Here is a 56,296-nt window from a genome sequence, read left to right as displayed (position 1 = left end):
ATCAGGCCTTCGGTCAACTGGATGCTTCGCAACTGGCCGCCATCGCAGCCATTGCGGCCGGCTTCACTGGTTTGCTGAGCCTGTTCAACATTGGCGGTCGTTTCTTCTGGGCATCGTTCTCGGACTACATTGGCCGTAAAGCCACGTACTTCGTGTTCTTTGCGCTGGGCTTTTTGCTCTATGCGTCGGTGCCGACACTGAGCCACTTGGGCAGCGTTGCGCTGTTCGTGGCGGCGTTCTGCGTCGTGCTGTCAATGTACGGCGGTGGTTTTGCAACCGTTCCGGCCTACCTGGCTGACCTGTTCGGTACCCAAATGGTGGGCGCGATCCACGGTCGCCTGCTGACCGCATGGGCTGCGGCGGGTGTTCTGGGTCCGGTGCTGGTGAACTACTTGCGTGAATATCAGCTGAGCCACGGCGTAGCGCGCGCCGATGCTTACGACATCACGCTGTACATCCTCGCCGGTCTGCTGGTGCTGGGTTTCATCTGCAACATGCTGGTCCGTCCAGTGGCCGACAAGTACTTCATGACCGAAGCGGAATTGAAGGCTGAACAGGCTATCGGCCATGACGCTGGCGCGGATCACACCACCTCGCTGGAGTGGAAAGCCGACGCAAGCACCAAGCCGCTGGCCATTCTGGCCTGGCTGGCAGTGGGCATTCCGCTGGCATGGGGCGTCTGGATCACCCTGCAGAAGACTGCAGTGCTGTTTCACTAAAAGCGGATGGGTCCGGCCCGGGATTTCTTGGGCCGACGCCATTATCTGTAGCGGTCCGGCTGGCCGGGGGTAGCGATCTCATGGACGTCACCGCCGGCAAGCCGTGCTGCTACAGAAGGTATGAGGGCTTTGATTGTAGGAGCGCGCTTGCCCGCGATTGCGGTCTGACGGTCGACACGCATGTTGAATGTGAAGATCTCATCGCGGGCAAGCGCGCTCCTACAGTTGCTTTTGATGTACCGGTACTTGCTTGTACGCACATGTCTAGCGCCATCGGCGCTGGGTTCAGCCCGTCAGTGATATCACGCTCCGTGTTTCTGTTTCCCCGCCACACGCCTATAATGTCCGCCTTTTCGCCCAATGATTTTGCGGAGCTGGTGATGGCCGAACGTAAGGCGTTCGTCGAGCGCGACACCCTGGAAACCCAGGTCAAAGCCTCGATCAACCTGGATGGCACCGGAAAGGCCCGATTCAATATCGGTGTGCCTTTTCTTGAACACATGCTCGACCAGATCGCCCGTCACGGGTTGATCGACATCGAACTCGACTGCAAAGGCGACCTGGAAATCGACGACCACCACACCGTGGAAGACGTCGGTATCACGTTGGGTCAGGCCTTCAGCAAAGCCATTGGCGACAAAAAGGGCATCCGTCGCTACGGCCACGCCTATGTCCCGCTGGATGAAGCGCTGTCGCGCGTCGTCATCGATTTCTCCGGTCGTCCGGGCCTGCAAATGCATGTGCCGTATACGCGCGCTACCGTCGGTGGCTTCGATGTGGACCTGTTCCAGGAGTTCTTCCAGGGCTTCGTCAACCACGCCAACGTCACGTTGCACATCGACAACCTGCGCGGTCACAACACTCACCACCAGATCGAAACCGTATTCAAGGCATTCGGCCGCGCCCTGCGCATGGCCGTCGAGCTGGACGACCGCATGGCCGGCCAGATGCCTTCGACCAAGGGCGTGCTGTAATGCAGACGGTTGCAGTCATCGACTACGGCATGGGCAACCTGCACTCAGTCGCCAAGGCGCTCGAACACGTTGGCGCCGGTCGTGTGCTGATCACCAGTGACGCCAATGTGATTCGTGAAGCCGACCGTGTGGTGTTCCCCGGTGTGGGTGCGATCCGCGATTGCATGGCTGAAATCCGTCGTTTGGGCTTCGATTCTCTGGTGCGTGAAGTCAGTCAGGATCGTCCGTTCCTCGGCATCTGCGTCGGTATGCAGGCGCTGATGGATCGCAGTGAAGAGAACGACGGCGTGGACTGCATTGGGGTCTTCCCCGGCCAGGTCCGCTTCTTCGGCAAAGACCTTCATGAAGACGGTCAGCACCTGAAAGTTCCGCACATGGGCTGGAACGAAGTGACGCAGGCAGTGGACCACCCGCTGTGGCATAGCATTCCGGATCTGGCGCGGTTCTACTTTGTGCACAGCTATTACATCGACTCGCCAAACCCCAGGCAGATCGTCGGTCGCGGTCACTACGGCCGCGATTTCGCTGCCGCACTGGCTGATGGCTCGCGTTTCGCCGTGCAGTTCCACCCCGAGAAGAGCCATACCCATGGCCTGCAATTGCTGCAGAACTTCGCCGCTTGGGATGGCCGCTGGTAATGAGCAAGAAGAGCAAGCCGCCGATCCTGACACTCACTCCCGAGCAGGAAAGTGAGGCGTGTCACAAGATCAAGCGGTTTATGGAGGACCGCTTCGAGCTGGACCTGGGCTCGTTCGAAGCGGCCGAAATCCTTGAATTGTTCACCCGCGAAATTGCCCCGCATTATTACAACCGAGCGATCTTCGATGTTCAGGCGCACTTGAAAGAGCGGTTCGAAAGCATCGAAAGCGACGTTTGGGCGCTCGAGAAAAACTAATTTCCGATTAAGTAGGTTTCCAGATGCTGATTATTCCCGCTATCGACCTTAAAGACGGTGCCTGCGTGCGCCTTCGCCAGGGTCGCATGGAAGATTCCACGGTGTTCTCCGATGATCCGGTGAGCATGGCCGCCAAGTGGGTTGAAGGCGGTTGCCGTCGTCTGCATCTGGTCGACCTCAATGGCGCATTCGAAGGTCAGCCGGTTAATGGTGACGTGGTGACGGCCATTGCCAAACGCTACCCGAATCTGCCGATCCAGATCGGCGGCGGTATTCGTTCGCTGGAAACCATCGAGCACTACGTCAAGGCCGGCGTGAGCTACGTGATCATCGGCACCAAGGCGGTCAAGGAGCCTGAGTTCGTCGCCGAGGCGTGCCGCGCGTTTCCAGGCAAGGTGATCGTCGGTCTCGACGCCAAGGACGGTTTCGTCGCCACCGACGGCTGGGCTGAAGTCAGCTCGGTTCAGGTGATTGACCTGGCCAAGCGGTTCGAAGCCGACGGCGTCTCGGCCATCGTTTATACCGACATCGCCAAAGACGGCATGATGCAGGGCTGCAACGTCCCGTTCACCGCCGCCCTGGCCGCAGCGACGAAGATCCCGGTCATCGCTTCTGGCGGTATTCACAACCTGGGCGACATCAAGGCACTGCTGGACGCGAAGGCACCGGGCATCATTGGCGCCATTACCGGCCGCGCAATCTACGAGGGCACCCTCGACGTCGCCGAAGCCCAGGCTTTCTGCGATCAATACTCGGTCTAACTTGTAGGAGCGCGCTTGCCCGCGATTGTCCGTATTCCCCGACAACTACCTGTCGGATGTACTGGCCTCATCGCGGGCAAGCGCGCTCTTGCAGTGCTTAAACTTTCGGAGATTAGGCCATGGCTCTCGCCAAACGCATCATCCCTTGCCTGGACGTCGACAACGGTCGCGTGGTCAAGGGCGTGAAGTTCGAGAACATCCGCGACGCTGGCGATCCGGTGGAAATCGCCCGTCGTTACGACGAGCAGGGTGCCGACGAGATCACCTTTCTGGACATCACGGCCAGCGTCGATGGCCGTGACACCACGCTGCACACCGTCGAGCGCATGGCCAGTCAGGTGTTCATCCCGCTGACCGTGGGCGGTGGCGTGCGTACGGTGCAGGACATTCGCAACCTGCTCAACGCCGGTGCCGACAAGGTTTCGATCAACACCGCTGCGGTTTTCAACCCTGAGTTCGTCGGTGAAGCGGCTGCGCGTTTCGGCTCGCAGTGCATCGTCGTCGCCATCGACGCCAAGAAGGTATCCGGCCCGGGCGAAGAGCCGCGTTGGGAGATCTTCACCCACGGCGGTCGCAAGCCAACGGGCCTGGACGCAGTGGTGTGGGCGAAGAAGATGGAAGGCCTGGGTGCCGGCGAGATTCTGCTGACCAGCATGGATCAGGACGGCATGAAGAACGGCTTCGATCTGGGTGTGACCCGTGCAATCAGCGATGCGCTGGGCATTCCGGTGATCGCTTCCGGCGGCGTCGGCAATCTGCAGCATCTGGCCGATGGTGTGATTGAAGGCCACGCGAGTGCTGTACTGGCCGCGAGTATTTTCCACTTCGGCGAATACACCGTGCCGGAAGCCAAGGCGTTCATGGCAAGGCAAGGGATTGTGGTTCGCTAATGCACAGCGGATGAGTCAATGCGCCGCTTCGGTTGGCGTATTGACTCAGCATGCCGTCAGGGCAGTAGCAAATCTGTGCGGGGCAGCGATGCCTGCCTGGACATGTCGTAGACCCGACTGCAGAGCGTCAGCGGAAGTTGTGTCACGTCGATAGTTTTGACATCGCCGAACTCAGGTGTGTAGCCCTCCGGGTCGTCGCATTGCGTGGTTTCAGGCGCGCCTGATTTGAACGTATAGACCCAAAGTGAGGGCCTGGAACGATAAGGCCTCACCGCATAACCCCCCTCAGTCAAACGCTCGATCATAAGCTCGGGCATCCGCGTCGGGCCTGGCGGTACCACTTCCATCGCGACGATGACGGGCTTGTTCATCACCGCCCACTCCGGGGGTTGAGTCGCAGAACCCACCCCAACGATGCAAAGTAGATGCATCCCCGGGTCTGCCTGCAATTGTTCGTCGATCAACGCTTGGGTCGCATCCAGTACGCCACTGTAGCCGTGAGGGCTTTCGCAAGCAGAGGGCGAACGAGCGGCCTTATAACGATACAAAGCCGTGTCCAGTGAAAAAGGCCATGACCACCTGGGCGCCACGGCGTTGCCTTGCTCGTCTAGCGTGATTCGGCTGTAGGTTTTCGGGGAATACGTATCCCCCAGGGTCATGTGCAGTGTCGGGTACAGGACACATTCGGTGTCGAGCGGGTTGAAGTGCCCCTGACTGAAACAGGTTTTCAGGTCGATGGCCGGACTGGAATATTGAGTCTCGGGCGACCACACCGGTTGCCCGTTTTTTATTTCACAGGGTGCATTGTCCTGACAGCGATTTTCTTCTCGGGCGTTAGTCGTCGATGTACTGAGAACAGCGACTATCCGATTCGTCTGCCTGTCGAGCACCGGGCTCCCCGAGCTTCCTGCCGCCACACCCGCACAGCGATGCTTGAGGAAGCGGCGAAAGACGTAAACGTCTTCAACCAGATCCTCCTGAGCTTGGTAAGCGCATAGCGCGAGCCTGAGGCCCGGAGCTTCTTCATGGCCGGAAGGCGCGCCGACGATCATCAAGTCCATTCCGGCAACAGGCGCCTGACCACTGAGTGCCAGCGGTTCGATGCCCTTCTCCAGTAACGCTTGCAGAGGGCTGTCCAGTTCGATCAGCGCCAGATCCGTGCCTCGCATGGTCGCTCGAATGACCTTCTTGAGCGCGTACCGCTCGGTGTTCTGCGTATTGCCAAGGAAGTAGTCGAAATCTATGTGGCCAGTCACTGGAAGGTCGTTCGTGAAGTTCAGGCTATGCTTGCTCACGCAGTGGCCGCTGGTGAGGATATACGCAGGACCGGATAAACCGCTGATTCTGTCGCGTGAATCGATCAATGCAGCGGTGCAGCGCGACTGGCTGGTCGGGTCGGTCATTTGCAGGCGACCGACCGCCCGCCAATGGGCGTGAATCCCTCCTGCATTGTCGAGCGCGATAGCGTCTGAGTGGTTTGCTCGGCCTTCGCCATAATCCATGGCTTGGGTGAGTCCGGTCGCGATGATGCCGATCATCGCGATGACGAGTCGAAATGGGGTGTGATGCTTCATTTGATGCCTGCTGTTCTATTGCCGCCCTGTAGGGGCTGACGGTGAAAGGAAGCCAGCAGGTAGTCAGATAACGATCAGCACGAGGGCATACATAGTTGTTTTCGGGCACAAATTCAGTTGCCCGCTTATGGTTCTGGACAACGGCGCAGACGGCCTGCACTCTGTGCGCAATCACGGATTGGATGGGTCTTATGCTCAAACTTGCAGCGTTACTTTTTGCACTGTTCGTTTCTGTTCCGGGCGTTGGGCTTGTTGCCGCAGAATCGAATAACGTCGAGGAGCCAACCGCCCCGGCAGCTTATTCATTCGTTCTACTCACCGAAAACTTCCCGCCTTACAACATGGCCATCGATGGCAAGAACTTCGCTCAGGAAAGCAATATCCAGGGCATCGCTGTCGAGATCGTGCGCGAAACCTTCAAGCGCGCCGGCATCGGTTACAACATGACCCTGCGATTCCCTTGGGACCGTATCTACAAACTCGCTCTCGAGAAGCCCGGTTACGGCGTGTTCGTCACCGCGCGACTGCCTGAGCGCGAGAAACTCTTCAAATGGGTCGGCCCCATCGGCCCGGACGACTGGATCATGCTGGCCAAAGCCGACAGCCCGATTCAGTTGAACTCACTGGAAGAGGCGCGGCAGTACAAGATCGGTGCCTACAAAGGCGACGCCATTGCCGAAGAACTGGGACGTCAGGGCATGAACCCCATCGTGGTCCTCAGCGACAAGGACAACGCCCGAAAGCTGGTCGACGGGCAGATTGATCTATGGGCCACGGGCGATCCCGCCGGGCGCTACCTGGCGCGCCAGGAAGGCGTGACCGGCTTGAAAACGGTATTGCGCTTCAATAGCGCCGAGCTGTTTCTGGCGTTGAACAAGGACACCCCGGACGAGGTAGTGAAAAAGCTGCAGACCGCGCTGGATCAACTGCGCAAGGAAGGGACGGTTGACAGCATTCTTGGGAAGTATCTTTAACTCATTCCGGATCGCTTCGACACCGCACACCCCCTGTAGGAGCAATCCGAGGTTACGAGGGTCGCGAAGCGATGTGTCGGGCTCAAACGATGCATTGGATGTACCCGCCTCATCGCGGCTCTCGTAACCTCGGACTGTTCCTACAGGTACTGTGTATGCCGGGGGCTACCGATACACCCCATTCTTCCCATGCCCGGCCATCGCCTGATTGCCGCGAAGGCTGATCATGTGGCGCAACTCGATCCAGTCGATGCCTTGGGCCTTGAGCTTGGGCAGCTCGCGCTCCAGCACATCCATGGTCACTGGGTAGGGATGGCCGATCATCACCGCAGAACCCTGTTTGTGTGCCAGCTTGATCGCGGCCTGTAGCTGGCCGGTGATGGCTTCGGGGGTGCGATCGTCGTCCAGAAACACATCCCGCGACAGGCTGGCGAGCCCGATCTTTTGCGCTTCGGCGGCAGCGACGGTTTTGGCGCTGGTACGGCTGTCCACCAGAAACAGATGACGCCGCTGCAACTCACCTACCAGCCAGCTCATTGCCACCGGCTCAGCGGTCATGCGGCTGCCTTCGTGGTTGTTGATTCCCGCCGCATACGGCACTTTCAGCAGCGCCGCGTTGAGGCGCGCCTCAAGCTCGGGCAACGGCAGATCTGGACGCCATGCATACGGCCCGGTCGCAGGATCCATCGGCATGTGCAGCATCACGGTCTTGCCCGCCTTGTGAGCCTGGCGGGCGAAATCAGTGGCGTGCGGGGTATCAGGCATGATCGCCAGCGTCACAGGGCCGGGCAGGGCCAATGCGCGGCTGTCCCTGTCGGGAGTTTGCCCGAGATCGTCGATGATCAGGCTGATGTAAGCGGCCTTCGGCGCCTTGCCGTCGGTTTGGGAGGGTTCAGCAGGCGCCGCATGTGCGGCACCCATCGAAACAGCAAGGGCCCAGACGAGCCCGGTCAGCCAGAAGCGCATATCAATTGCCGCGTGTGACACTCAATCCCTTGAGCAGACTGAGGGCCTGGTTCAACTGGTAATCGTCGTCCTGCGGACGCGCCTTGCCAGCCTTGGATTTGGTGGTCGGTTTGTCCGCGCCGCCGTTGCCATTGCCTAGGTGGCCGAGCAGATCGGCCTCTTTGTAGTTCTCGCCGTCGGCTTCGGTCGTGACCTTGGCGCGTTTGACTTCAATATCCGGGTTGATGCCTTGGGCCTGAATCGAACGGCCATTGGGCGTGTAGTACAGCGCGGTGGTGATCTTCAGTGCACGATCGTTCGCCAGCGGCAGAACAGTCTGCACCGAGCCTTTACCGAACGAATCGGTGCCCATCAGGATGCCGCGTTTCTGGTCCTGCAAGGCGCCGGCGACGATCTCGGAAGCAGAGGCACTGCCGCCGTTGATCAGCACCACCAGAGGCGCGCCTTCGCTGGCGTCGGCAGGGTCTGCCGAGAAGCGCAGTTCGGAGTTGGCGATGCGGCCCTTGGTGTAGACGATCAAGCCCTTGGTCAGGAAGTGGTCGGCGACTTCGACCGCTGCCTGCAACACACCGCCAGGGTTGTTGCGCAGGTCGAGGATCAGGCCGTTCATCTTCTTGCCGTTGTCTTTGCGCAGCTTGGCCAGGGCCTTGCCGACCTCTTCACCGGTCTTGACCTGGAACTGGGTGATGCGGATGTAACCGTAGCCCGGCTCCAGCATCTGAGACTTCACGCTCTTGACCTGAATGGTCGCGCGCGCCAGCGTCACGTCGAACGGGTTACCTCCGTCGCGCACCAGTGTCAGCGTGATCTTCTCGCCGATCTTGCCGCGCATCTTGTCGACCGCTTCCTGCATGGTCTGACCCTGAGTCGGCGTACCGTTGATCTTGACGATCAGATCGCCTGCCTCGATGCCGGCCTTGGACGCCGGAGTGTCATCGATCGGCGAGACCACCTTTATAAAGCCGTCTTCGACACCGACTTCGATGCCCAGCCCGCCGAACTCGCCGCTGGTGCTTTCCTGCAACTCCTGGAAGTCTTCCGGGCCAAGGTAGGCAGAGTGCGGGTCAAGGTTGCTGAGCATGCCCTTGATGGCGTTTTCCAGCAGGGTCTTGTCATCCACCGGCTCAACGTAGGCGGCTTTGATCCGGTCCATTACCTCGGCGAAGGTGCGCAGCTCGTCGAGCGGCAGCGGCGCCTTGATGTTCGCCGCATTGGCAGGTGCAGAAGCAGCAGGCGCCGCAGCGGGAGCGGCACCGGCAGCCTGCGCAAGAGGAGCGCCGATAACCACGGCGATAGTCAGGGCCAGCGAGGTGAGGCGGGACGAAAACAGCATGTCTTACGAACTCCTGAGTGAGGCGTCGACTTATCCTTGAGTGCGACACCATTGGGCCGGATCACTAGGGCGACCCTGCTGACGAATAGCGAAATACAGCGCCGGAGTGTCCTGACCGCCACCACTGTTGCCTACGGTTGCGATCGCTTCCCCGGCTTTTACGACGTCCCCAGCTTCCTTCAACAGACTCTGGTTGTGACCATACAGACTCAAATAACCGTTGCCATGGTCGAGAATGACCAGAAGGCCCGCGCCGCGCAACCAGTCGGCGAACACCACTCGACCACCATGCACAGCGTGTACCTGACTGCCTGCCGCGGCGCTGATCATCACGCCGTCCCACTTGGTTCGCTCGTCGTCGCCGCGGCTTTCACCGAAACGCGCCAACAATCGACCATCGACAGGCCAGGGAAGTTTTCCCTTTGCCTGCTCAAAAGCCCCTCCAAAGGACTGACCGGCGCTGGAAACCAGTGCGCCGGGCGATTTTGTAGGCCGGCGCGGGGCTTCGTCGCTGTCGTCCTTGCCACGGCTTTTTGCCAGGGCTTCTTGCTCACGGGCTCGCTTCTCGGCTTCCTGCTGCGCAAGCAGTGCCTTCTGACGCGCCTCTTCGGCTTCCCGGGCTTGCCGTGCGAGGGTTTCTTCAATGGTCTTCAGGACTTTAGTCAGGTCTGCCTGATCCTGCTGGCGAGCTTGTAGCTTCTGGTCGCGAGCCTTGTAGTCCTGATTGAGCTTGGCAAGAGCCACCTGGCGCTGCTGGCGAACGGTGTCGAGTTGGGACTTCTGGTCATCCAGAGCGCTTTTCTGCACCAGCAATTGCGCTTGCTGCATGTCGATGTCTTTCTCGACTTCAGCCAGTTGGCGCAGGGTCTCGTTGAAGCTGCGCAGCTGTTCCAGGCGGGCCTTGCTCACGTAATCGTAATAGGTGAGCGTGCGGGCGAATTTTTCGGGGTTCTGCTGGTTGAGCAGCAGTTTGAGGTATTCCTGGCGGCCACTCTGATAGGCGGCGCGGGCTTGTATCGCGATCAGGCGTTGCTGTTCAACGCGTGCGCTCTGGAGTTTTTTTTTCTCTACGTCGAGCCGTTGTAGCTCGGTTTCACTCTTTTTTAGTTCTTTTTGCAGGGCCTCCACCTGCTTTTCCAGCTTGCCCATTTCGGTTTCGGTTGTGCGAAGGTCTTTCTGAACGCCGGATTTTTCTTCCTGCAGTTGGCTCAGCGCCTTCTTCAGTTCAGTAATGTCCTGACGTGTGGCATCCAGCTGTTTTTGGGTTTGTGCGCGCTCATCATCGGCAAAAGCCGGGTTGAGCAGACAAATCAAAGCAAAGGCGATCAGGGCGCGAAGCATGAGGTCGGGCGATACCAGGAGTGAAGACGGGCTTAGTATGCCCGCCGGTGGCTGCAAAAAAAACGCTCATAGGGCGCCGCTTTCAGACATTTCATACAAAAACCGGCGCTGTCAGAGCCTGACAGGCCGGTTTATTGCGACTTACCTGGCAACCAGAATCGATGTGCCGGTCATTTCTTTCGGAATGTCCATGCCCAGCAGCGTCAGCATCGTCGGTGCGACGTCTGCCAGAACACCGCCTTCGCGGACTTTCAGATCACGCTTGCCGACGTAGACGAATGGCACAGGCTCTGTGGTGTGGGCGGTGTGCGGCTGATGGGTTTTCTCGTCAGTCATCTGTTCGACGTTGCCGTGGTCAGCGGTGATCAGTGCTTCGCCACCGACTTTCTCAAGCGCTTCGGTGATGCGACCCACGCATACGTCCAGGCACTCCACGGCTTTGACGGCCGCTTCCATGATGCCGCTGTGGCCGACCATGTCGCCGTTGGCGTAGTTGACGACGATCACGTCGAAACGCTGGTTTTCAATGGCGTCGACGATCTTGTCTGTGACTTCCGGCGCGCTCATTTCCGGCTGCAGGTCGTAGGTCGCGACTTTCGGCGAGGGGATCAGAATGCGCTCTTCACCTTCGAACGGCTCTTCACGGCCACCGGAGAAGAAGAAGGTCACGTGGGCGTACTTCTCGGTTTCGGCGATACGCAGCTGGGTCTTGCCGTTTTTCGCCAGGTATTCGCCGAGCACGTTGTCCAGGCTGCCTTTGACGAACGCGGCAGGGGCGTGGATGCTCGCTGCATACTGGGTCAGCATCACGAAGCCGGCCAGTTTCGGCTGGCGGGCGCGGGCGAAATCCTTGAAGTCGTCTTCGACGAACACGCGGGTCAGCTCGCGGGCGCGGTCGGCGCGGAAGTTCATGAACACCACGGCGTCGCCGTCTTCTACCTTGACCTGGTCGCCGATGCTGGTGGCTTTGACGAATTCGTCGTTCTCGCCACGCTCGTAAGCTGCGTCCACACCTGCTTTGGCGGTGTCAGCCTGGAATTCCGATTTGCCGTCGACGATCAGGTTGTAGGCTGATTCGACGCGGTCCCAGCGGTTGTCGCGGTCCATGGCGAAGTAGCGGCCAATGATGGTCGCAGTGCGGCCCTTGCCCAGACGCTTGTAGGCGTTTTCCATGGTGTCGAGGTATTGATGCGCGCTGCGAGGCGGCGTGTCGCGACCGTCGAGGAAAGCGTGCAGATAGATCTTGTCCGCGCCGCGTTTGGCGGCCAGCTCGACCATCGCCACCAGGTGATCTTCATGACTGTGGACGCCACCGTCAGACAGCAAACCCATGATGTGCACGGCCTTGCCGTTGCCTACCGCCTGGTCCACTGCCTTGCAAATGGCCTGGTTCTCGAAGAACTCGCCGTCCTTGATCGCTTTGGTCACGCGAGTGAAATCCTGATACACCACGCGCCCGGCACCCAGGTTCATGTGGCCGACTTCGGAGTTGCCCATCTGCCCGTCAGGCAGACCGACGTCCATGCCAGAACCGGAAATAAGCCCGTTGGGCATGGTCTTGTAGAGGCGATCGAAGACCGGCATCTTCGCTTCGTAGACCGCATTGCCGTCGTGGCTGTCGCTGTGACCGAAGCCGTCCAGGATGATCAGAACCAGAGGTTTAGGCGTGGTAGTCATGAANAGTTCAGACGGCGTCACTGCCGTACGGGCTTTGGCCGACCTTGGGTGCTGTGTATACTGGCCGACATTTTAACGCCCTGGAACCTAATGATGGTTGATCACCTGATTGCATTTGCCACTAATCACTATTTGATCTCTGGCGCTTTCGTCATCCTGCTGGCACTGCTGATCGCGACAGAACTCAACAAGGGCGGCAAAAGCCTGAGCACCGGTGAACTGACTGCGCTGGTCAACCGTGACGAGGCGGTGGTCATCGATGTGCGTCCCAAGAAGGACTATGCCACCGGTCATATCGTCGGCTCCCTGAACTTCCCGCAGGACAAAGTCATGTCCCGTACTTCGGAGCTTGAGAAGTACAAATCCAAGACCCTGATCATCGTCGACGCCGCTGGTCAGCACGCAGGACACGTGGCCAGCGAGCTGCTCAAGGCCGGTTTCACCGCCGCCAAACTGTCGGGTGGCGTTTCGTCGTGGCGCGGTGACAACCTGCCGCTGGTGAAGTGAAATGGCTGAAGTCGTCGTCTACTCCAGCGATTATTGCCCTTACTGCTCCCGAGCCAAGTACCTGCTCGAAAGCAAGAACGTCGACTTCGAGGAGATCAAGATCGACGGCAAGCCGCAGCTTCGCGCAGAAATGACCAAAAAGGCCGGGCGCACGTCGGTTCCACAGATCTGGATCGGCTCGGTCCATGTCGGTGGCTGCGACGACCTGTTCGCACTGGAGCGCGCCGGCAAGCTCGACGCCCTGTTGAGCGCCTGAACTCGAACCCTGCAAGACTCAAAAGTAAGAAGGATCTGAGATGACCGATCAAACGAATAACGGCGCGACTTCCAACGAAGAAGCTCCACAGTTCTCCCTGCAACGCATCTACGTTCGTGACCTGTCCTTCGAAGCGCCAAAAAGCCCGGCGATCTTCCGTCAGGAATGGACCCCAAGCGTTGGCCTGGACCTGAACACTCGCCAGAAGCAACTGGAAAACGATTTCTACGAGGTCGTGCTGACTCTGTCGGTCGAAGTGAAGAACGGCGACGAGATCGCTTTCATCGCTGAAGTCCAGCAAGCCGGTATTTTCCTGATCAAGGGTCTGGACGCGGCTTCCATGAGCCACACCCTGGGTGCTTTCTGCCCGAACATCCTGTTCCCGTACGCTCGCGAAACCATCGACAGTCTGGTGGTCCGCGGTTCGTTCCCGGCACTGATGCTGGCGCCGGTGAACTTCGATGCTCTGTACGCTCAAGAGCTGCAGCGCATGCAGGAAGCTGGCGAAACGCCGACGCCTACCGTTCAGTAAGCCTTGCGGCCTGGATGTAAAAAAGCGCCTGTGATGGGCGCTTTTTTGTGGCTGTGGAATGGCTACACGGATGTCCTGCGGACGCTATCGCGGGCAAGCGCGCTCCTACATTATTTGCAACGTACCGCATTCAGAAAGACCAAATTGTGCCCCTTCGAGGTAGGCCGCCAAGGCAACAAGGCAACCAACGCGGTCCATCAGGCCATGGTACGTTGCAAATAATGTAGGAGCGCGCTTGCCCGCGATCAGGCCCGCAGGGCATCCGTGTAGCAATCTGCGCCACGATCCGTCATTTGAAGCCTAACTGCCGCCAACCTTCATAAACCGCTACGGCCACAGTGTTGGACAGGTTCAAGCTTCGGCAACCTTCACGCATGGGCAGACGCAGCCGTTGGTCGCTGGACAGTGGGTCTAATACCTCGGGTGGCAGGCCGCGGCTTTCCGGGCCGAACACAAAGGCGTCGCCTTCCTGAAACGCCACATCGTGGAAGGGCTTTGAGCCCTTTGTGGTAAAAGCGAACAGGCGCGGGTGGCCGATGCTTTCCAGGCAACTTGCCAGGTCGGCGTGACGATGCAGCGTGGCGTATTCGTGATAATCGAGACCAGCGCGGCGCAGGCGCTTGTCATCCAGCTCGAAGCCCAGCGGCTCGATCAAATGCAGATTGCAGCCACTGTTGGCGCAAAGTCTGATGATGTTGCCGGTATTCGGCGGAATTTCTGGTTGAAAAAGGATCACGTGAAACATGCACGGCTCCGAACATAAGGACGGGATGCATTCTACCCCCATCGATGACCCGAGACCGAAGCTATGGCCGCGGTTTTTGGGCTCTATCGCGATTGTCGGGTTAATGGTCGGTTTGATGATCGGTCGGTTGACCACGCCAGACCCCATCGAGCTTCAGCGCATTGAAACCCTGCCCGATGGCGTTGCGGTGTGGTTCAACCGCGAGCCGCAACTGCATGGCGAAATCATCGACGGCGCTGTGGCGCTGCTTTTCAACGCGCAGGGCACAGCACAGCGGGGCGAGTTGAAGCTCGCAAACGGAAGAGATGTGCGCTGGAAAGTGCAGAAAAGCGATAAGGGATTGTTGCTGAACCTGCTGGCGGCCCGTCCGTTGCGCGGTGAGTGGCGCGGCGCAACTGAGGACGGGCGCTGGAGACTCCAGGTGAGTCTCCGAGAGGAATAAAAGAGGGGAATCCCCGGCCTGCCTGTACCAAGGTCCCCAAAACTGGTGATGCTTAACCTATTGCAGAGCGCGTGCCAGTTTTGGGAAAACGCTGTAGGAAATTTCGTAATACTCTTCACAACCCCGTTTTAAAGCCCGCTTTGTAGGGGTGTGAGTCAGCAGGGGCCCGTCGAGGGTTCAGGTGGCCTTTCACATTTGGGTGTTTCTTGATCAGTTTTGCACGCTATTCGCGCATTTTCAGGGCGGAGCTAACCAAAGTGATGCACTCAGCTGTTCAAAGTCCTCTCAAGACCGCTGCTACAGATGGGTATCTTGAAGCCTTGCGGTGCCCAGGACTAAAACGGCACGTCCCCCAGAATCGTCGCTCGATGCATCACCCGGCGTTGAGGCCGGTAGTCATCCACCGCGTAATGCTGCGTGACACGGTTGTCCCACATCGCAACGTCGTTTTCCTGCCAGCGCCAGCGGATGGTGAACTCGGGGCGTGTCGTATGGGCGAACAACAGTTTCAGAATCGCCTCGCTCTCCGCGGGCTCCAGTTCGTTGATCCGCGTGGTGAAACCGTCGTTCACGAACAGCGCTTTACGTCCGCTGACCGGGTGCGTGCGAATGACCGGATGAGACAGCGGCGGATTCTTGCGCCGCGTTTCCTCCCAGCGCGCCAAGTCTGCGGCCGTGGTGCCGAAGCGCTCCAGCGGAAAGGACCGGGTGAAGTCGTGGGTCGCGCTCAGACCGTCAAGCAGGGATTGCATGGGCCGCGACAGCGCTTCGAATGCCGCAATCCCGCTGGCCCACAATGTATCGCCACCATAGGCCGGTAACTGTTTGGCACTCAGCACGGCACCCATCGCAGGCGTCGGCAAGAAGGTGACGTCGGTATGCCAGACGGCGTTGTCACGCACATCGGTGACGGCTGTGTCGAGAATCAGCACTTCAGGCTGCCCTGGCACATTGGGGTAAATCGGATGAATGTGCAGGTCGCCAAACCGGGCGGCAAATCGCGCCTGTTGTTGTGGCGTGATCGGTTGTTCCCGGAAGAACAGCACCTGGTGTTCGAGCAGCGCCTGCTCGATGGCGTTGCGTTGTTCGGCGTTCAGATCCCGGCTCAGGTCGACGCCGCTGATCTGCGCGCCCAGTGCTGAACTGAGCGGGGTGATTTGAAGGTTCATCGTGGTTCTCGTTCGTTCGGCGCCGAATTGTCGGCGTAGTCAGTCTTTTGGAAGGGGCGCTGCTCAGTGAGCCTGTCCGTGCCAAGGCACCAGCTTGCGCTGCACGGCGCGCAAGCCCATCTCCATGGCAAAGGCAATAAGCGCGATGACCAGGATTCCCAGCACCACGACGTCGGTCACCAGAAACTGAGCGGCGGACTGAACCATGAAGCCAAGGCCACTGGTGGCGGCGATCAATTCAGCGGCGACCAGTGTCGACCAGCCCACCCCTAGGCCAATGCGAACCCCGGTCAGGATGTCCGGCAGGGCGCTTGGAACAATCACATGCCGGATCAACTGCCAGCGGCTGGCACCCAGAGATTGGGCCGCGCGTAGTTTGGCCGTATCGACAGTGCGCACGCCGGTGGCAGTGGCGATGGCAATCGGCGCGAAGATCGCCAGATAAATCAGCAACACCTTGGAGGATTCACCGATACCGCACCAAATCACGATCAATGGCAGATAGGCCAGCGGTGGAATAGGGCGATAGAACTCGATCAGCGGGTCGAAGATGCCGCGTGCGATGCGGTTATGTCCGATAGCGATGCCCACGGGAATGGCGGTCAGCACAGCAACGCTCAAGGCCAGGCCGATGCGTTGAAGGCTGGCGCCCAAGTGCTGCCAGAGCGTGGACTCCATGTAGCCTTTGGTCATGAGTAACCACGCCTTTTCCAATACCGCCGAGGGCGGCGGCAGGAAGAGCGGTTCGATCCACTCCAGCGCGGTGACCAGCCACCAGATCGCGAGCAGGAAAATGAGCGTCAGCACGCTGATCGTGCGGGTGCTCAAAAGAAAACCGCGAGATTGAGGACCTGCGGTTCTCCCTGTAGGCGAGGTTCCGATCAGGGGATCGCTGACGCGTGCCGATTGAGGCTGGCTCATGCCCGTTGCTCCTGAATCGCTCGGCGCTGGGAAAAGACCCGGTTCAACACGTGTTCGCGGGTTTCGATGAATTGCGGATCGGACTTGATCGCTCGGGCTGACTCCCCTGCGCTATAGCGTTGGCCGAAGTCGAGTTTGAGGTGCTCGACGATGTGCCCCGGATTCGGTGCCAGCAGGATCAGGTCAGTGGCGAGGAACACCGCTTCTTCGATGTCGTGGGTTATCAGGAACACAGGTTTGGCGCTGCGTTGCCAGACTTGCAACAGCAGTTCCTGCATCTGTTCCCGGGTGAACGCATCCAGCGCCCCGAAGGGCTCGTCCATCAGCAACACGCGTGGATCGGCTGCCAGTGCGCGGGCCAGGCCGACGCGTTGCTTTTGCCCGCCGGACAGTTGCCAGATACGGCGGCTTTCGAAGCCGGCCAGATCAACCAGCGCGAGCATCTCGTGAGCTTTCGCTTCGCGCTGGGCGCGGGGTACGCCAGCCAGTTCCAGACCGAATGCCACGTTCGCCAGCACATCCTGCCAAGGCAACAACGCGTCGTCCTGAAACACCACACCGCGTTCGGCGCTCGGTCCTTTGACTGGCACGTTATCGAGCGTTATGCGTCCGGCGCTGGGCTCGACGAAGCCAGCGATCAGGTTCAGCAGTGACGTCTTGCCGCTGCCGGATGGGCCAAGGGCGACCAGCAATTGTTGGGGGCCAAGGCTCAGGGAAATGTCCGACAGCACGGGCTGCGCTGCACCAGGATACTGTGCGCAGATGCGCTCCAGCTGTAACAAGGCCATGGCGATGGCTCCGCTTCTTTAATAGGAATGTGTTCTTGAGGCTGTGTCGACTATCTGTAGCAGTCCGGCTTGCTGGCGGTGGCGTCTTCAAAATTGCCACCGCCGGCAAGCGGGACTGCTACAGGGGTTGAGGCGCCTGGTCCGTCTGAGTCAGGCGCCATGCCCCTGTTTACTGAGTGACGAACTTCGCGCTGACGTAAGGCGTGTAGTCCGCCAGAACGGCATCGACCTTGCCCTGTTCCTTGAGAAACGCGGCAGTCTTGCCGATAGCGTCGGTGGTCGGTGCGCCCAGCTCTTTCACCTGATCGGACGCCAGGGGATAAACGTTGCCCTGCAAGAGACCTGGGATGTCGCCCGCCTTGGCGCCGGACAGTTTCACCAGCTTGTCGACGTTGCCGCTGTTGGCCAGCCACGCAGCAGGGTCTTTGCGGTAATCCGCATAGGCATCGAGGGTGGTCTTGGCGAACGCCGTCACGATCTCGGGATGTTTTTCAGCGAAGTCCTTGCGCACGATCCAGGCGTCGAACGTCGGAGCACCGACCTTGGCCAACTCTCCCGAGGTAATCAGCACTTTGCCGGTTTCCTTGGCCACACCCAGCGCCGGGTCCCAGACGTAGGTCGCGTCGATATCGCCGCGCTTCCATGCCGCCGCAATAGCGGGTGGGGCGAGGTTGAGAATGGTGACTTTCGCAGGATCGATGTTCCAGTGCTTCAGTGCCGCGAGCAGGCTGTAATGGCCGGTGGATACGAAAGGCACGGCGATCTTCTTGCCGATCAGATCCTGTGGGCCATTGATGCCGGAACCGTTGCGCGCAACGAGCGCTTCTGCGGCACCGATCTGGGTTGCGATCAGGAAGGTTTCAACGGGCAGCTTGCGAGTCGCAGCAGCGGTGAGCGGGCTGGATCCGAGATAGCCGATCTGCACATCACCCGAAGCGATGGCCGTGATGACGTCCGCGCCGTTCTCGAACTTGCGCCAGGAGATCGTTGAACCCGTCGCTTTTTCATAGGCGCCGTCAGCCTGGGCAACCTTGGCCGGGTCTACGGTGGTCTGATAGGCGACTGTGAAGTCCGCTGCCTGTGCAAGCAGCACAGATCCGGCCAGCGAAAGCGCGGCCAGTAGTCGAACAGGGTTGAGCAGTTTCATGGGGACGCTCCGAAGCAAGGCAGGCCGGGGACTGGATGCTGTGAAGCGTAATTGATCTAAAAAATAGAAAATAAATAACTTTTTAGAATTAGCTTAGAGGGCATTTCGTGGATGCCCTGCGCGGAAAAATAGCTGAAAGACGAAAAGTGGTGACCACCGACGACCGTTCACCGAACTGTCACATTTTGCACATAGGATTTGGCCGCTCGACATGAAGGGTGTATTCGCCGTCAGGAATCAGGCTTCCATAGAGGCTACCGACATCGTCGTCATGGATTTCTGCGGCGCATCCAGCGTAGCCGGGTTTTACCAGTTAACTGACAAGTACATTCCGCACAGTGACGAGAAAGCGACGGGTAGCAGGGTGACAACCGTAATAAATCGGTCTACTCGGCCGTCAATTTGTGCATTTTCAAAGGCTTATATCTCTAATTCTCATCTTGTTTCACAGGCCGACAGTGACTGAGCGGTCTGGTTCCGGTCATACGATCTGCCAAAACTTATCGATCTGACGAACGGAGTAGAAATATTTTTTGGGAATTAGGTTAAGACGCCGATACACTCCGCAACGGACGGCTGAAACGGCTTGTGACATATAACTGCTTGGCATAAAGGCAGGCTCACAAAGTCTTTTTAGGTTTAAAGGATTTTCCTTAACTTGCAGCCAGTGGGAAGCGCGGTCTAGTCATTTAGTCTCGGGTCCATTGACTCTCTGAGTCCGGTCCGGCGCTAATCGCGCATCCGCGGTCTTGAGCCTCCCGGCACATGGCCAACGAACTACAAAAATTAGATTCAAGAGGAGCGAAACACAATGAAGAAGTCCACCCTGGCCTTGGCCGTATCTGTAAGCGTAATGGCCGCTCAGGCTGGTGCAGCTGGTTTCCTGGAAGACAGCAAGGCAACCATCAGTTCCCGTACCATGTGGTTTGAAAACGACAACCGTGACGGCGGTGCCGACCAGCGCGAAGCTGCTGAAGGTCTGCTGTTCAACTTCATCTCCGGCTACACCCCAGGCACCGTAGGTTTCGGTCTGGACGTACAGGGCATGTACGGTCTGCACCTTGACGGTGGTAAAGGTCGTCACCCTGACAGCAACAGCTTCTTCCCAAGCGACAGCGACGGTTCGGCTGTAGCGGACTGGGCTCGTGGCGGTGCAAACGCCAAGGCCAAGTTCTCCAAGACCGAGCTGAAAATCGGTACCGCTCTGCAGCCTAACCTGCCGATCCTGGTCGCGAACGACGGCCGCTTGCTGCCACAGACCTTCAGCGGTGGCACCATCCAGTCCAAGGAAATCGACGGCCTGACTTTCAACGGCGGTAAGCTGGAGCACCAGGCTGCTCGTGCTTCGAGCAACTACTCCGGTCTGTCGGTCAACGGTGCAACCCGCGATTCGAACAACTTCGTATTCGGCGGTCTTGACTACAAAGTCACCAAAGACCTGACCGTGCAGTATTACTACGCCAACCTGGAAGACTTCTACAAGCAGCACTTCCTGGGTCTGGTACACGTCCTGCCGATCGGCGACGACCAGTCGTTCAAGACTGACCTGCGTTACTTCGACAGCAGCTCCGACGGCAAGAACGGCCAGGGCGCTTCGGGCTACGGCTTCAACAACAACGGCGGCTATGCCAAGCACGCTGGCGAAGTTGATAACAAAACCTGGACTGCGATGTTCACCTACACCCTCGGCGGCCACGCGCTCATGCTCGGGCACCAGCGTGTGAATGATGACGGCGGTATGGTCTGGCTGAACCAGGGTTCGGTACGTGACGGCAACAACCGTCCGGAAGGTGAGGGTGGTTCGAGCTTCTACCTGTTCACTGACTCGATGATCAACCAGTTTGCCCGTGCCGGTGAAAACACCACCTTCGGCCAATACTCGTATGACTTCGCACGCGTTGGTGTTCCAGGCCTGAAGGCTGCGTTCGCTTACTTGCACGGTACCGACATCAAGGCTACCAACGGCGTTGGCGGCGATTCGTCCGAGTGGGAACGTGACATGCGTATCGACTACGTGTTCCAGGACGGTCCTCTGAAGGGCTTCGGCGCTACCCTGCGTCGTGCCAACTACCGTGGCGATGCCACCGGTATCGCAGACCAGGACCAGACTCGTCTGATCTTCAACTACACCTACGCTTTCAAATAAGTGTTGAGTTGTTAAGTTGAAAAAACCCCGCTTCGGCGGGGTTTTTTTATGCCTGAAAAACACCTCTCAGGCTCGATCCGTCGAGAATCCGATGATCACTGGTTGCTTATTCATTTCGGTGCTAACCAAATGAATAAATATGATTTTAGAGAATAACAAAGCCCTGTTAAGGTCTCTGCGTCCTGGCGAGATCGCCAGCTATGAATCCCCCGAACACCTTACTGGTCCGCCATCGGACAAGCAGGTGCCACCTGATAGCTACAAGCAAAGGAGCGTGCCATGCGCACTGTCATTTTGCGTCAAGGCCTGGTCGCTCTGTTTGCTGCGGCAGTGTCCTTTGGCGTTCTAACTCAGGCTCAAGCCGATACGCTGCGCATCGGTTACCAGAAGTACGGCACTCTGGTGCTGCTCAAGGCCAAAGGCTCGCTGGAAAAGAAGCTCGCCGATCAGGGCGTGCAGGTGCAGTGGACCGAGTTCCCTGGCGGCCCTCAATTGCTTGAAGGCTTGAACGTGGGCTCCATCGATTTCGGCGTGACCGGTGAAACACCTCCCGTCTTTGCTCAGGCCGCTGGCGCCGATCTGCTTTACGTGGCTTCCGAGCCGCCTGCGCCGACCAGCGAAGCGATCCTGGTACCCAAGGATTCGCCGATCACGTCGGTCAAAGACCTCAAGGGCAAGAAAGTCGTTCTCAACAAAGGCTCCAACGTTCACTACCTGCTGGTGCGTGCGCTTGAAGAAGCAGGCCTGAAATATACCGATATCCAGACCGTGTTCCTGCCGCCCGCCGATGCCCGCGCTGCGTTCGAACGTGGCAGCGTCGATGCCTGGGTGATCTGGGACCCGTACCAGGCCGCCGCCGAGCAGCAGCTTCAGGCACGCACGCTGCGAGATGGCAAAGGCATCGTCGACAACAACCAGTTCTACCTGGCGACCAAGCCTTATGCGCAACAGCATCCCAAAGTGATTCAGACCCTGGTCGAAGAGGTTCGCGCGGTAGGTGAGTGGTCCAAGGCCAATCCGGAAGAGGTCACTCAACAAGTCGCCCCATTGCTGGGCCTGCCGGAAGACATCACGCGCACTTCAGTGAAGCGCCAGGGTTACGGGGCGTTGTTCATCACCCCTGAAACCGTCGCCGCGCAGCAGAAAATTGCCGACACGTTCTACCAGCTCAAGCTGATACCCAAACCGCTCAGCATCGCCGATGTGATCTGGACGCCACCCGCTGCTGTCGCGAAAGCACAGTAAGCCCCGGCCTTGAGAGGAGACAACTCCATGAGCGTAGAACGATTCACTCACAGGCTGGCGCCCTGGCTGCTACCGGTCTTGTTGTTGGCGGTCTGGCAACTGGCGGTGAGCGCGAGTTGGCTGTCCACCCGGATTCTGCCGGCCCCGAGTGCGGTGATCGAAGCGGGCGTGACACTGGTGCGTAGCGGAGAAATATGGACGCATCTGGCGATCAGCGGCTGGCGTGCGGCGATTGGTTTCGCCATCGGCGGCGGAATCGGCCTGGCGCTGGGTTTCATCACCGGGTTGTCGAAGTGGGGCGAACGTCTGCTCGACAGTTCGGTACAGATGATTCGCAACGTGCCGCATCTGGCGCTGATTCCACTGGTGATCCTGTGGTTCGGGATCGACGAGAGCGCGAAGATATTTCTGGTGGCACTGGGCACGTTGTTCCCTATTTACCTGAACACCTATCACGGGATTCGCAACATCGATCCGGCGCTGGTGGAGATGTCGCGCAGCTACGGCTTGTCCGGCTTTGGGCTGTTCCGGCATGTGATTCTGCCGGGTGCGATGCCTTCGATTCTGGTTGGCGTGCGTTTTGCGCTGGGCTTCATGTGGTTGACGTTGATCGTCGCCGAAACGATTTCGGCCAGTTCCGGCATTGGGTATCTGGCGATGAATGCCCGGGAGTTTCTACAGACGGATGTAGTGGTGCTGGCCATCGTGCTTTACGCCGTGCTCGGCAAGCTGGCCGACCTGGCTGCGCGAGGTCTGGAACGGGTCTGCCTGCGTTGGCACCCAGCGTATCAAGTGGCTAAAGGTGGCGCGCGATGAGCAATCTCCAACAACCGGCAAACCTGTTGCGCGGGATCCCCTTGCAAGTACGCAAGCTGAAGAAGACCTTCGGCTCGCGGGAAGTGCTCAAAGACATCGACCTGCACATTCCGGCCGGGCAATTCGTGGCTGTCGTCGGCCGCAGCGGTTGCGGCAAGAGCACGTTGTTGCGCTTGCTCGCTGGCCTTGATCAGCCGTCGAGCGGCCAGTTGCTGGCAGGCTCTGCGCCTCTGGCAGATGCCCGCGAAGACACGCGTTTGATGTTCCAGGAGGCGCGACTGCTGCCCTGGAAGAAGATCATCGACAACGTCGGTCTGGGCCTCAGTGGTGGTGACTGGCGTGACAAGGCGCTGGAAGCACTGGATGCGGTCGGTCTGGCAGAGCGTGCCAATGAATGGCCAGCGGCTTTGTCTGGCGGCCAGAAACAGCGCGTTGCGCTGGCGCGAGCATTGATTCACCAACCGCGTCTTTTGCTGCTGGACGAGCCTTTGGGCGCACTGGATGCATTGACTCGGATTGAAATGCAGCAATTGATCGAGCGTCTTTGGCAGAAGCACGGTTTCACGGTGCTGCTGGTGACGCACGACGTCAGCGAGGCCGTTGCCATCGCTGATCGGGTTTTGCTGATTGAAGAGGGCCGCATCGGTCTGGATCTGCAGGTCGATCTGGCGCGGCCTCGAGCGCGCGGCTCGCATCGGCTGGCTGCGCTGGAAACCGAAGTGCTCAACCGTGTGTTGTCGTTACCCGGCACACCGCCCGAGCCCGAACCGACTTCACCCCTGCCCACGCAATTGCGTTGGGCCAATTGAATCGGGCGCAATCTTGCGCCCGGAACTGATCTCACAAAGGAAGCGCTACCATGACTATCAAAGCCATCAACGTTCGTAACCAGTTCAAAGGCACCATCAAGGAAATCGTTACCGGCGACGTACTGTCCGAAATCGACGTGCAGACGGCGTCGGGTATCGTCACTTCCGTTATCACCACCCGCTCGGTCAAGGAGCTGGAACTGGTGGTCGGCAGCGAAGTGATCGCATTCGTGAAGTCCACCGAGGTGTCGATCGCCAAGTTGTGATCGATGCGCTGTGAACAACCCCGGAGGGTGAGAACCCTTCGGGGTTTTGACGTTGGGGACCCGGCATTGTAGGAGCGCGCTTGCCTGCGACACGGTGGGTCAGATACATCAATGGCGATGGATACACCGCAATCGCGGGCAAGCGCGAATCGTTTTGCGGTGATCAGGCTTCGGCGCGCTTGGGCAAAAACGGCGGGAGGTAGAGGCCCAGATACGCATCAAACACCCGCAGGCCTTCCTCGGCCATGCGCGGAGTGATCGCGTCGTGCAGTTGCACCGAACGGGCGTAGACACGGTCGGCGAGTTCAAGGGCCAGCGCAAAGACTTCGACATCGTCTGGCAGGGCCGGAAGCTGAAAATGCCTGGCAAACAATTCGTGCATGAGGTTGCCCAGCTCAACGTCGTGCTGACGGTCGGCCTGTGTCACTTCGGTCAGGCCGTGCTGCGCAAGAATCAACTGGCGAGCGGCAGCATCTTCGCTGTAGATCGTGAGCATGCGGGTTTCGACCAGACGCGACAGGTCGTGCCAGTGATTGAGCTGTGCGTGATCGATAGGCTGTTGAAGGCTCTGGCGGAAAGCCCCGTGAATGTCTGCGGTCAGGCCTTCGAGCAAGGCCGGGACACTGGCGAAGAAGTGATAAACCGAAGAAGGCGGGATTTGCGCCCGTTCGGCGACGCTGTAGATCGACAGACTCGCCACGCCGTCGGACGCCAATAGCGCACGTGCGGCATCGAGAATCGAATCGATCCGTGCCTGGCTGCGTGCGCGGGGTTTGCGTGGAGTGGCGGGGCGGGTCATCGAAGCGTCTCTGGGTTCAGGTCTGGCGCATTGTACGCGAGGTCATTGTGCAGATTGCATTCGGTGTAGGAGCGCGCGGGCAAGCGCGCTCCTACACCGTCTAAAATAAAAAACGCCCCTGACCTAGCGGTTCAGGGGCGTTCTTTTTATTTCACACAGCCGTCACACGGTGTGCAGATACCAGTTGTATTCAAGGTCGGAGATGGAGTGTTCGAACTCCTCCAGCTCACTCTCCTTGCACGCAACGAAGATATCGATGTACTTCGGATCAATGTACCTGGCCATGACTTCGCTGTCATCGAGCTCGCGCAATGCATCGCGCAGGTTGTTCGGCAGGCTTTGTTCATGCTGCTCGTACGAGTTGCCTTCGACCGGCGCGCCAGGCTCGACCTTGTTGGTCAAACCGTGGTGAATACCCGCCAGAACCGAAGCCATCAACAGATACGGGTTGGCGTCTGCACCGGCGACGCGGTGCTCGATACGTACGGCATCGGCGGTGCCGGTTGGCACACGAACCGCAACGGTACGGTTATCCAGACCCCAGGTAGGCGAATTGGGCACGTAGAACTGAGCACCGAACCGGCGATACGAGTTGACGTTCGGGCAAAGGAACGCCATCTGCGCCGGTAGGGTCTCGAGCACACCGCCGATCGCATGACGTAATGCGGCGTTCTGCTCGGGATCCTCACTGGTGAAGATGTTTTTGCCATCGCGATCCAGGATCGAGATGTGGACGTGCAGACCGTTACCCGCCTGGCCTGGATAAGGCTTGGCCATGAAGGTGGTGTCCATCTCATGGTCGTAGGCGATGTTCTTGATCAGTCGCTTGAGCAAGACCGCGTAGTCGCAGGCTTTCAGCGCGTCGGCGGTGTGGTGCAGGTTCACTTCGAACTGCGCCGGGGCGCTTTCCTTGACGATCGCGTCGGCAGGGATGCCTTGCTCTTTCGCACCTTCCAGAATGTCCTGGAGGCAATCGACGTATTCGTCGAGGTCGTCGATCAGGTAGACCTGTGTCGAGTGCGGGCGTTTACCGGAGATCGGCGAGCGTGGAGGCTGTGGACGACCGTTCACGTTCTCCTGATCGATCAGGTAGAACTCCAGTTCGAATGCAGCGCAGATGGTCAGACCCATCTCGTCGAACTTGGCCACCACCTGACGCAGCACTTCACGAGGGTCGGCGAAGAACGGCTCGCCTTCCAGTTCGTGCATGGTCATCAGCAGTTGAGCGGTAGGACGCTTCTGCCACGGTTCGTTGCAGAGAGTGTCGGGGATTGGATAACAGATTCGGTCAGCGTCACCGATGTCCAGACCCAGACCGGTGCTTTCCACCGTCGAGCCATTGATATCCAGTGCGAAAAGAGAAGCTGGGAGGTTGATGCCTTTTTCGTAAACCTTATGGAGGCTGGTACGTTCAATGCGCTTTCCGCGCACCACTCCATTCATATCTGCAATCAGAAGGTCAACGTATAGAACCTCAGGATGTTCCTTAAGGAACGCGTTCGCTTCGTTGAGCTGAACGGCACGCGGGGGTACCGACATGATGCAACACCTTTGTTGTTGAAAATATCAATCATCGAGCATTACGGGTTTCAGTCAATCCGAAACCCTTGATGAAGTCAAGAGAGGCCTGTTTTGCCCTAAAACGGCGCCGCGAGGGCGTTTTTGCCGCACTTTAGGGCGAATTTTAGGCCGTTGGAGGAGGCGGGAACTGCGATCTTGAGCGGGGCGTGTTTTATTTTTTACGGCCCTGTTGTGTAAAAAAATGAACAACGCTAAGCTCGGTCGCAACCCATAACAGCAATAATACCGGGGGTCACATGTCTCGCCTTCCGCTGATCGGCGTCACCGCCTGCACTCAGCTAATCGGCTCGCATGCCTATCACATCAGTGGTGACAAATACGTCCGCGCAGTTGCCGTTGCTGCCAAGGGCCTGCCGCTGATTCTGCCGTCACTGGCAGAGCTCATCAATCCGGCCGATATCCTCTCGGTGGTCGATGGTTTGCTCTTCACCGGTTCTCCTTCCAACGTCGAACCCTATCACTATAGCGGTCCCGCCAGCGCGCCGGGCACTGCTCACGATCCTGCACGCGACGCCACCACCTTACCCCTTATTCGCGCCGCTGTGGCTGCTGGCGTGCCTGTGCTGGGTATTTGCCGCGGGTTTCAGGAGCTGAATGTGGCATTTGGCGGTAGCCTGCACCAGAAGGTTCACGAGACTGGAACCTTCATGGATCATCGTGAGCCAGACAACGAACCCGTTGAAATTCAGTACGCTCCCAGCCATCCGATGCGGATTCAGCCGGGCGGCGTTTTAGCCGGCCTGGGGCTTGCGCAGGAAATTCGTGTCAATTCAATTCATGGGCAGGGCGTCGAGCGTCTCGCCCCGGGTTTGCGGGTCGAAGCGACAGCGCCGGATGGTCTGATTGAAGCGATCTCGGTTCCACCGGGCGCGCCTTTTGCTACAGCCGATGTATTCGCCCTAGGCGTTCAATGGCATCCGGAGTGGCAAGTCACGCAAAACCCCGACTATTTTTCAATCTTCCAGGCATTTGGCGATGCCTGTCGAAAACGAGCAAGACAACGCGACGCCGATGCGTCCAAATAACGCCTGATCGCCATGAGGCGTTCAGGACATTGAAACCCCTGAGGTATTTATGAGTACCAACCTCGACCAGCTCACCGATTGGTTGAAAGAACACAGGATTACCGAAGTCGAGTGCATGATCTCCGACCTCACCGGTATCACGCGTGGCAAGATCTCTCCGACCAACAAGTTCATTGCCGAAAAGGGCATGCGCTTGCCGGAAAGCGTATTGCTCCAGACCGTGACCGGGGACTATGTCGAAGACGACATTTATTACGAGTTGCTGGATCCCGCAGACATCGACATGTTCTGCCGTCCTGACCAGAACGCGGTGTATCTGGTGCCCTGGGCTATCGAGCCCACTGCGCAGGTGATTCACGACACCTATGACAAGCAAGGTAATCCGATCGAGCTGTCGCCGCGCAACGTACTGAAAAAGGTGCTCAAGCTCTACGCCGATCAGGGCTGGCAGCCGATCGTGGCGCCGGAGATGGAGTTCTACCTGACCAAACGCAGCGACGACCCCGACTATCCGCTGCAGCCACCGGTTGGCCGCTCGGGCCGTCCGGAAACCGGGCGCCAGTCGTTCTCCATTGAAGCGGCGAACGAATTCGACCCGTTGTTCGAAGACGTCTACGACTGGTGCGAGCTGCAGAATCTGGATCTCGACACCCTGATTCACGAGGACGGCACGGCGCAGATGGAAATCAACTTCCGTCACGGTGATGCCCTGTCGCTGGCCGACCAGATTCTGGTGTTCAAGCGCACCATGCGTGAAGCCGCGCTCAAACATGACGTGGCGGCGACTTTCATGGCCAAGCCCATGACCGGCGAGCCTGGCAGCGCCATGCACCTGCATCAGAGCATCGTCGACATCGAGACCGGCAAGAACATCTTCTCCAATGAAGACGGGACCATGAGCGAGCTGTTCCTGCAGCACATCGGAGGTCTGCAGAAGCTGATCCCGGAGCTGTTGCCGTTGTTCGCGCCCAACGTTAACTCGTTCCGCCGCTTCCTGCCGGACACCTCGGCCCCGGTGAACGTGGAATGGGGCGAAGAAAACCGCACCGTCGGGCTGCGCGTGCCGGATGCCGGGCCACAGAACCGCCGTGTTGAGAACCGCCTGCCGGGGGCCGACGCCAACCCGTACCTGGCAATTGCCGCGAGTCTGTTGTGCGGCTTCATCGGCATGGTCGAGGGCCTCAACCCGAGCGCACCTGTGGTGGGGCGTGGTTACGAACGCCGCAACCTGCGCCTGCCGTTGACCATCGAAGACGCGCTGGAGCGGATGGAGAACAGCAAGACCGTCGAGAAATACCTCGGCAAGACGTTCGTGACCGGCTACGTCGCGGTCAAGCGCGCCGAGCACGAAAACTTCAAGCGTGTGATCAGCTCGTGGGAGCGGGAATTCCTGCTCTTCGCCGTCTGAAGCCAGGTGCCACGGGCCCGGCCAGGCCCGTGGCGCCTTCCACGCGATACCCAGTCAATGGAGTGGTTCATGAGTTCCAACAATCCACAAACCCGCGAATGGCAAGCCTTGAGCAACGATCACCACCTCGCGCCGTTCAGCGACTTCAAGCAGCTCAAAGAGAAAGGCCCGCGCATCATCACCAACGCCAAAGGCGTTTATCTGTGGGACAGTGAAGGTAACAAGATTCTCGACGGGATGGCTGGCCTCTGGTGTGTCGCCATCGGTTACGGTCGCGACGAACTGGCCGATGCGGCCAGCAAGCAGATGCGTGAGCTGCCTTATTACAACCTGTTCTTTCAGACCGCTCACCCGCCCGCGTTACAGCTGGCCAAGGCCATTTCCGAGATTGCGCCGCAGGGCATGAACCATGTGTTCTTCACCGGTTCCGGTTCCGAAGGCAATGACACCGTGCTGCGCATGGTTCGTCACTACTGGGCGGTCAAAGGCAAACCGAGCAAGAAAGTCATCATCAGCCGCATCAACGGCTACCACGGCTCGACCGTTGCGGGCGCGAGCCTGGGTGGCATGACCTACATGCACGAGCAGGGCGACTTGCCGATCCCGGGCATCGTTCACATTGCGCAGCCGTACTGGTTCGGTGAAGGCGGCGATATGACCCCGGACGAGTTCGGTGTCTGGGCTGCCGAGCAACTGGAAAAGAAAATTCTGGAAGTCGGCGAAGACAACGTCGGTGCGTTCATTGCCGAGCCGATTCAGGGCGCGGGCGGCGTGATCGTTCCGCCGGCAACCTACTGGCCGAAGATCAAAGAGATCCTCGCCAGATACGACATTCTGTTCGTCGCCGACGAGGTGATTTGCGGCTTTGGCCGCACCGGTGAGTGGTTCGGTAGCGATTTCTATGACCTCAAGCCCGATCTGATGACGATTGCCAAGGGCCTGACCTCGGGCTACATCCCCATGGGCGGCGTGATCGTACGCGACGAAGTGGTGAAAGTGCTCAACGAAGGCGGCGACTTCAACCACGGCTTTACTTACTCCGGTCACCCGGTAGCGGCCGCGGTAGGTCTGGAAAATATCCGGATCCTGCGTGAGGAAAAGATTGTCGAGCGAGTGAAATCGGAAACGGCACCATACTTGCAGAAACGTCTGCGTGAGTTGAGCGATCATCCATTGGTGGGTGAAGTTCGTGGCGTCGGCATGCTTGGTGCCATTGAGCTTGTGAAAGACAAAGCCACTCGCGAGCGTTACGTCGATCGAGGTGTGGGCATGATCTGCCGAACGTTCTGCTTCAATAACGGACTGATCATGCGGGCGGTGGGTGACACGATGATCATCTCGCCACCGCTGGTCATCAGCTTTGCCGAGATCGATGAGTTGGTGGAAAAAGCACGCAAATGCCTGGACCTGACGTTGGCCGAGTTGCAGAAGTGAAACCCTCTGTAGCAGCACGGCTTGCCGGCGGTAGCGGTGTCAAGAACGTCACCGCCGGCAAACGGAACGCCGCCCGGCCGGACTGCTACAGGGACGGTGTTCATCCAGGTCGACGGATGAGGGTTCGGAGGGCGAGGGTATTTGCGTGCAGATGAAATCTTTGAAAGTTATGCAATAAGGCAGGCCGCTCTGCTTGTAAGCCCGCCCAGGAAATTGCCAGACTAACGGTTGTTTTAGTCGCCGCTAACATAAAACATTGGAGCTGTACGAATGAAGAAATTTGGCAAAACCCTCCTCGCCATGTCCCTCATGGGCGCAGTGGCCGCAGCAGCTCACGCCGATGACAAAGTTTTGCACGTCTACAATTGGTCCGATTACATCGCACCTAACACCATTGCCGATTTCGAAAAAGAATCGGGCATCAAAGTGGTGTACGACGTCTTCGACAGCAACGAGACCCTGGAAGCCAAATTGCTGGCTGGCAAGTCCGGCTACGACATCGTCGTCCCGTCGAACAACTTCCTGGCCAAACAGATCAAGGCCGGTGTTTATCAGGAGCTGGACAAGTCCAAGCTGCCTGACTACAAAAACCTGGACCCTGCCTTGTTGAAAGCCGTGTCGATCAGCGACCCGGACAACAAACACGCCTTCCCATACATGTGGGGTTCGATCGGAATCGGTTTCAACCCGGACAAGGTCAAGGCTGCACTGGGTGCCGATGCGCCGGTCAATTCCTGGGACCTGCTGTTCAAGCCCGAAAACGCTGCCAAGCTGAAAGCCTGTGGCGTGAGCTTCCTCGATTCGCCAACTGAAATGCTGCCAGTCGCGCTGCATTACCTGGGTCTGCCAACCGACAGCCAGAAGAAAGAAGACATCCAGAAAGCCGAAGACCTGTTCAAGAAGATCCGTCCTTCGGTCACCTACTTCCACTCTTCCAAGTACATCTCGGACCTGGCCAACGGCAACATCTGCGTAGCCGTGGGTTACTCGGGTGACGTGTACCAGGCCAAGGCGCGTGCTGAAGAAGCGGGCGGCAAGGTCAAGGTCAGCTACAACATTCCGAAAGAAGGTGCTGGCAGTTTCTACGACATGGTCGCCATTCCGAAAGACGCAGAAAACGTCGAAGGCGCCTACAAGTTCATGAACTTCCTGCTGCAGCCTAAAGTCATGGCCGAAATCACCAACGCCGTTCACTTCCCGAACGGTAACAAGGCCGCGACCGAGTTCGTCGACAAGGACATCACCTCTGATCCAGGCGTTTATCCGCCAGCAGACGTTCTGGCCAAGTTGTACGCGATTGCCGACTTGCCGGCAGCGACTCAGCGCCTCATGACCCGCAGCTGGACCAACATCAAGTCGGGCAAGTAAGCCTGTAGCGTGCTGTCTCGACAGCACGCGCAGTACCTCTGTAGGAGCGCGCTTGCCCGCGATTGCGATCTGCATGTGCCAGATCTGTCGCTGACACACCGCAATCGCGGGCAAGCGCGCTCCTACAGCCTGGAGTGTCGGGGCAGCAATAACGAAAATTATTTTTGCGAGAAGGGTTTATCGAAGGTAAGTTGCGCGCCGGATTTGTCACAGGCAGTGGTTACTGTCGTCGGCACGGGCAACAGGCCCACCTACTGAAAAAGGACTGCAAACGTGTCTATTTCTTTATTTTCCAAAGGCTTGCTGCTGGGCGCCGGCCTGACGCTCGCCGCCGGTGCTTACGCGGACTCCACCGTCCGCATTTATAACTGGTCCGATTACATCGGCACCACGACGCTGGAGGACTTCACGTCCACCACAGGGATCAAGACCAAGTACGACGTCTTCGACTCCAACGAAACGCTGGAAGGCAAGCTGCTGGCCGGTCACACCGGGTATGACGTGGTCGTGCCGTCCAACCACTTCCTTGGCAAACAGATCAAGGCCGGTGCGTTCCAGAAACTCGACAAGTCGCAACTCCCCAACTATTCCAACCTCGATCCCGAACTGATGAAGCGTCTGGAGAAGAACGATCCAGGCAACCAGTATGCTGTCCCTTATCTGTGGGGCACCAACGGCATTGGTTACAACGTCGACAAGATCAAACAAGTGCTGGGTGTCGACACGATCGATTCGTGGGCCGTGCTGTTCGAACCCGAGAACATCAAGAAGCTGCAGAAGTGTGGCGTCGCCTTCCTCGACTCGGCGGACGAAATGATGCCGGCGGTGCTGAATTACATGGGCCTGAACCCCAACAGCACCGACGAGAAAGACTACAAGGCCGCCGAAGCCAAGTTGCTCAAAGTCCGCCCGTACGTGACCTACTTCAACTCGTCGAAATACATCACGGATCTCGCCAATGGCGACATCTGCATCGCGGCCGGTTTCTCCGGCGACGTGTTTCAGGCCAAGGCTCGCGCCGAAGAAGCCGGCAAAGGCGTGAACATCGCCTACTCGATCCCGAAAGAGGGCGGCAACCTGTGGTTCGACATGCTGGCGATTCCGGCTGACGCACCTGACGTAAAAGCCGCTCACGCATTCATCAACTACATCCTCAAGCCGGACGTGATCGCCAAGGTCAGCGATGAAGTGGGCTACGCCAACCCGAACCCGGCGTCGGGCGAGCTGATGGATCAGGACATTCGCAACGACGAATCGGTTTACCCCTCGAAAGAAGTGCAGGAGCGCCTGTACGTCAACTCCGAGTTGCCACCGAAAATTCAGCGTGTGATGACGCGCAGCTGGACCAAGATCAAAACCGGTAAATAAAGACCTGGCGCCCGGCCGTATTGGCCGGGCGCAAAAACAGTTGGGAGTTTCACCCATGGCAGTTGCCTCCGGCGCCTACAAAAAAGCCCTTGAGGGTGGTCAGCAACCTAAACAGGTGCTGGTCAAAATCGATCGGGTCACGAAGAAGTTCGATGAGACGGTTGCTGTGGACGATGTGTCTCTGCAGATCAACAAAGGCGAAATCTTCGCCTTGCTTGGCGGTTCAGGCTCAGGGAAGTCCACGCTTCTGCGCATGCTGGCCGGCTTCGAGAGACCGACCGAGGGGCGAATTTTTCTCGACGGCGTCGACATCACTGACATGCCGCCTTACGAGCGTCCGATCAACATGATGTTCCAGTCCTACGCGCTGTTCCCGCACATGACCGTGGCGCAGAACATCGCCTTCGGGCTGCAACAGGACAAGCTGCCCAGGGCCGAGATCGACGCCCGCGTGGGCGAGATGCTCAAGCTGGTGCAAATGACCCAGTACGCCAAGCGCAAGCCGCACCAACTGTCCGGCGGACAGCGTCAGCGTGTGGCCCTGGCCCGCTCGCTCGCCAAGAAGCCCAAGCTGCTGCTGCTCGACGAACCGATGGGCGCACTGGACAAGAAGCTGCGTTCGCAGATGCAGCTGGAACTGGTGGAAATCATCGAGCGCGTCGGCGTGACCTGCGTGATGGTGACCCATGACCAGGAAGAGGCCATGACCATGGCCCAGCGCATCGCGATCATGCACCTGGGCTGGATCGCCCAGATCGGCAGTCCGGTGGACATCTATGAAACGCCGACCAGCCGCCTGGTCTGTGAATTCATCGGCAACGTCAACCTGTTCGACGGCGAAGTCATCGAGGACATGGAAGGCCACGCGCTGATCCGCAGCCCCGAGCTTGAGCGCAACATCTACGTCGGCCACGGCGTCAGCACCTCGGTGGAGGACAAGCACATCACCTACGCCATTCGCCCGGAAAAACTGCTCATCACCACCGAGCAGCCGACCTACGAATACAACTGGTCGCGCGGCAAGGTCCACGACATCGCCTATCTGGGCGGTCACTCGGTGTTCTACGTGCAACTGGCCTGCGGCAAGCTGGTTCAGTCGTTCGTCGCCAACGCCGAACGCCGTGGCGCACGGCCAACCTGGGATGACGAAGTGTTCGTCTGGTGGGAAGACGACAGCGGCGTGGTACTGCGGTCATGAAAATTCGAAAAATAAAACGAGCCCTTAATCGAATAACGCCCAATGGCCGTCAAGCTGTCATCGGAGTTCCGTTCCTGTGGCTGTTCCTGTTCTTCGCGCTGCCGTTTCTAATCGTCATCAAGATCAGCTTCGCTGAAGCCGACGTCGCGATTCCGCCGTACACCGAAATCTTCTCCTACGCCGAGCAGAAGCTCGACATCGTGCTCAACTTCGCCAACTACGCGTTGCTGACCGGCGACGATCTGTATATCTCGGCGTACCTGGGTTCGTTGAAGATGGCCTTCTTCAGCACCCTGCTGTGCCTGTTGATCGGCTATCCGATGGCCTACGGCATCTCCATCGCCCGCAAGGAAATGCAGACGGTGCTGTTGCTGCTGATCATGATGCCCACCTGGACCGCGATCCTGATCCGGGTTTACGCGTGGATGGGCATTCTCAGCAACAACGGTCTACTCAACGCCTTCCTGATGTGGCTGGGCGTCATCAGCGAGCCTTTGCAAATCCTCAACACTAACCTTGCGGTGTACATCGGCGTGGTCTATTCGTACCTGCCGTTCATGATCCTGCCGCTGTACGCCAACCTGGTGAAACACGACCAGAGTCTGCTGGAAGCGGCTTCGGATCTGGGTTCGAGCACCTTCAACAGCTTCTGGAAGATCACCGTGCCGCTGTCCAAGAACGGCATCATCGCCGGTTGCATGCTGGTGTTCATTCCGGTGGTGGGCGAGTTCGTCATCCCTGAATTGCTGGGCGGCCCCGAGACGCTGATGATCGGTAAAGTCCTGTGGCAAGAGTTCTTCAACAACCGCGACTGGCCGGTGGCGTCTTCGCTGGCGGTAGTGATGCTGTTGATCCTCATCGTGCCGATCATTCTGTTCAACCGTAGCCAGGCTAAAGAACTGGAGGGCAAGGCATGAGAGGCTTCCGATTCTCGAACCTGATGTTGGTACTGGGCCTGATCTTCATCTATGCGCCCATGGTCATTCTGGTGATCTACTCGTTCAACGCCTCCAAGCTGGTGACGGTCTGGGGCGGCTGGTCGGTGAAGTGGTACGTCGGCCTGCTCGACAACACCCAACTGATGAGCGCCGTGATGCGTTCGCTGGAAATCGCCCTCTACACCTCGGTCGCCGCTGTTGCGCTGGGGACCATGGCGGCGTTCGTACTGACGCGCATCACCCGCTTCAAGGGCAAGACGTTCTTTGGTGGCTTGGTCACCGCGCCTCTGGTCATGCCTGAGGTGATCACCGGTCTGTCGCTGTTGCTGCTGTTCGTGGCGATGGCGCAACTGATCGGCTGGCCGCAGGAGCGCGGCATCGTCACCATCTGGATCGCGCACACCACGTTCTGCGCGGCGTATGTGGCGGTGGTGGTGTCGGCGCGTCTGCGTGAGCTGGACATGTCTATCGAAGAAGCGGCCATGGACCTGGGTGCGCGGCCGTGGAAGGTGTTCTTCCTGATCACCATCCCGATGATCGCGCCGTCGCTGGCAGCGGGCGCGATGATGTCGTTTGCGCTGTCGCTGGATGACCTGGTACTGGCGAGTTTCGTTTCCGGTCCGGGTTCTACGACCCTGCCGATGGAAGTGTTCTCGGCGGTGCGTCTGGGCGTTAAGCCTGAGATCAACGCGATTGCCAGTCTGATTCTGCTGGCGGTATCGATTGCGACCTTCTTGGTGTGGTTCTTCAGCCGCCGCGCTGAAAACAACCGCAAGCGCGCGATTCAGCAAGCGATCGAGGAAGCGGCGGCGGAGGGCTGGAAACAGCCGGATGTGCGTCGTGCTCAGGTGGTCGAGCCGGTTTGATGTCCTGATAACACCAATGGTCGCGCCCATGATTCATGAGCGAGATCGTTTGTTTCTGCCCGGAGGGCGTGGGAGTGCGGCTTGCCGACGATCTGCCGGGAACCGGCAGTCTACCCTGCGGATGCGGTGCTTATGCCACGACAAGATGCCTGGTTTTACTGCCGGTTCCCGGCAGATCGCGGACAAGTCGCGCTCCCACGGCCTGCGGCCAGAATCAAAAGCGATGAGCCGCAGTGTCAGTGAGCCGGCACCAACCTCAATACGTCCTTGCTGTTCCCCGCCACATCCCCCTCGCTGAACCGCTCCGGCATGTATTGCCCACTGACGTAGGCTTTGGCCTGATCGGCGTAGTGCTTGTCGAACAACACCCCACTTTGCCCGACCGGGTTGATACCCAGCGCGTGCGCCGGGTCGGCGAAGTCGATCAGGCGGCGTGTCGATGGTCCATAGGTCACAGGCCACGGCGCGTTGCCGATATTCGCCGAGAGGTTGTTGGGCACTTCATGGGTACCTGGCGCGGCGAACGGGCCGATATTGAACAGCATGTCGAGCGGTGGCTGACGCCCCAGCGGGTGCTCATGGGTCAGCGTATGGGCCTTACCCCAGACCCATTCATCAGGATTCAGCCCATAGAGCGATTTGAGGTGCGAGACCGTTGCGTGCCAGGCCATCTTCACGGTGTTATCGCGGCTCTCCGGCTCCGGTGAATGGCGGTTGTTCCACCATGGCGAGTTCACATCGGCAGCCAGACGCGGCAAGGCCATGTCGATGACCCGCGTCGACAACAACGTGGCGAACAGGCCATCACCCAGCTCGTCCCGGAACGTTCGGTCGCTGAGGTTGTAGACGAACTGGTTGAATAGCGTCGCGCCCACCGAATCCACCGCATAGTCACCTTTCCAGGCGGCCAGGCGCTCGATCAGATCGTGCTCCTCCGGATCGCTGATCACCCGACGCAACACGGGAATCAGCGGCTTGAGGATCTGCGCGGCATAGTCAGTCTGCGTGCCCAGTTGCAGCGCCTGGCTGTTTTCAAGGTTCCATTTCACGCTGTCGTCGCTCAGTTGCCTGTTCAACTGGCGCCCACGTTCGGCAAGGTTGTAGTAACCGGGAATCTCCATACCGGTGGGTGAAACCGGCTGAAAGTTAGCGGAGACAATGAAGCCGCGTGCCGGGTTCTCTTCCTGCGGGTTGGCGCTGAACGGATAGAAGCCGGTCTTGTCCGCCTGTTCGCTGCTGCCATCGAGAATGAACGCCGGGTTCACCCCGACCGGACGCTTGGGCAATTGCGCCGCCGCCCACCAGCCGATATCGCCCTTGGCGTTCGCATAGACCACGTTCAGGCCGGGGGACTGGATCTTCTCGGCAGCGCTGCGCATCTTGTCCAGCGTGTCGGCGCGGTTGGCTTCGTAGAAGCCTTGCAGGATCGGGTTCTCTGATTCAAGGAACGACCACCACATCGCAACCGGTGTATCGGCGTGATCCTGAATGCCGCTGGCGCTCAGCACGTCATTGACGATCGGGCCATGTGGGGATTGACGCAAGGTGAACGTGATCGGTGATTCGCCTTTGACCTTGATTTGCTCGGGACGCGAAGTCATGTCGACCCAAGCGCCGTGGTACCACACCTGGTTTGGGTTCTCAGGGTTCACCTTCTCCGCGACCAGATCCACGTCATCGTTCTGGAACATGGTCAGGCTCCAGCCGAAGTCCATGTTATGGCCGAGCAGGGCGAACGGATTCAGCCCCTGAAAGTGGCCGTACAGCTCAAAGCCTGGTGCAGACAACTGCGCCTCGTACCAGACTGCAGGCACCGAAAAACGAATATGCGGATCGCCTGCCAGCAAGGGTTTGCCGCTTTGCGTGCGGCTACCGGAGACCGCCCACGCATTGCTGCCCTCGAACTGCGGAAGGCCTGCATCTTCCAGCGCCTGCTGACTGAGCAATGCCAGATCGCTCAGGCCTTTCCAGTCCTTGCTGCTCAGGGTGGGTGCTTGCCCCAATGCGCCCTGCGGTTGCCAGTCAAGGTCGAAGACTTTCAGGTAATCCGGTCCGAGTTGGTCGCGTATATACGTCAGCAGAGGTTCGGTGCGAAACGCGGCGGCGAAGCTGTAGGCCAGATAACCGCCAATGCTCAAGGTGTCCTCAGCCGTGAAGGGCCGCTTTTCGATGCCCAGTACGTCGAACTCGACAGGTCTGGGGTGAGTGGCCTGGTACTGGTTCACACCGTCCAGATAGGCTTGCAGGGCTTTCCAGGCTGGGGTGTTCTTGTCCTGGCGGGCAACGTATTGATCCGCATGCTCGCGAATCCGCAGGCTGCGAAACAGCTTGTCGGTCGTGACCAGTTTCGGCCCGAGGATTTCAGCCAGTTCGCCCCGCGCCAGCCTGCGCAGGATTTCCATCTGGAATAGCCGGTCCTGAGCGTGCACATAGCCGAAAGCGCGATACAGGTCGTCCTGATTCTCGGCCTTGATGTGGGGTACGCCGCGCTCGTCATAACGCACGCTGACCGGGGCATGCAGGTGAGTCAGCGCGATCTCGCCGTCGCGCACGGGTTGTTTGCTGTGGATATACCAGGCGCCGCTGACCATGATCAGGAGGAGGACCAGCGCGACGAAAGAAAGACTGCGTTTCATCCAGAGGGGCTCAAAAGATGATCGAGAAGCGAGGAAGGCTACAGATTTGTCGCGTGACTGGGTAGACGGGCTGCAAGACGGGAAACGCGCCGTATCGCCTGTAGCGGCGCAGTCTTTTTGCGATGAATTTGCCCCCGCAGCGACGCTCCCCGTGTCAGTCAGCGTGCTGCCACGAGCAATAACACCCCACTGCCATGGTGTGTGTGGCGCTGACGGGGCGATTGCTTTTAAGCGCCAGCACAATGGGCTCGATGAAGCTGTTTTTCGAGTTGCACACCAGCCCCTCGCTGTAGGGCCCGAAATACGCAAGTTTGCCCTGACGGTCCCAGATCGCGACCGCCGGACTGGAGGTGATCCGGTCGGCGCCGGGCAGACCGCTCAGAGGCTGGATGGCACTCAACGTATCGGGCAACTGGCTGTGGCTGCCTGGTTTCTGCACCGCGTAGAAATCCACACCGTTGGCACCCGAGAAGTGCTCAACCAGCTCGGTCAGGTGTTGCTGATTGCCGACGTTGCAAGGGCAGGCGGGATCCCAGAAATGCACCACGCGAATACGCCCAGGCCCCGAAAGCTGTGGCGGCAGGCTCAGCGCATCGCCCGCGAACAGCGCGGTCTTGTCACTGAACGCACGGACGTATCGTCCCTCAAACCACTGATAGCCTGCCCATAGTCCGGCCGCGCAGATGAACACCGTCAGCGTAATGATGAACGTGCGACGTCGAGTTCGAGGCTGAGCGGTCATGGGGGTGGCTTCGATTGGGGTGACGTAGCTTGCCACGCCTGAGAGGACAGAAGAAACTCACCGGCAGTGGTCACCTTTTGATTCCTGTTTGCCTGATCTGGAATACCGATGTCCAACACGTTCGACCCCGACCGCCTGCGTGCCGCACTGCAACCTCTGAATGCCCGGCTTGCTTTGTCCGAAGAAGGGCAGGCTTACCAGCGCTTTTACAATCTGGCGGGCCTGGGCCGCGAGGGTCTGGTCAGCAGCCGTCTGGGCCGATTCGAGGTGGGCGGTTATGAAATTGTCACTCAGTTATGGACCCCCGAGCAGCCGGTGGCGACGCTGGTATTGGTCCACGGTTTTTACGATCACATGGGCTTGTACCGGCATGTCATCGAGTGGGCGCTGGAACTCGGGTTCGCGGTGATTTCCTGCGACCTGCCAGGGCACGGCCTGTCCAGTGGCTTGCGGGCTAGCATTACCGACTTCGCTGAATATCAGGCGGTGCTCAACCGGTTATTCGTTGAGGCCGAGATTCTGCAGTTGCCCAAACCCTGGCATTTGTGCGGGCAGAGTACCGGTGGCGCCATTGTCATCGACCACCTGCTCAATCATGGGGATGAGAGCCCGGCTCAGGGGCAATCCATTCTGCTTGCGCCGCTGGTGCGGCCTCGGGGCTGGACTTGGTCGAAAGTCAGTTATTACCTCTTGCGATCCTTCGTCAAAGGCACCGACAGGCGCTTCAGCGAAAACTCAAATGCACCTGCGTTTCTGCCATTTCTGATGGCCGATCCGTTGCAGCCTAGACGCTTGCCCACCGCTTGGGTCGGGGCGTTGGCAAAGTGGATCGAGCGTATCGAGAGCGCGCCTCACAGCCGCCGCAGTCCATTGATCGTGCAAGGCGAGTCCGACATGACAGTGGACTGGAGCCACAATCTGGCGGTGCTCAACGAGAAGTTCAATCAGCCGCGGATCCTCATGCTGCACGAGGCGCGGCATCACCTGGCCAATGAATTGCCGGAGTTGCGCGAACGGTTTTTCAGGTTTCTGACGCAGCGGATGGGGTGATTTTTCCTGTGCAGTCCGGCTTGCCGGCGGTGGCGTCCTTGCAATTGCCACCGCCGGCAAGCCGGACTGCTACAGGAGGGTGTGTGGTTCGATCAAGGGGGGCGAGCCTTATTTCAGATTTTGCCCAACCGCCAAGCCCGCGCGAATCGCTGCCAGCGCCGCCTGATAATAAGCCTGGCCTTCGGCGGACTCGGCAAAGGTGGAAAACTCTTCCAGCTCCGAGTCAGACAAGTCCCGGTAGACATACAACAGCGTGTTGCTCATGTCGTTGCTGATCTGCCCCATCAGGCGCTGACGCTGGCCATCGAGCATCGCTTGGGTCGTGCCGCCGCCCATCAACCCTGGAATCATCGAGCTCAAGCTGTCGGCGGCAACGCCTGCGATGGCAAGGCTGACCTCCGCGCCAGCCTCCTTGGCGGGCAGGGCGTTGACCAGATGGCCGATGGTCAGCAGGCGATTGTCGCTGGCCTGGATCTTAGGCAAGCCCTGCGCGTTCTTGGCCAGTTGATCGGGGCGGGTGGCGGTCAGTTCGGCGTTGACGATCTTGCGGCCCAGTGGCGACTGGAAGAACTGCAGCGCAGGGTTCGGGTCCTGCAACGTCTGACGCAGCTTCTGCTCGGCGCGCTGATCCATGGCTTGGGGGGCGAAACGCTGATTGCTGTTGTTGACCAGAGCGTCGAACACCGCAGGCGGCAGGCTGTTCTTGTAACGCTGCTGCGCAGCTTTGAGGGCGTCGTTGAAATGCGCGCGTTGTTCCGGCCAGCCGGTGACCTTGTACAACTGGTCGTGGCCGTCTGCCCAGGCGGGCATGGTGCAGAACATCAACATCAGGAAAAACAGACGGCGCATTAGAGACTCCTGTCGGCAGGCCGCTATTCTCGGCGGGGCGGCGGGGATTTGTCGAGACAACAAATGCCAGACCCCACTAAAATCCATGGGTTCGGCGACATTTCGTATAAAACGAATGTCCCTTTTTAAACCCGAAAAAATAAACTTTGGTCGGCAGACCACGGGCTCTGTTGGATTGATCGGCGTATGGATACTATGCGCGCCATGCGCATATCCTCCGATCACCCTCTGCTGTTACGAATCGTCGATGACCTGGCCGATCGTGGCTGGTCACAGCAGGATATTTTCCTCCCGGAAAGTCTGACCGGTGAACTGGCGCTCGAGTGCCGCAAACGTGCAGCCGAAGGTGAGCTTGCCCCTGCGGCGGTCGGGCGCGGACCTGCGCAGGAAGTTCGCGAGGGAATTCGCGGCGATCATATCCAGTGGCTGGAGCCAGGACAGGCCGAGCCCTGCGATCGTTACATGGAATTGATGGACAGCCTGCGCCAGGCGCTCAATCGTGGATTGTTTCTGGGGCTTGAGGATTTCGAGAGCCACTTCGCCCTTTACCCGCCAGGCGCGTTCTACCGCAAGCATGTAGACCGTTTTCGCGACGACGACAAGCGGATGGTCTCGGCGGTGATCTACCTCAATGACGACTGGCTACCGGAGCACGGCGGCCAGTTGCGCATGTTCCTCAAGGATGGCGCGCAATACGACGTGCAACCTAACGGCGGATCTCTGGTGGTGTTCCTGTCCGGCGACATGCCTCATGAGGTTCTGCCAGCGACCCGTGATCGCCTGTCCTTGACGGGCTGGTTTCGGCGCCGTGGCAGTGAACCGTTCGAGCTTTGATTGCCTGCAAGATGAAATCTTCTACATAAAGCCACTCTCTCGACGCTTCCCGGCCCGGATCGGACTAAGGTAAATGCCGTGCTAGAGCGTTTGTCCGAGGGGCATGAGCCGATCCGTCGCGTCATGGTCCGAGTCTGCGCGTCTAAAAAACCAGGAACTGGAGAGATCATGAAGACCCTATTCGCAAGAACTGCCCTGGCTGGCCTGCTGCTTGGCTCGACATTTATGGTGCAAGCGGCGGACGTGCCGCGCACGCCGTCGCCTGCCGGTGCTGAGGTCTACATCATCTCGCCGAAGGACGGCGCCACGGTCAACGGCACATTCAAGGTCCAGTTTGGCCTCAAGGGTATGGGTGTTGCGCCCGCAGGCGTTGACGTGCCGGACACCGGCCATCACCACTTGCTGATCGACGTGAAGGATCAGCCTGACATGAACGCGCCGCTGCCGACGACCGACAACATCCGTCACTTCGGCAAGGGCCAGACCGAAACCGAACTGACCCTCGCCCCGGGCCAGCACACCTTGCAGCTGCTGGTGGGCGACAAGAACCACGTGCCGCTGAACCCGGTCGTAGAGTCGCAGAAGATCACCATTACAGTGAAGTGACCACAATCCAGGCACAAAAAAAGGAGACCCGAAGGTCTCCTTTTTATTTGGCCCTGATAAAGCGGCTTAGAACAGAACGCGGCTACGAATGGTGCCTTTGATCTGTTGCAGCTTCTCTTGCGCCAGGTCCGAGTACTCGGCGTCGACGTCGATGACCACGTAACCGACTTTCTCGTTGGTCTGCAGGAACTGACCGGAGATGTTGATGCCGTTTTCGGCGAACACCTTGTTGATTTCGCTGAGCACGCCCGGAATGTTTTCGTGGATGTGCAGCAGGCGGTGCTTGCCTGGGTGAGCCGGCAGGGCCACTTCCGGGAAGTTGACCGAGGACACCGACGTGCCGTTGTCGCTGTACTTGACGAGTTTTTCCGCCACTTCCAGACCGATGTTGGCCTGAGCTTCGGCAGTCGAACCACCGATGTGCGGGGTCAGGATCACGTTGTCCAGACCACGCAGCGGGCTTTCGAACTCGTCGTCATTGGAGCGCGGCTCGACCGGGAACACGTCGATTGCAGCGCCGATCAGGTGCTTGTCCTTGATCGCGTCGGCCAGCGCGTTGAGCTCGACCACGGTACCGCGAGCGGCGTTGATCAGGATCGCGCCTTTCTTCATGGCACGGATTTCCTTCTCGCCGATCATCCACTGCGTCGATGGCAGCTCGGGTACGTGCAGAGAGACGATGTCGGCCAGGCCCAGCAGTTCGTTCAGGCTGGTGACTTGAGTCGCGTTACCCAGTGGCAGCTTGGTCAGCGGGTCGTAGAAGAACACCTGCATCCCCAGGCTTTCAGCCAGAACCGACAGTTGAGTACCGATCGAGCCGTAGCCGATGATGCCCAGCTTCTTGCCGCGGATTTCAAACGAGTTGGCAGCGCTCTTGATCCAGCCGCCGCGATGGCAGGAAGCGTTCTTTTCCGGGATGCCGCGCAGCAGCAGGATCGCCTCGGCCAGTACCAGCTCCGCCACCGAACGGGTGTTGGAGTAGGGGGCGTTGAATACGGCGATACCGCGCTCGCGAGCGGCGTTGAGGTCGACCTGGTTGGTCCCGATGCAGAAGCAGCCCACTGCGACCAGTTTCTTGGCGCAGTCGAACATCTCTTCAGTCAGTTGGGTACGGGAGCGAATGCCGATGAAGTGAGCGTCGGCGATCTTTTCCTTCAGCTCGGCTTCCGGCAGAGACTTGGTGTGGTACTCGATGCTGGTATAACCGGCGGCTTTGAGCACGTCGACTGCGGATTGGTGGACGCCTTCGAGAAGAAGGAACTTGATCTTGCTCTTGTCGAGGGAAGTCTTGCTCATCTGCGTAAACCTGTGTCCCGGAAAAAATGGCAGGGAATGGACAGCTTGAGCTGGCCTCACGGCGCAACGGCGCCATCGCAGGTCGGCCTCAGGCACGTCTCTGCGGGGGCGGTATGCTAGCATATGTGCCCCGCTAAATACCCGCTCCTGCGACGTGAAGCGTTCTCAGGATGACCATGAATAGTTCGAGAGTTCGCGATGATCGATCTTGCCGTAATTGAAGCGCTGAAGACGTTGGTTGAGCCCGGTAAAGTCCTGACCGACGCAGATTCCCTCGAAGCCTACGGCAAGGACTGGACTCGCCAATACGCGCCCGCGCCAAGCGCCATCGTCTTCCCCAAAACCACCGAACAGGTACAGGCCATCGTGCTCTGGGCCAATGAACACAGTGTGGCGCTGGTGCCTTCCGGCGGACGCACCGGGCTTTCGGGGGCCGCGGTGGCGATGAATGGGGAGGTAGTCGTTTCGTTCGACTACATGAATCAGATTCTCGAACTCAACGCCACCGACCGGACGGTTCGCTGCCAGCCCGGCGTGATTACCAAGCAGCTGCAGAATCACGCCGAAGAAAACGGCCTTTATTACCCTGTGGACTTTGCCTCGTCCGGTTCCAGCCAGATTGGCGGCAATATCGGCACCAACGCAGGCGGCATCAAGGTCATTCGCTATGGCATGACCCGCAACTGGGTTTCCGGGCTGAAAGTGGTGACGGGCAAGGGCGACATCCTTGAACTGAACAAGGACCTGATCAAGAACGCCACTGGCTACGACCTGCGTCAGTTGTTCATCGGCGCTGAAGGTACGTTGGGTTTTGTCGTCGAAGCCACGATGCGTCTGGACCGCGCGCCAAAGAACCTGACTTGCATGGTCCTCGGCACCCCGGACTTCGACGCGATCATGCCGGTGCTGCATGCCTTCCACGGCAAACTGGACCTGACGGCATTCGAGTTCTTCTCGGACAAAGGCCTGGCCCGCATCATGGCCCGCGGCGATGTGCCGGAGCCGTTCGAAACCAAAACGCCGTTCTATGCCTTGCTGGAATTCGAAGCGAGCAACGAAGAGATCGCCAACGAGGCGCTGGCCACCTTCGAATATTGCGTGGAGCAGGGTTGGGTCATCGACGGCGTGATGAGCCAGAGCCAGCAGCAGTTGCAGAATCTGTGGAAGCTGCGCGAATACCTTTCCGAGACCATCTCCCACTGGACGCCGTACAAAAACGACATCTCGGTCACCGTGTCGAAGGTCCCGGCGTTCCTCAATGAAATCGACGCAATCGTCAGCGAGCATTACCCGGACTTCGAAGTGGTCTGGTACGGCCACATCGGCGACGGCAACCTGCACCTGAACATCCTCAAGCCGGAGAACCTGGCCAAGGAAGAGTTCTTCGCCAAGTGTGCGACGGTCAACAAGTGGGTATTCGAGATCGTCGAGAAATACAACGGCTCGATTTCCGCCGAGCATGGCGTCGGCCTGGTCAAACGCGACTACCTTGAATACAGCCGTTCGCCAGTGGAAATCGAATACATGAAAGCGGTAAAAGCAGTATTCGACCCTAACGGCATCATGAACCCAGGCAAGATTTTTGCGTTGTAAGCGCCGGTTCACCGCTACGCGTTCATAAAAGATAAAACAGCACGACCCCGCATTCAGGAGCGCTCATGAGCTATCAGCACAAGTATGTCGACGGAACCAAGGTTCATTTCCCGCTGGGTAAGGTCGTCTGCATCGGCCGCAACTACGCCGAGCACGCCAAGGAACTGGATAACCCGGTGCCGACCGAGCCGCTGCTGTTCATCAAACCAGGCAGTTGCGTGGTGGAAATCGAAGGCGGCTTCACCATTCCTCAGGATCGAGGTTCGGTGCATTACGAGGCTGAAATTGTCGTGCTGATCGGCAAGCCCCTGAGCAAGAACCCGAGTCGCGAAGAGGTGCTGGACGCGATCTCCGGTTTCGCGCCGGGCCTTGATCTGACCCTGCGTGACGTCCAGTCCAAGCTCAAGGAGAAAGGCCTGCCGTGGGAAATCGCCAAGTCGTTCGACGGCGCTGCGGTAATCGCACCCTTCGTATCCCCGGACGTTTACCCGGACCTGGCCGACATCTCGATCCGCCTGACCGTCAATGGCGAAGTACGCCAGGACGGTAACAGCAGCCAGATGCTCAACCCCATCGTGCCGATGATTCAGCACATGGCCTCACAATTCTCGCTGCTGGCCGGCGACCTGATCATGACCGGTACGCCAGCGGGCGTCGGACCATTCAATGTCGGCGATGAGATCGTGCTCGAGCTGCCGGGTCAAAGCCGCTTCGAAAGCGACGTGCGTTGACCCAGACCGCTTTCGGTCGTCCGAAGGCCGCCTGCGATGTTTCTCAGGCGGCCTTTTGTTGTGCGCAGAGCAGGATGTATCGGGAATGTCCGGGTTGCCGTTTTTTTCACAACCGATCTGGATAATCCCTCGCCGACCGCAGCGCCACGCCGCTGCGCCATGGAATTTTTTCAGGATCGCTTCGATGACCGCTGACGCCTCGCAACTGAGCAAACCTAAAAGCCGGCCACGCTTTCGCTGGTCCTGGCTGCTGATCGCCGTGGTGGTGATTCTCGTCGGCCTGTCGTACGCGTGGCATTGGGATGATCGGGGTCTGTTGTGGCTGCGCGAGCAGACGGCGTCGGCATCCGAACGTGCGGCCAGCGTCTGGCTGCCGGACTACAAGGTCGATATCGACGGCAAATCGCTGGTGGGGCTGGAGAAGGACGAAGCGTCCGATCTTTCCTATGACCCGGTCAGCAAGACCTTGTATTCGGTGATGGGCAAGAACGCGTTTCTGGTTGAGCTGAGCCTGACCGGTGATGTGCTGCGCAAGATTCCGCTGGTGGGCTGGAGTAACCCGGAGGGCGTCGAGGTGTTGGGCAATGGCGTGATCGCCATCGTCGATGAGCGTCAGCACCTGTTGACCATGACCACTGTGACCCCGGAAACCAAGAGCCTGAACATCGCTGACTTCCCGAAATACGATCTGGGCCCCTCGATGGACCAGAACAAAGCGTTCGAAGGCGTGACCTGGGACGCCAAGAACCAGCAGATCCTGCTCGGCGAGGAGCGTCCGCCTGCGTTGTTCAGCTGGAAGTCCGACGGCACGCCCGTTTTGAAGGGCGACAAACAGAAGCTCAGCAACGACAACCTGATCATGCGCAACCTTTCGGCCCTCTATTCGGATCAGAAAACCGGCCATCTGCTGGTGCTGTCGGCGGAATCGCACTTGCTGCTGGAGTTGGACGAGAAGGGCAACAAGGTCAGCTTCATGACGCTGGTGCGGGGGCTCAACGGCCTGGGTCACACCATTCCTCGCGCCGAGGGCGTGACGATGGACGAGAACGGCACGATCTACATGGTCAGCGAGCCGAACCTGTTTTATTCGTTCAAGAAGTTGTAAACAACTTCCGCCCCAGATGATGAACACCGTGTAGCAGTCCGGCTCGCCGGCGGTGGTGCCCTTCAGTTGGTCACCGCCGGCAAGCCGTGCTGCTACAACTACCTCATAAAAGTATTGAGCTACCCACTCAGCTTAAGGCTGGTTTCAGACTAGGGTGATATTAAAGCGCCTTCTGTTTGTCATTGAGCCTTCTGTATGCGTCGTCTCTCACCCCTCAATAGCGTTCTGCTGACCCTTCTGATTCTGCTGTTGCTGGCGGTTTCCTATCTCGTCACCCGTGAATACAGGGTGATCGAGCGTGTCTGGTTCAATTGGCAGGTGTTCTGGCAGTCAAGCGATGCACAGGCGTTGGGACTCGATGATTACGAGGTGGTCATTGAGGGCAGGCCCATTGAGGGGCTGGAAGACAATGTGTCGGCTCTGAGTTTCGATCCCCAACGCAAGACCCTGTTTACCGTGACCAACAAAGATCCCGAACTGGTCGAGCTGAGCCTGGACGGGCGTGTCCTGCGGCGAATTCCGTTGACCGGTTTTGGCGATGCAGAGGCGGTGGAATACATCAGCCCCGGCATTTATGTGATCAGCGATGAGTACGACCAGCGCTTGATCAAGGTCCATGTGGACGATGACACGCTGTTTCTCGACTCGGCAGACGCCGAGCAACTGACCTTGGGCATCGATGCGGGCGGCAACAGCGGTTTCGAAGGGCTCGCCTATGACAATCGGGGGCAGCGCCTGTTCGTCGCCAAGGAGCGCCGACCGGTGCAGATCATTGAAGTGCGCGGTTTCCCCAATCTCGATCCAGACTCGCCGAACATACTCGAAGTGAGCTCCAGCAAGCAGCGTGATGCTGGGCTGTTTGTGCGGGATCTGTCCAGTTTGCAGTTCGATGAGCGCAGTGGGCATCTGCTGGCGCTGTCCGATGAGTCGCGGCAGATTCTGGAGCTGGATACCGAGGGCAGGCCGGTGGGCAATGTATCGCTGAGCAAGGGCAGCATGGGGCTGAGTAAAAGCGTGCCGCAGGCGGAAGGCATCGCGATGGGCGACGACGGGACGTTGTATGTGGTGAGTGAGCCGAATCTGTTTTATGTGTTCAGGAAGAAGTAGGCGATCAGAAAAGCGGTGCTCTCGGGTGCCTGGTACTTGTAGGAGTGAGCTTGCTCACGATGACGGTTTCTCAGGCACGCAAGTCGTGAGTGATACACCGTCGTCGCGAGCAAGCTCACTCCTACAGGGGGCATGCGATGTAACGAATTCTTTATATCAGCGCTTCAGGGTTTTCACGCCTTCCTGAGTTCCCAGCAACAGCAGGTCTGCCGAGCGTGCCGCGAACAGGCCACTGGTAACCACGCCGACGATGGCGTTGATCTGGGCTTCGAGCTCCACCGGGTTGGTGATGTTCATGTTGTGTACGTCGAGGATGATGTTGCCGTTGTCGGTCAGCACGCCTTCGCGATAGACCGGGTCGCCGCCCAGCTTGACCAGTTGCCGCGCCACGTGGCTGCGGGCCATCGGGATGACCTCGACCGGCAGCGGGAATGCGCCCAGGACTGGCACCAGCTTGCTGCCGTCGGCGATGCAGATGAAGGTTTTTGCCACGGCCGCGACGATCTTCTCGCGGGTCAGGGCTGCGCCGCCGCCTTTGATCAGGTTCAGGTGTTCGTCGCTCTCGTCGGCGCCGTCGACGTAGAACTCCAGGTCGCTGACCGTGTTCAGCTCATAAACCGGAATGCCATGGCCCTTGAGGCGTGCAGCGGTGGCTTCGGAGCTGGCGACCGCGCCGTCGAACGCGCCTTTGTGCTGCGCCAGTGCGTCGATGAAGCAGTTGGCGGTGGAGCCGGTGCCGACGCCCACGATGCTCTTGTCGTCGAGTTTCGGAAGGATGAAGTCGACGGCTGCCTGAGCAACGGCCTGTTTGAGTTGATCCTGGGTCATGCGGGGCTCCACGGGGGCCAAAGGACACAAAAAGGGCGGGCATTATAACGGCATGCCGGGGTTAAAGCCTGACTCTTGGTGTGGTCGTGCGTCGGGGCGCGGGGTAGACTTCTCGGCCTTGCCCTTTTCGCCAGTGATGCTTTCCCGATGCTCGAACAGTACGTCAAGAAAATCCTCACCTCCCGCGTCTACGACGTCGCCGTGGAAACCCCGCTGCAAGGCGCCCGCCAACTGTCCGAGCGGCTCGGCAACCAAGTCCTGCTCAAGCGCGAAGACCTGCAACCGGTGTTTTCCTTCAAGATTCGCGGCGCCTACAACAAGCTGGCGCAGCTGAGCGCCGAAGAACTGGCCCGTGGCGTGGTCACGGCCTCAGCGGGCAACCACGCCCAGGGGCTGGCGCTGGCGGCGAAGAAACTGGGGATCAAGGCGACCATCGTCATGCCCAAGACGACACCCGAGATCAAGGTCGAAGGCGTGCGTTCGCGGGGCGGCAAGGTGGTACTGCACGGCGACTCGTTCCCCGAAGCGCTGGCGTATTCGCTGAAGCTGGTCGAGGAAAAAGGCTACGTCTACATCCACCCTTACGACGATCCAGACACCATCGCCGGGCAAGGCACGGTGGCGATGGAAATCCTGCGTCAGCACCCGGGCAAACTGGACGCGATCTTCGTCCCGGTGGGCGGCGGCGGGCTGATCGCGGGTATCGCGGCATATGTGAAATACCTGCGTCCGGACATCAAGATCATCGGCGTCGAGCCGGACGACTCCAATTGTCTGCAACAGGCCATGGCTTACGGCGAGCGCGTCGTTCTGCAGCAGGTCGGGCTGTTCGCCGACGGCGTGGCGGTGGCGCAGATCGGCCAGCACACCTTCGACATCTGCAAGGATTACGTCGATGAGGTGATCACCGTCAGCACCGACGAAATCTGCGCGGCGATCAAGGACATCTACGACGACACCCGCTCGATCACCGAGCCTGCGGGCGCCTTGGGTGCGGCGGGCATCAAGAAGTACGTCGAGCAGTACGAGGTCAAGGGCCAGACGTTCGTGGCCATTGAATCGGGCGCCAACGTCAACTTCGACCGCCTGCGCCATGTCGCCGAGCGCGCCGAACTGGGCGAGGGCCGCGAAGCGATCATTGCCGTGACCATCCCCGAGCAGCCCGGCAGCTTCAAGGCCTTCTGCGAAGCCGTGGGCAAACGACAGATCACCGAATTCAACTACCGCTACCACACCGACCGCGAGGCGCACATTTTCGTCGGCGTGCAGACCCATCCCGAGAACGACCCGCGCAAGGCCCTGATCGCCAGCCTTACCGCGCAGGGCTTTCCGGTGCTGGACCTGACCGACAATGAACTGGCCAAGCTGCACCTGCGGCACATGGTCGGTGGGCATTCGGAACGGGTCAGCGATGAAGTGGTGTTCCGCTTCGAATTCCCCGAACGGCCGGGCGCGTTGTTCAACTTCCTCAACAAGCTGGGCGGCAAGTGGAACATTTCGATGTTCCACTACCGCAACCATGGCGCGGCGGACGGTCGCGTGGTCGCGGGGCTGGTGGTGCCCGAGGACGAACGGCATCTGGTGCCCCAGGCGTTGGCGGAGATTGGCTATCCGTATTGGGATGAGACGAACAACCCGGCTTACAAGCTGTTCCTGGGCTGAATCCGATCTGCTTTTGATTCTGCCGAAGGCGTGAGAGCTGCCCGCGTGCTTCTGCTTTTGATTCTGGCCGAAGGCCGTGGGAGCCCGACTTGTCGGCGATCTGCTGCGCAGCGGCAGTAAAGCCTGATACTGCAATCTGTCAGGCGCAGCTCGACTAGTGATTTTACTGCCGGTACCCGGCAGATCGCTGGCAAGCCACGCTCCCACGCCCTTTGGGCAGAAGCGAGATTGCCGGCCGACGCAACTTCCTGGGCGCAGCTACGCTCAACGGACCGCCTCTGAAAAGGAATAAACCGCGATGGAACACTTTGCTGCACTGAAAATCCTGCACATGGTCACCACTGCGCTGCTGTTCCTCTGCGGTGCGGCACTGACCGTCTGGATTGTTCGCGGTCGCAGGGCGGGGGATCTGACCGTTCAGAACCGAGCCATGCAGCGGCCCTGGGTGTTCGTCTGGTTGCTGATGGGGCTGTGCCTGCTGACGCTGCCGATCAGCGGCTGGTGGTTGGTTCATTACGCCGGCTGGCCGCTGGGGCAGATATGGCTGCTGGGAGCGAGCATTCTCTACACCTTTGGCGCCCTGAGCTGGGCTTGGCTGGCCGTACGGGTCAACAGGCTCCGGCGGCCAGTGATTGTCGGCAATCCGAAATTTACCTTGGGATTGGCGGTCTTCAGCGCCGTTTGCTTTGTTGCCATTGCAGGGCTGATGGGCGCCAAGCCCGTCTGATCCCGACATTCTGACAACACGCCCAACCCTGCTTCGGACGGTTTGCGCCGATGAGTGACTTCCTGCTGCTCAAAACCCTGCACATCCTGTCTTCAACAGTCCTCTTCGGATTGGGTGCAGGCTCTGCCTATTACTCGTTCCGTGCATGGCGCAGCGGCAAGGTCGAAGTCATCGCTGTGACCTTCAGGCATCTGGTGTTCGCGGATTGGGCATTTACCACCACCTCGGCGATCTTTCAGCCATTGAGCGGCCTGGCGTTGGTGTGGATGGCGGGATGGCCCTTGTACCAAAGCTGGCTGCTGTGGACCTTCGGGCTTTATGTGCTGGCGGGGCTGTGCTGGGTACCGGTGGTGTGGCTGCAGATCCGCGTGCGGGAAATGGCCGAGAGGGCCTTGCGAGAGAACACCCCGATGCCGATGACTGCCTCTACTTATATAGGCTGGTGGTTCTGTTCGGGGTCGGTGGCGTTTTCGGCGTTCGTGGTGATTTTCTTTTTGATGGTGTGGAAGCCTGCCTGACACTGAGATTTTACCCAAGCATCTTTTTACTGGCGCAAAACCTTTGTAGCAGTCCGGCTTGCCGGCGGTGACGTCATCAAAATCGCTACCGCCGGCCTGACTGCTACAGGGGAATGTGCAAAGCGCTCAATTGCGTAGCGAAATCACCGGCCAGCCACGGCGGGTGGCCTCGGCGCGCAGTTTTTCATCGGGATCCACGGCAACCGGATTCGTCACCTGCTCAAGCAGCGGCAGGTCGTTCATCGAATCACTGTAGAAGTAGCTGTCGTCGAGATTGAAGCCGTTTTCTTCGATCCAGCGATTCAGGCGAGTGACCTTGCCCTCACGGAAGCACGGGACATCGGTGGTTCGGCCCGTATAGCGCCCGTCGACCATTTCGCATTCGGTTGCCAACAGCGTATCGATGCCCAGACGCGCAACGACTGGCGCTGTGACGAAGCGATTGGTGGCAGTGATCACGACCAATTTGTCGCCGGCAGCGCGGTGCTTGTCGATCAGCGCCATGGCTTTGGGCAGGATCAGGGGTTCGATGCAGTCGCGCATGAAATCCAGATGCCATTCGTCGAGTTGGGCCATTTCGGTGCGACCGAGAATTTCCAGGCTGAAATTCAGGTAATCGGTCAGGTTCAGCGTGCCGGCCAGATAGTCTTGATAGAAGGCGTCGTTACGGGCTTTATACGCAGCACCGTCAAGGATGCCGCGCTCGCACAGGTAGTCTCCCCAGGCGTGGTCGCTGTCGCCGCCCAGAAGGGTATTGTCGAGGTCGAATAATGCCAGGCGCATGCGGTTACTCGCTGAAATAGCTGAAAAAAGAGCACAAGAATACGAGGTTTCACCAAGAGATCGCATCTATTAATGCAGTTGTCACGATAAGCTGTCGACGCCTCGTTGCTGCCTTCACGATCTTTGTGGAACAATGCGGCGACATGCGTTTGCGAGGTTGTAGCCGTGATCGACCCCGATGGTTTCCGCCCTAATGTCGGGATAATTCTGACAAATGATGCTGGCCAGGTTTTATGGGCTCGCCGTATCAATCAAGATGCCTGGCAGTTTCCGCAAGGGGGAATCAACCCTCAGGAGACGCCGGAAGACGCGCTCTACCGTGAATTGAATGAAGAAGTCGGGCTGGAAAGGCACGATGTAGAAATTCTTGCCTGCACCCGTGGTTGGTTGCGCTATCGTCTGCCGCAACGTTTGGTTCGTACCCACAGCCAGCCGCTGTGCATCGGCCAGAAACAGAAATGGTTTCTCCTGCGCCTGATCTCCAACGAGCAACGGGTGCGGATGGATTTGACCGGTAAACCGGAATTCGATGGCTGGCGCTGGGTCAGCTATTGGTACCCGTTGGGCCAGGTGGTGACATTCAAGCGCGAGGTGTATCGACGCGCACTCAAAGAGCTTGCCCCGCGCCTGCTGGCGCGCGACTGACACGGAGTTCGACCCCGAGCCATGCTCAATACGCTGCGCAAGATCGTCCAGGAAGTTAACTCCGCCAAGGATCTCAAGGCGGCGTTGGGGATTATTGTGTTACGCGTCAAAGAGGCCATGAGCAGCCAGGTCTGCTCGGTCTATTTGCTCGATCCAGAATCCAATCGTTTCGTGCTGATGGCGACGGAGGGCCTGAACAAGCGCTCTATCGGCAAGGTCAGCATGGCCCCCAATGAAGGCCTGGTCGGCCTTGTTGGTACTCGTGAAGAGCCACTGAACCTGGAAAACGCCGCCGATCACCCTCGTTATCGTTATTTCGCCGAAACCGGCGAAGAGCGTTATGCGTCTTTCCTCGGCGCTCCGATCATCCACCACCGGCGTGTGGTCGGCGTTCTGGTTATCCAGCAAAAGGAGCGGCGTCAGTTCGACGAAGGCGAAGAAGCCTTCCTTGTGACCATGAGCGCCCAACTCGCGGGCGTCATCGCCCACGCTGAGGCCACCGGCTCGATTCGTGGTCTGGGGCGTCAGGGCAAGGGTATTCAGGAAGCCAGGTTCGTCGGTGTGCCAGGATCCCCCGGCGCTGCGGTCGGTACGGCGCTGGTCATGCTCCCGCCAGCGGACCTTGAGGTGGTGCCGGACAAGATCGTCACCGATATCGATGCCGAGCTTAAGCTCTTCCAGAACGCCCTTGAGGGCGTTCGCGGCGATATGCGCACCCTTTCGGCGAAGTTGGCAACGCAGTTGCGACCCGAAGAGCGTGCATTGTTCGATGTCTACCTGATGATGCTCGACGATGCGTCGTTGGGCAGCGAAGTCACCAACGTCATCAAGACCGGCCAATGGGCGCAGGGCGCATTGCGCTCGGTGGTCAACGAGCATGTCAAACGTTTTGAGCTGATGGACGACGCCTACCTGCGCGAACGTGCATCGGACGTCAAAGACCTTGGCCGCCGCTTGCTCGCTTATCTGCAAGAGGCGCGTCAGCAAGCGCTGGTGTATCCCGACAACACGATTCTGGTCAGTGAAGAGCTGTCCCCGGCCATGCTCGGCGAAGTACCCGAAGGCAAGTTGGTCGGGCTGGTGTCGGTGTTGGGTTCAGGCAACTCCCACGTTGCAATTCTTGCTCGGGCCATGGGCATTCCGACGGTCATGGGTGTGGTCGATCTGCCGTATTCCAAGGTCGACGGCATCGAACTGATCGTTGATGGCTACCACGGCGAGGTCTACACCAACNGAGCGTCAGCTGTCCCAGGGCCTTGAAGCGTTGCGCGAGCTGCCGTGCGTGACGCTGGACGGGCACCGCATGCCGCTGTGGGTGAACACGGGGCTGCTGGCTGACGTGGCCCGCGCCCAACAGCGCGGCGCCGAGGGTGTGGGCCTGTATCGCACCGAGGTCCCGTTCATGATCAACCAACGCTTTCCGAGTGAAAAGGAACAGCTGGCAATCTATCGTGAGCAACTGGCGGCGTTCCATCCGTTGCCGGTGACCATGCGTACGCTCGACATTGGCGGCGACAAGGCGCTGTCGTACTTCCCGATCAAGGAAGACAACCCGTTTCTGGGATGGCGCGGTATTCGTGTCACGCTCGATCACCCGGAAATCTTTCTGGTTCAGACCCGCGCCATGCTCAAGGCCAGCGAAGGCTTGAACAACCTGCGGATTCTGCTGCCGATGATCTCCGGCACCCACGAAACCGAAGAAGCCCTGCACCTGATTCACCGTGCCTGGGGCGAAGTCCGCGACGAAGGCACCGATGTGCCGATGCCGCCGGTGGGAGTGATGATCGAGATTCCGGCGGCGGTCTATCAGACCCGTGAGCTGGCGCGTCAGGTGGACTTTCTCTCCGTCGGTTCCAACGACCTGACCCAGTACCTGCTGGCGGTTGATCGTAACAATCCTCGCGTCGCCGATCTCTATGATTATCTGCATCCGGCAGTGTTGCAGGCCCTGCAAAGTGTGGTTCGCGACGCCCACGCCGAAGGCAAGCCAGTTAGTATCTGCGGCGAGATGGCCGGTGATCCCGCTGCGGCGGTGCTGTTGATGGCGATGGGTTTTGACAGCCTTTCGATGAACGCCACCAACCTGCCGAAGGTGAAGTGGATGCTGCGTCAGATCAATCTGAGCAAGGCCAAAGAGTTGCTGGCCCAGTTGATGAAGAACGACAACCCGCAGGTCATCAGCAGCTCGCTGCAGTTGGCGCTGAGGAATCTTGGATTGTCGCGGATGATCAATCCTGGGTCTGTCAAAGGGCATTGATCTTCGCTACCGCCTTTGTAGGAGCGCGCTTGCCCGCGATTGCGGTGTGTCAGGGACGGGTTTGTGAATGACATACCACAATCGCGGGCAAGCGCGCTCCTACACGGGATCCGCCTAAATCATCAGATATTTAAGCTCACCTCCCCCAACCTTCCGCCATACGGCCCGAAACTGTGTTCGATCATGCGTCGGCTGCCATCGTCATTGACGATCAGCACGGTGCTTGCTCGCGTTCCATAGTTGGGGCTGGCGATGAACACGCTGGACAACAGCTTTTCAGTGGCAAGACCAACACCGGTGCTGGGTAGATCGGCGTCGGCGGCCGCCTCGGGGTCGGCGAGAAACCTGAACAGCGCCTCAGGCTCAGGGTTATCAAGGTGCTCGGACAGCGCGGCCCTGGCTTTCAGCAGTTTTGGCCACGGCGTATCGAGCCCTGCGTTGGACACGCC

55 protein-coding genes and 1 pseudogene (2 of these 56 only partly in view) are annotated in these 56,296 nt (G+C 59.1%); 37 read left to right on the top strand and 19 right to left on the bottom strand.

Translation table 11 applies throughout. The annotated features are described in order from the left end of the window. The 6 genes from D3M70_RS23355 to hisF all read left to right on the top strand — a co-directional run. Positions 1-719 carry the 3' portion of an OFA family MFS transporter gene (locus D3M70_RS23355; protein ID WP_120128405.1) on the top strand. 943 nt of this gene lie to the left of the window's left edge, so the window shows 719 of its 1,662 coding nt (coding positions 944-1,662); the start codon falls outside the window, past its left edge; it ends in the stop codon at positions 717-719. 380 nt (positions 720-1,099) lie between these two features. After that, the gene (hisB, locus tag D3M70_RS23345; protein WP_081563617.1) at positions 1,100-1,693 is read left to right on the top strand and encodes an imidazoleglycerol-phosphate dehydratase HisB; all 594 of its coding nucleotides are present in this window, start codon (positions 1,100-1,102) and stop codon (positions 1,691-1,693) included. Then, positions 1,693-2,331 (top strand): imidazole glycerol phosphate synthase subunit HisH, encoded by a 639-nt coding sequence (gene hisH, locus D3M70_RS23340; RefSeq protein ID WP_120127980.1) that lies wholly within the window; start codon positions 1,693-1,695, stop codon positions 2,329-2,331. Before hisB ends, hisH begins: the two co-directional genes overlap by 1 nt. Beyond that, positions 2,331-2,588, top strand: coding sequence for a DUF2164 domain-containing protein (locus D3M70_RS23335; protein WP_120127979.1), 258 nt, complete (start codon positions 2,331-2,333; stop codon positions 2,586-2,588). Before hisH ends, D3M70_RS23335 begins: the two co-directional genes overlap by 1 nt. Positions 2,589-2,611: 23 nt before the next feature. Next, a complete protein-coding gene (gene hisA, locus D3M70_RS23330) occupies positions 2,612-3,349 on the top strand; it encodes a 1-(5-phosphoribosyl)-5-[(5-phosphoribosylamino)methylideneamino]imidazole-4-carboxamide isomerase (protein ID WP_074758037.1) in 738 nt (245 codons plus the stop codon). 119 nt (positions 3,350-3,468) lie between these two features. Beyond that, the gene (hisF, locus tag D3M70_RS23325; RefSeq protein WP_120127978.1) at positions 3,469-4,239 is read left to right on the top strand and encodes an imidazole glycerol phosphate synthase subunit HisF; all 771 of its coding nucleotides are present in this window, start codon (positions 3,469-3,471) and stop codon (positions 4,237-4,239) included. A gap of 56 nt (positions 4,240-4,295) precedes the next feature. Here the strand turns inward: hisF and D3M70_RS23320 are convergent, their stop codons facing one another. Further along, on the bottom strand, positions 4,296-5,777 hold the full coding sequence (locus D3M70_RS23320; protein WP_165869868.1) for a serine protease: 1,482 nt from the start codon (positions 5,775-5,777) through the stop codon (positions 4,296-4,298). Positions 5,778-6,004: 227 nt separating this feature from the next. Between D3M70_RS23320 and D3M70_RS23315 the strand changes: the two genes are divergently transcribed. Then, positions 6,005-6,787: an ABC transporter substrate-binding protein gene (locus D3M70_RS23315; protein WP_120127976.1), complete on the top strand. Its 783-nt coding sequence runs from the start codon at positions 6,005-6,007 to the stop codon at positions 6,785-6,787. 165 nt (positions 6,788-6,952) lie between these two features. Here the strand turns inward: D3M70_RS23315 and D3M70_RS23310 are convergent, their stop codons facing one another. The 4 genes from D3M70_RS23310 to gpmI form a co-directional block, all read right to left on the bottom strand. Next, positions 6,953-7,753 (bottom strand): divergent polysaccharide deacetylase family protein, encoded by an 801-nt coding sequence (locus D3M70_RS23310; protein WP_120127975.1) that lies wholly within the window; start codon positions 7,751-7,753, stop codon positions 6,953-6,955. 1 nt (position 7,754) lies between these two features. Next, complete coding sequence (locus tag D3M70_RS23305) at positions 7,755-9,086, bottom strand: S41 family peptidase (protein WP_120127974.1); 1,332 nt, start codon at positions 9,084-9,086, stop codon at positions 7,755-7,757. Positions 9,087-9,116: 30 nt separating this feature from the next. Next, positions 9,117-10,427 carry a murein hydrolase activator EnvC gene (locus D3M70_RS23300; protein ID WP_120127973.1) on the bottom strand — a complete coding sequence of 437 codons (1,311 nt, stop codon included), beginning with the start codon at positions 10,425-10,427 and terminating at the stop codon, positions 9,117-9,119. Positions 10,428-10,568: 141 nt separating this feature from the next. Beyond that, on the bottom strand, positions 10,569-12,104 hold the full coding sequence (gpmI, locus tag D3M70_RS23295) for a 2,3-bisphosphoglycerate-independent phosphoglycerate mutase (RefSeq protein WP_120127972.1): 1,536 nt from the start codon (positions 12,102-12,104) through the stop codon (positions 10,569-10,571). A gap of 93 nt (positions 12,105-12,197) precedes the next feature. On the opposite strand from gpmI, the gene D3M70_RS23290 reads away from it, so the two are divergent. From D3M70_RS23290 to secB, 3 genes are read left to right on the top strand one after another with little or no spacing between them, the layout of a single operon-like run. Then, a complete protein-coding gene (locus D3M70_RS23290; RefSeq protein WP_120127971.1) occupies positions 12,198-12,611 on the top strand; it encodes a rhodanese-like domain-containing protein in 414 nt (137 codons plus the stop codon). A gap of 1 nt (position 12,612) precedes the next feature. Then, a complete protein-coding gene (grxC, locus tag D3M70_RS23285; RefSeq protein ID WP_120127970.1) occupies positions 12,613-12,867 on the top strand; it encodes a glutaredoxin 3 in 255 nt (84 codons plus the stop codon). A 40-nt stretch (positions 12,868-12,907) separates the two neighbouring features. Continuing rightward, a complete protein-coding gene (gene secB / locus D3M70_RS23280; protein WP_081563630.1) occupies positions 12,908-13,399 on the top strand; it encodes a protein-export chaperone SecB in 492 nt (163 codons plus the stop codon). A gap of 289 nt (positions 13,400-13,688) precedes the next feature. On the opposite strand, the gene trmL is transcribed toward secB, so the two are convergent. Next, on the bottom strand, positions 13,689-14,144 hold the full coding sequence (gene trmL, locus D3M70_RS23275) for a tRNA (uridine(34)/cytosine(34)/5-carboxymethylaminomethyluridine(34)-2'-O)-methyltransferase TrmL (protein ID WP_120127969.1): 456 nt from the start codon (positions 14,142-14,144) through the stop codon (positions 13,689-13,691). Here trmL and D3M70_RS23270 point away from each other — a divergent pair. Next, positions 14,143-14,586, top strand: a complete 444-nt coding sequence (locus tag D3M70_RS23270) for a hypothetical protein (protein ID WP_120127968.1) — start codon at positions 14,143-14,145, stop codon at positions 14,584-14,586. The two genes, trmL and D3M70_RS23270, sit on opposite strands and share 2 nt — an antisense overlap. A gap of 335 nt (positions 14,587-14,921) precedes the next feature. Here D3M70_RS23270 and tauD read toward each other — a convergent pair whose 3' ends face one another. From tauD to tauA, 4 genes are all read right to left on the bottom strand, one after another. After that, on the bottom strand, positions 14,922-15,755 hold the full coding sequence (gene tauD / locus D3M70_RS23265; RefSeq protein ID WP_120127967.1) for a taurine dioxygenase: 834 nt from the start codon (positions 15,753-15,755) through the stop codon (positions 14,922-14,924). A 63-nt stretch (positions 15,756-15,818) separates the two neighbouring features. Next, on the bottom strand, positions 15,819-16,676 hold the full coding sequence (gene tauC / locus D3M70_RS23260; RefSeq protein WP_375233020.1) for a taurine ABC transporter permease TauC: 858 nt from the start codon (positions 16,674-16,676) through the stop codon (positions 15,819-15,821). Next, positions 16,673-17,464 carry a taurine ABC transporter ATP-binding subunit gene (gene tauB / locus D3M70_RS23255; protein WP_120127966.1) on the bottom strand — a complete coding sequence of 264 codons (792 nt, stop codon included), beginning with the start codon at positions 17,462-17,464 and terminating at the stop codon, positions 16,673-16,675. Before tauB ends, tauC begins: the two co-directional genes overlap by 4 nt. A 169-nt stretch (positions 17,465-17,633) precedes the next feature. Then, positions 17,634-18,611, bottom strand: coding sequence for a taurine ABC transporter substrate-binding protein (gene tauA / locus D3M70_RS23250; RefSeq protein WP_120127965.1), 978 nt, complete (start codon positions 18,609-18,611; stop codon positions 17,634-17,636). A gap of 811 nt (positions 18,612-19,422) precedes the next feature. Here tauA and D3M70_RS23245 point away from each other — a divergent pair. The 5 genes from D3M70_RS23245 to D3M70_RS23225 all read left to right on the top strand — a co-directional run bounded on the left by D3M70_RS23245 (position 19,423) and on the right by D3M70_RS23225 (position 23,893). Continuing rightward, a complete protein-coding gene (locus D3M70_RS23245) occupies positions 19,423-20,757 on the top strand; it encodes an OprD family porin (RefSeq protein WP_120127964.1) in 1,335 nt (444 codons plus the stop codon). A 279-nt stretch (positions 20,758-21,036) separates the two neighbouring features. After that, positions 21,037-22,002 carry a sulfonate ABC transporter substrate-binding protein gene (locus D3M70_RS23240; RefSeq protein WP_120127963.1) on the top strand — a complete coding sequence of 322 codons (966 nt, stop codon included), beginning with the start codon at positions 21,037-21,039 and terminating at the stop codon, positions 22,000-22,002. 27 nt (positions 22,003-22,029) lie between these two features. Further along, complete coding sequence (ssuC, locus tag D3M70_RS23235; protein ID WP_120127962.1) at positions 22,030-22,818, top strand: aliphatic sulfonate ABC transporter permease SsuC; 789 nt, start codon at positions 22,030-22,032, stop codon at positions 22,816-22,818. Beyond that, positions 22,815-23,627: an aliphatic sulfonates ABC transporter ATP-binding protein gene (gene ssuB, locus D3M70_RS23230; RefSeq protein WP_120127961.1), complete on the top strand. Its 813-nt coding sequence runs from the start codon at positions 22,815-22,817 to the stop codon at positions 23,625-23,627. The genes ssuC and ssuB overlap by 4 nt, the downstream gene beginning before the upstream one ends. Positions 23,628-23,677: 50 nt before the next feature. Next, complete coding sequence (locus D3M70_RS23225) at positions 23,678-23,893, top strand: molybdopterin-binding protein (protein WP_062379390.1); 216 nt, start codon at positions 23,678-23,680, stop codon at positions 23,891-23,893. A 163-nt stretch (positions 23,894-24,056) separates the two neighbouring features. On the opposite strand, the gene D3M70_RS23220 is transcribed toward D3M70_RS23225, so the two are convergent. Both D3M70_RS23220 and D3M70_RS23215 read right to left on the bottom strand, forming a co-directional pair. Continuing rightward, on the bottom strand, positions 24,057-24,692 hold the full coding sequence (locus D3M70_RS23220) for a TetR/AcrR family transcriptional regulator (RefSeq protein ID WP_120127960.1): 636 nt from the start codon (positions 24,690-24,692) through the stop codon (positions 24,057-24,059). A 162-nt stretch (positions 24,693-24,854) separates the two neighbouring features. Continuing rightward, complete coding sequence (locus tag D3M70_RS23215) at positions 24,855-26,231, bottom strand: glutamine synthetase family protein (RefSeq protein ID WP_120127959.1); 1,377 nt, start codon at positions 26,229-26,231, stop codon at positions 24,855-24,857. Between the two features lie 278 nt (positions 26,232-26,509). Here D3M70_RS23215 and D3M70_RS23210 point away from each other — a divergent pair, with 278 nt between their 5' ends. The 8 genes from D3M70_RS23210 to D3M70_RS23175 all read left to right on the top strand — a co-directional run bounded on the left by D3M70_RS23210 (position 26,510) and on the right by D3M70_RS23175 (position 35,878). Beyond that, positions 26,510-27,298: a gamma-glutamyl-gamma-aminobutyrate hydrolase family protein gene (locus D3M70_RS23210; protein WP_120127958.1), complete on the top strand. Its 789-nt coding sequence runs from the start codon at positions 26,510-26,512 to the stop codon at positions 27,296-27,298. A 49-nt stretch (positions 27,299-27,347) separates the two neighbouring features. Then, on the top strand, positions 27,348-28,706 hold the full coding sequence (locus D3M70_RS23205; RefSeq protein WP_120127957.1) for a glutamine synthetase family protein: 1,359 nt from the start codon (positions 27,348-27,350) through the stop codon (positions 28,704-28,706). A 69-nt stretch (positions 28,707-28,775) separates the two neighbouring features. Further along, the gene (locus D3M70_RS23200; protein WP_120127956.1) at positions 28,776-30,140 is read left to right on the top strand and encodes an aspartate aminotransferase family protein; all 1,365 of its coding nucleotides are present in this window, start codon (positions 28,776-28,778) and stop codon (positions 30,138-30,140) included. A 270-nt stretch (positions 30,141-30,410) separates the two neighbouring features. Continuing rightward, positions 30,411-31,508, top strand: a complete 1,098-nt coding sequence (locus D3M70_RS23195; RefSeq protein ID WP_120127955.1) for a polyamine ABC transporter substrate-binding protein — start codon at positions 30,411-30,413, stop codon at positions 31,506-31,508. Positions 31,509-31,781: 273 nt separating this feature from the next. Continuing rightward, positions 31,782-32,876 (top strand): polyamine ABC transporter substrate-binding protein, encoded by a 1,095-nt coding sequence (locus tag D3M70_RS23190; RefSeq protein WP_120127954.1) that lies wholly within the window; start codon positions 31,782-31,784, stop codon positions 32,874-32,876. Positions 32,877-32,931: 55 nt separating this feature from the next. After that, positions 32,932-34,074: a polyamine ABC transporter ATP-binding protein gene (gene potA, locus D3M70_RS23185; protein WP_120127953.1), complete on the top strand. Its 1,143-nt coding sequence runs from the start codon at positions 32,932-32,934 to the stop codon at positions 34,072-34,074. Next, complete coding sequence (locus D3M70_RS23180; protein ID WP_120127952.1) at positions 34,071-34,991, top strand: ABC transporter permease subunit; 921 nt, start codon at positions 34,071-34,073, stop codon at positions 34,989-34,991. Before potA ends, D3M70_RS23180 begins: the two co-directional genes overlap by 4 nt. Next, on the top strand, positions 34,988-35,878 hold the full coding sequence (locus D3M70_RS23175) for an ABC transporter permease subunit (RefSeq protein ID WP_120127951.1): 891 nt from the start codon (positions 34,988-34,990) through the stop codon (positions 35,876-35,878). The genes D3M70_RS23180 and D3M70_RS23175 overlap by 4 nt, the downstream gene beginning before the upstream one ends. Positions 35,879-36,114: 236 nt before the next feature. Here D3M70_RS23175 and D3M70_RS23170 read toward each other — a convergent pair whose 3' ends face one another. Together D3M70_RS23170 and D3M70_RS23165 are read right to left on the bottom strand one after the other, a co-directional pair. Beyond that, positions 36,115-38,514: a penicillin acylase family protein gene (locus D3M70_RS23170; protein ID WP_120127950.1), complete on the bottom strand. Its 2,400-nt coding sequence runs from the start codon at positions 38,512-38,514 to the stop codon at positions 36,115-36,117. 154 nt (positions 38,515-38,668) lie between these two features. Further along, positions 38,669-39,256, bottom strand: a complete 588-nt coding sequence (locus D3M70_RS23165; protein ID WP_120127949.1) for a DUF6436 domain-containing protein — start codon at positions 39,254-39,256, stop codon at positions 38,669-38,671. Between the two features lie 108 nt (positions 39,257-39,364). Here D3M70_RS23165 and D3M70_RS23160 point away from each other — a divergent pair, with 108 nt between their 5' ends. Next, the gene (locus D3M70_RS23160; RefSeq protein ID WP_120127948.1) at positions 39,365-40,306 is read left to right on the top strand and encodes an alpha/beta hydrolase; all 942 of its coding nucleotides are present in this window, start codon (positions 39,365-39,367) and stop codon (positions 40,304-40,306) included. A gap of 108 nt (positions 40,307-40,414) precedes the next feature. Here D3M70_RS23160 and D3M70_RS23155 read toward each other — a convergent pair whose 3' ends face one another. Next, positions 40,415-41,155 carry a DUF2059 domain-containing protein gene (locus D3M70_RS23155; RefSeq protein WP_120127947.1) on the bottom strand — a complete coding sequence of 247 codons (741 nt, stop codon included), beginning with the start codon at positions 41,153-41,155 and terminating at the stop codon, positions 40,415-40,417. Between the two features lie 195 nt (positions 41,156-41,350). Between D3M70_RS23155 and D3M70_RS23150 the strand changes: the two genes are divergently transcribed. Continuing rightward, the gene (locus D3M70_RS23150) at positions 41,351-41,989 is read left to right on the top strand and encodes a 2OG-Fe(II) oxygenase (RefSeq protein ID WP_165869882.1); all 639 of its coding nucleotides are present in this window, start codon (positions 41,351-41,353) and stop codon (positions 41,987-41,989) included. Positions 41,990-42,214: 225 nt separating this feature from the next. Continuing rightward, positions 42,215-42,595, top strand: coding sequence for a DUF4399 domain-containing protein (locus D3M70_RS23145; protein ID WP_375233032.1), 381 nt, complete (start codon positions 42,215-42,217; stop codon positions 42,593-42,595). A gap of 66 nt (positions 42,596-42,661) precedes the next feature. Here D3M70_RS23145 and serA read toward each other — a convergent pair whose 3' ends face one another. Beyond that, on the bottom strand, positions 42,662-43,891 hold the full coding sequence (gene serA / locus D3M70_RS23140) for a phosphoglycerate dehydrogenase (protein ID WP_120127944.1): 1,230 nt from the start codon (positions 43,889-43,891) through the stop codon (positions 42,662-42,664). A gap of 198 nt (positions 43,892-44,089) precedes the next feature. Here serA and D3M70_RS23135 point away from each other — a divergent pair, with 198 nt between their 5' ends. The 4 genes from D3M70_RS23135 (at position 44,090) to D3M70_RS23120 (ending at position 48,427) form a co-directional block, all read left to right on the top strand. Next, complete coding sequence (locus D3M70_RS23135) at positions 44,090-45,484, top strand: FAD-binding oxidoreductase (RefSeq protein WP_120127943.1); 1,395 nt, start codon at positions 44,090-44,092, stop codon at positions 45,482-45,484. A 65-nt stretch (positions 45,485-45,549) separates the two neighbouring features. After that, the gene (locus tag D3M70_RS23130) at positions 45,550-46,215 is read left to right on the top strand and encodes a fumarylacetoacetate hydrolase family protein (protein ID WP_120127942.1); all 666 of its coding nucleotides are present in this window, start codon (positions 45,550-45,552) and stop codon (positions 46,213-46,215) included. A gap of 184 nt (positions 46,216-46,399) precedes the next feature. After that, positions 46,400-47,320 (top strand): SdiA-regulated domain-containing protein, encoded by a 921-nt coding sequence (locus D3M70_RS23125; protein ID WP_120127941.1) that lies wholly within the window; start codon positions 46,400-46,402, stop codon positions 47,318-47,320. 195 nt (positions 47,321-47,515) lie between these two features. Further along, complete coding sequence (locus D3M70_RS23120; RefSeq protein ID WP_120127940.1) at positions 47,516-48,427, top strand: SdiA-regulated domain-containing protein; 912 nt, start codon at positions 47,516-47,518, stop codon at positions 48,425-48,427. A gap of 156 nt (positions 48,428-48,583) precedes the next feature. On the opposite strand, the gene rpiA is transcribed toward D3M70_RS23120, so the two are convergent. Further along, complete coding sequence (rpiA, locus tag D3M70_RS23115; RefSeq protein ID WP_120127939.1) at positions 48,584-49,255, bottom strand: ribose-5-phosphate isomerase RpiA; 672 nt, start codon at positions 49,253-49,255, stop codon at positions 48,584-48,586. A gap of 147 nt (positions 49,256-49,402) precedes the next feature. Here rpiA and ilvA point away from each other — a divergent pair, with 147 nt between their 5' ends. The 3 genes from ilvA (at position 49,403) to D3M70_RS23100 (ending at position 52,162) form a co-directional block, all read left to right on the top strand. Then, entirely contained in the window at positions 49,403-50,917 is a 1,515-nt protein-coding gene (gene ilvA, locus D3M70_RS23110) for a threonine ammonia-lyase, biosynthetic (RefSeq protein WP_120127938.1), read from the top strand. A gap of 298 nt (positions 50,918-51,215) precedes the next feature. Next, positions 51,216-51,644: a DUF2269 family protein gene (locus tag D3M70_RS23105; protein ID WP_120127937.1), complete on the top strand. Its 429-nt coding sequence runs from the start codon at positions 51,216-51,218 to the stop codon at positions 51,642-51,644. Between the two features lie 50 nt (positions 51,645-51,694). Beyond that, a complete protein-coding gene (locus tag D3M70_RS23100) occupies positions 51,695-52,162 on the top strand; it encodes a DUF2269 domain-containing protein (RefSeq protein ID WP_120127936.1) in 468 nt (155 codons plus the stop codon). A gap of 126 nt (positions 52,163-52,288) precedes the next feature. Here D3M70_RS23100 and D3M70_RS23095 read toward each other — a convergent pair whose 3' ends face one another. Next, positions 52,289-52,945 (bottom strand): HAD family phosphatase, encoded by a 657-nt coding sequence (locus D3M70_RS23095; RefSeq protein ID WP_120127935.1) that lies wholly within the window; start codon positions 52,943-52,945, stop codon positions 52,289-52,291. 165 nt (positions 52,946-53,110) lie between these two features. On the opposite strand from D3M70_RS23095, the gene D3M70_RS23090 reads away from it, so the two are divergent. The 3 genes and pseudogenes from D3M70_RS23090 to D3M70_RS33600 all read left to right on the top strand — a co-directional run. Further along, positions 53,111-53,590: an RNA pyrophosphohydrolase gene (locus D3M70_RS23090; protein WP_062379340.1), complete on the top strand. Its 480-nt coding sequence runs from the start codon at positions 53,111-53,113 to the stop codon at positions 53,588-53,590. 21 nt (positions 53,591-53,611) lie between these two features. Continuing rightward, positions 53,612-54,823, top strand: a pseudogene (locus tag D3M70_RS33605) (phosphoenolpyruvate-utilizing N-terminal domain-containing protein); the annotation flags it as partial. Position 54,824: 1 nt separating this feature from the next. Next, positions 54,825-55,847 (top strand): putative PEP-binding protein (locus D3M70_RS33600; RefSeq protein ID WP_305955105.1); only part of this gene is annotated, 1,023 nt, incomplete at its 5' end. 122 nt (positions 55,848-55,969) lie between these two features. On the opposite strand, the gene D3M70_RS23080 is transcribed toward D3M70_RS33600, so the two are convergent. Next, positions 55,970-56,296, bottom strand: partial view of an NRDE family protein gene (locus D3M70_RS23080; RefSeq protein WP_120127934.1) — the final stretch only. It continues 420 nt past the right edge of the window; 327 of the gene's 747 nt are visible here — the last part of the coding sequence; its start codon lies beyond the right edge, outside the window; its stop codon occupies positions 55,970-55,972.

This window comes from Pseudomonas sp. LS-2 (assembly GCF_003605735.1).
In the GTDB taxonomy this organism is placed as follows: Bacteria; Pseudomonadota; Gammaproteobacteria; order Pseudomonadales; family Pseudomonadaceae; genus Aquipseudomonas.
Note: the sequence above shows the minus strand (reverse complement) of the source record. Positions and strands in the feature narration are given on the sequence as shown.

Coding starts and splice junctions, on each gene's coding strand:
- hisB (WP_081563617.1), top strand. CDS start 1,100: ATGGCCGAACGTAAGGCGTTCGTCGAGCGCGACACCCTGGAAACCCAG.
- hisH (WP_120127980.1), top strand. CDS start 1,693: ATGCAGACGGTTGCAGTCATCGACTACGGCATGGGCAACCTGCACTCA.
- D3M70_RS23335 (WP_120127979.1), top strand. CDS start 2,331: ATGAGCAAGAAGAGCAAGCCGCCGATCCTGACACTCACTCCCGAGCAG.
- hisA (WP_074758037.1), top strand. CDS start 2,612: ATGCTGATTATTCCCGCTATCGACCTTAAAGACGGTGCCTGCGTGCGC.
- hisF (WP_120127978.1), top strand. CDS start 3,469: ATGGCTCTCGCCAAACGCATCATCCCTTGCCTGGACGTCGACAACGGT.
- D3M70_RS23320 (WP_165869868.1), bottom strand. CDS start 5,777: ATGATCGGCATCATCGCGACCGGACTCACCCAAGCCATGGATTATGGC.
- D3M70_RS23315 (WP_120127976.1), top strand. CDS start 6,005: ATGCTCAAACTTGCAGCGTTACTTTTTGCACTGTTCGTTTCTGTTCCG.
- D3M70_RS23310 (WP_120127975.1), bottom strand. CDS start 7,753: ATGCGCTTCTGGCTGACCGGGCTCGTCTGGGCCCTTGCTGTTTCGATG.
- D3M70_RS23305 (WP_120127974.1), bottom strand. CDS start 9,086: ATGCTGTTTTCGTCCCGCCTCACCTCGCTGGCCCTGACTATCGCCGTG.
- D3M70_RS23300 (WP_120127973.1), bottom strand. CDS start 10,427: ATGCTTCGCGCCCTGATCGCCTTTGCTTTGATTTGTCTGCTCAACCCG.
- gpmI (WP_120127972.1), bottom strand. CDS start 12,104: ATGACTACCACGCCTAAACCTCTGGTTCTGATCATCCTGGACGGCTTC.
- D3M70_RS23290 (WP_120127971.1), top strand. CDS start 12,198: ATGGTTGATCACCTGATTGCATTTGCCACTAATCACTATTTGATCTCT.
- grxC (WP_120127970.1), top strand. CDS start 12,613: ATGGCTGAAGTCGTCGTCTACTCCAGCGATTATTGCCCTTACTGCTCC.
- secB (WP_081563630.1), top strand. CDS start 12,908: ATGACCGATCAAACGAATAACGGCGCGACTTCCAACGAAGAAGCTCCA.
- D3M70_RS23270 (WP_120127968.1), top strand. CDS start 14,143: ATGCACGGCTCCGAACATAAGGACGGGATGCATTCTACCCCCATCGAT.
- trmL (WP_120127969.1), bottom strand. CDS start 14,144: ATGTTTCACGTGATCCTTTTTCAACCAGAAATTCCGCCGAATACCGGC.
- tauD (WP_120127967.1), bottom strand. CDS start 15,755: ATGAACCTTCAAATCACCCCGCTCAGTTCAGCACTGGGCGCGCAGATC.
- tauC (WP_375233020.1), bottom strand. CDS start 16,676: ATGAGCCAGCCTCAATCGGCACGCGTCAGCGATCCCCTGATCGGAACC.
- tauB (WP_120127966.1), bottom strand. CDS start 17,464: ATGGCCTTGTTACAGCTGGAGCGCATCTGCGCACAGTATCCTGGTGCA.
- tauA (WP_120127965.1), bottom strand. CDS start 18,611: ATGAAACTGCTCAACCCTGTTCGACTACTGGCCGCGCTTTCGCTGGCC.
- D3M70_RS23245 (WP_120127964.1), top strand. CDS start 19,423: ATGAAGAAGTCCACCCTGGCCTTGGCCGTATCTGTAAGCGTAATGGCC.
- D3M70_RS23240 (WP_120127963.1), top strand. CDS start 21,037: ATGCGCACTGTCATTTTGCGTCAAGGCCTGGTCGCTCTGTTTGCTGCG.
- ssuC (WP_120127962.1), top strand. CDS start 22,030: ATGAGCGTAGAACGATTCACTCACAGGCTGGCGCCCTGGCTGCTACCG.
- ssuB (WP_120127961.1), top strand. CDS start 22,815: ATGAGCAATCTCCAACAACCGGCAAACCTGTTGCGCGGGATCCCCTTG.
- D3M70_RS23225 (WP_062379390.1), top strand. CDS start 23,678: ATGACTATCAAAGCCATCAACGTTCGTAACCAGTTCAAAGGCACCATC.
- D3M70_RS23220 (WP_120127960.1), bottom strand. CDS start 24,692: ATGACCCGCCCCGCCACTCCACGCAAACCCCGCGCACGCAGCCAGGCA.
- D3M70_RS23215 (WP_120127959.1), bottom strand. CDS start 26,231: ATGTCGGTACCCCCGCGTGCCGTTCAGCTCAACGAAGCGAACGCGTTC.
- D3M70_RS23210 (WP_120127958.1), top strand. CDS start 26,510: ATGTCTCGCCTTCCGCTGATCGGCGTCACCGCCTGCACTCAGCTAATC.
- D3M70_RS23205 (WP_120127957.1), top strand. CDS start 27,348: ATGAGTACCAACCTCGACCAGCTCACCGATTGGTTGAAAGAACACAGG.
- D3M70_RS23200 (WP_120127956.1), top strand. CDS start 28,776: ATGAGTTCCAACAATCCACAAACCCGCGAATGGCAAGCCTTGAGCAAC.
- D3M70_RS23195 (WP_120127955.1), top strand. CDS start 30,411: ATGAAGAAATTTGGCAAAACCCTCCTCGCCATGTCCCTCATGGGCGCA.
- potA (WP_120127953.1), top strand. CDS start 32,932: ATGGCAGTTGCCTCCGGCGCCTACAAAAAAGCCCTTGAGGGTGGTCAG.
- D3M70_RS23180 (WP_120127952.1), top strand. CDS start 34,071: ATGAAAATTCGAAAAATAAAACGAGCCCTTAATCGAATAACGCCCAAT.
- D3M70_RS23175 (WP_120127951.1), top strand. CDS start 34,988: ATGAGAGGCTTCCGATTCTCGAACCTGATGTTGGTACTGGGCCTGATC.
- D3M70_RS23170 (WP_120127950.1), bottom strand. CDS start 38,514: ATGAAACGCAGTCTTTCTTTCGTCGCGCTGGTCCTCCTCCTGATCATG.
- D3M70_RS23165 (WP_120127949.1), bottom strand. CDS start 39,256: ATGACCGCTCAGCCTCGAACTCGACGTCGCACGTTCATCATTACGCTG.
- D3M70_RS23160 (WP_120127948.1), top strand. CDS start 39,365: ATGTCCAACACGTTCGACCCCGACCGCCTGCGTGCCGCACTGCAACCT.
- D3M70_RS23155 (WP_120127947.1), bottom strand. CDS start 41,155: ATGCGCCGTCTGTTTTTCCTGATGTTGATGTTCTGCACCATGCCCGCC.
- D3M70_RS23150 (WP_165869882.1), top strand. CDS start 41,351: ATGCGCGCCATGCGCATATCCTCCGATCACCCTCTGCTGTTACGAATC.
- D3M70_RS23145 (WP_375233032.1), top strand. CDS start 42,215: ATGGTGCAAGCGGCGGACGTGCCGCGCACGCCGTCGCCTGCCGGTGCT.
- serA (WP_120127944.1), bottom strand. CDS start 43,891: ATGAGCAAGACTTCCCTCGACAAGAGCAAGATCAAGTTCCTTCTTCTC.
- D3M70_RS23135 (WP_120127943.1), top strand. CDS start 44,090: ATGATCGATCTTGCCGTAATTGAAGCGCTGAAGACGTTGGTTGAGCCC.
- D3M70_RS23130 (WP_120127942.1), top strand. CDS start 45,550: ATGAGCTATCAGCACAAGTATGTCGACGGAACCAAGGTTCATTTCCCG.
- D3M70_RS23125 (WP_120127941.1), top strand. CDS start 46,400: ATGACCGCTGACGCCTCGCAACTGAGCAAACCTAAAAGCCGGCCACGC.
- D3M70_RS23120 (WP_120127940.1), top strand. CDS start 47,516: ATGCGTCGTCTCTCACCCCTCAATAGCGTTCTGCTGACCCTTCTGATT.
- rpiA (WP_120127939.1), bottom strand. CDS start 49,255: ATGACCCAGGATCAACTCAAACAGGCCGTTGCTCAGGCAGCCGTCGAC.
- ilvA (WP_120127938.1), top strand. CDS start 49,403: ATGCTCGAACAGTACGTCAAGAAAATCCTCACCTCCCGCGTCTACGAC.
- D3M70_RS23105 (WP_120127937.1), top strand. CDS start 51,216: ATGGAACACTTTGCTGCACTGAAAATCCTGCACATGGTCACCACTGCG.
- D3M70_RS23100 (WP_120127936.1), top strand. CDS start 51,695: ATGAGTGACTTCCTGCTGCTCAAAACCCTGCACATCCTGTCTTCAACA.
- D3M70_RS23095 (WP_120127935.1), bottom strand. CDS start 52,945: ATGCGCCTGGCATTATTCGACCTCGACAATACCCTTCTGGGCGGCGAC.